This window comes from Anabaena sp. CCY 9613 (genome assembly GCF_963920895.1).
Lineage (GTDB): Bacteria > Cyanobacteriota > Cyanobacteriia > Cyanobacteriales > Nostocaceae > Cyanocohniella.
This window is the reverse complement of record NZ_CAWUDE010000005.1, coordinates 1-56771: the sequence shown is the minus strand read 5'-3', so window position 1 is coordinate 56771 and position 56771 is coordinate 1. Positions and strand designations below refer to the sequence as shown.

At 41.3% G+C, this 56771-nt stretch carries 60 protein-coding genes and 2 pseudogenes; 36 read left to right on the top strand and 26 right to left on the bottom strand.

The window, feature by feature from the left end:
* Nucleotides 1–101: 101 nt before the first annotated feature.
* The 3 genes from ACM0OT_RS07465 to ACM0OT_RS07455 form a co-directional block, all read right to left on the bottom strand.
* Entirely contained in the window at nt 102–1313 is a 1212-nt protein-coding gene (locus tag ACM0OT_RS07465) for a response regulator (protein ID WP_414563764.1), read from the bottom strand.
* A 428-nt stretch (nt 1314–1741) separates the two neighbouring features.
* Nucleotides 1742–2251 carry a universal stress protein gene (locus ACM0OT_RS07460; RefSeq protein WP_414563763.1) on the bottom strand — a complete coding sequence of 170 codons (510 nt, stop codon included), beginning with the start codon at nt 2249–2251 and terminating at the stop codon, nt 1742–1744.
* A 714-nt stretch (nt 2252–2965) separates the two neighbouring features.
* Complete coding sequence (locus ACM0OT_RS07455) at nt 2966–3355, bottom strand: hypothetical protein (protein ID WP_414541654.1); 390 nt, start codon at nt 3353–3355, stop codon at nt 2966–2968.
* A 362-nt stretch (nt 3356–3717) separates the two neighbouring features.
* Between ACM0OT_RS07455 and queA the strand changes: the two genes are divergently transcribed.
* The 5 genes and pseudogenes from queA (at nt 3718) to ACM0OT_RS07430 (ending at nt 7918) form a co-directional block, all read left to right on the top strand.
* Nucleotides 3718–4899 (top strand): tRNA preQ1(34) S-adenosylmethionine ribosyltransferase-isomerase QueA, encoded by a 1182-nt coding sequence (gene queA / locus ACM0OT_RS07450; RefSeq protein WP_414563762.1) that lies wholly within the window; start codon nt 3718–3720, stop codon nt 4897–4899.
* A gap of 87 nt (nt 4900–4986) precedes the next feature.
* Nucleotides 4987–6060, top strand: coding sequence for a tetratricopeptide repeat protein (locus tag ACM0OT_RS07445; RefSeq protein ID WP_414563761.1), 1074 nt, complete (start codon nt 4987–4989; stop codon nt 6058–6060).
* 77 nt (nt 6061–6137) lie between these two features.
* Nucleotides 6138–6410 (top strand): annotated as a pseudogene (locus ACM0OT_RS07440) (transposase); the annotation flags it as partial.
* A gap of 264 nt (nt 6411–6674) precedes the next feature.
* Nucleotides 6675–7223, top strand: a complete 549-nt coding sequence (locus ACM0OT_RS07435; RefSeq protein WP_414563760.1) for a CAP domain-containing protein — start codon at nt 6675–6677, stop codon at nt 7221–7223.
* Nucleotides 7224–7288: 65 nt separating this feature from the next.
* Nucleotides 7289–7918: a ribonuclease H-like domain-containing protein gene (locus tag ACM0OT_RS07430; RefSeq protein WP_414563759.1), complete on the top strand. Its 630-nt coding sequence runs from the start codon at nt 7289–7291 to the stop codon at nt 7916–7918.
* Nucleotides 7919–8020: 102 nt separating this feature from the next.
* Here ACM0OT_RS07430 and ACM0OT_RS07425 read toward each other — a convergent pair whose 3' ends face one another.
* Nucleotides 8021–8476 carry a rhodanese-like domain-containing protein gene (locus ACM0OT_RS07425; protein ID WP_414563758.1) on the bottom strand — a complete coding sequence of 152 codons (456 nt, stop codon included), beginning with the start codon at nt 8474–8476 and terminating at the stop codon, nt 8021–8023.
* 184 nt (nt 8477–8660) lie between these two features.
* Nucleotides 8661–11069 carry an NACHT domain-containing protein gene (locus ACM0OT_RS07420; RefSeq protein WP_414563757.1) on the bottom strand — a complete coding sequence of 803 codons (2409 nt, stop codon included), beginning with the start codon at nt 11067–11069 and terminating at the stop codon, nt 8661–8663.
* 785 nt (nt 11070–11854) lie between these two features.
* Here ACM0OT_RS07420 and ACM0OT_RS07415 point away from each other — a divergent pair.
* A complete protein-coding gene (locus tag ACM0OT_RS07415; RefSeq protein ID WP_414563756.1) occupies nt 11855–12571 on the top strand; it encodes a response regulator transcription factor in 717 nt (238 codons plus the stop codon).
* A gap of 290 nt (nt 12572–12861) precedes the next feature.
* On the opposite strand, the gene ACM0OT_RS07410 is transcribed toward ACM0OT_RS07415, so the two are convergent.
* Nucleotides 12862–13983, bottom strand: a complete 1122-nt coding sequence (locus ACM0OT_RS07410) for a sensor protein KdpD (RefSeq protein ID WP_414563755.1) — start codon at nt 13981–13983, stop codon at nt 12862–12864.
* Here ACM0OT_RS07410 and ACM0OT_RS07405 point away from each other — a divergent pair.
* Nucleotides 13975–14100: a hypothetical protein gene (locus tag ACM0OT_RS07405; protein ID WP_414563754.1), complete on the top strand. Its 126-nt coding sequence runs from the start codon at nt 13975–13977 to the stop codon at nt 14098–14100. The two genes, ACM0OT_RS07410 and ACM0OT_RS07405, sit on opposite strands and share 9 nt — an antisense overlap.
* 2 nt (nt 14101–14102) lie before the next feature.
* Here the strand turns inward: ACM0OT_RS07405 and pdxA are convergent, their stop codons facing one another.
* A complete protein-coding gene (pdxA, locus tag ACM0OT_RS07400; protein ID WP_414563753.1) occupies nt 14103–15176 on the bottom strand; it encodes a 4-hydroxythreonine-4-phosphate dehydrogenase PdxA in 1074 nt (357 codons plus the stop codon).
* A 278-nt stretch (nt 15177–15454) separates the two neighbouring features.
* On the opposite strand from pdxA, the gene ACM0OT_RS07395 reads away from it, so the two are divergent.
* The 10 genes from ACM0OT_RS07395 to ACM0OT_RS07350 all read left to right on the top strand — a co-directional run bounded on the left by ACM0OT_RS07395 (nt 15455) and on the right by ACM0OT_RS07350 (nt 23882).
* The gene (locus tag ACM0OT_RS07395; RefSeq protein WP_006199111.1) at nt 15455–15559 is read left to right on the top strand and encodes a PetM family cytochrome b6-f complex subunit 7; all 105 of its coding nucleotides are present in this window, start codon (nt 15455–15457) and stop codon (nt 15557–15559) included.
* A gap of 165 nt (nt 15560–15724) precedes the next feature.
* Complete coding sequence (locus ACM0OT_RS07390; protein WP_414563752.1) at nt 15725–16729, top strand: SDR family oxidoreductase; 1005 nt, start codon at nt 15725–15727, stop codon at nt 16727–16729.
* A 243-nt stretch (nt 16730–16972) separates the two neighbouring features.
* Complete coding sequence (locus ACM0OT_RS07385; protein ID WP_414542276.1) at nt 16973–17890, top strand: NAD(+) kinase; 918 nt, start codon at nt 16973–16975, stop codon at nt 17888–17890.
* Nucleotides 17891–18161: 271 nt separating this feature from the next.
* Nucleotides 18162–18848 carry a response regulator transcription factor NblR gene (nblR, locus tag ACM0OT_RS07380; RefSeq protein ID WP_414563751.1) on the top strand — a complete coding sequence of 229 codons (687 nt, stop codon included), beginning with the start codon at nt 18162–18164 and terminating at the stop codon, nt 18846–18848.
* A gap of 90 nt (nt 18849–18938) precedes the next feature.
* On the top strand, nt 18939–19307 hold the full coding sequence (locus ACM0OT_RS07375; protein WP_414563750.1) for a DUF2237 family protein: 369 nt from the start codon (nt 18939–18941) through the stop codon (nt 19305–19307).
* Nucleotides 19308–19562: 255 nt separating this feature from the next.
* Nucleotides 19563–20174: a TetR/AcrR family transcriptional regulator gene (locus ACM0OT_RS07370; RefSeq protein WP_414563749.1), complete on the top strand. Its 612-nt coding sequence runs from the start codon at nt 19563–19565 to the stop codon at nt 20172–20174.
* 38 nt (nt 20175–20212) lie between these two features.
* Nucleotides 20213–21502 (top strand): ABC exporter membrane fusion protein, encoded by a 1290-nt coding sequence (locus tag ACM0OT_RS07365; protein ID WP_414563748.1) that lies wholly within the window; start codon nt 20213–20215, stop codon nt 21500–21502.
* A gap of 44 nt (nt 21503–21546) precedes the next feature.
* A complete protein-coding gene (locus tag ACM0OT_RS07360) occupies nt 21547–21882 on the top strand; it encodes a DUF2834 domain-containing protein (RefSeq protein WP_414563747.1) in 336 nt (111 codons plus the stop codon).
* 28 nt (nt 21883–21910) lie between these two features.
* Nucleotides 21911–23077: an ABC transporter permease DevC gene (gene devC / locus ACM0OT_RS07355; protein WP_414563746.1), complete on the top strand. Its 1167-nt coding sequence runs from the start codon at nt 21911–21913 to the stop codon at nt 23075–23077.
* Nucleotides 23078–23129: 52 nt separating this feature from the next.
* Nucleotides 23130–23882 carry a DevA family ABC transporter ATP-binding protein gene (locus ACM0OT_RS07350; protein ID WP_414563745.1) on the top strand — a complete coding sequence of 251 codons (753 nt, stop codon included), beginning with the start codon at nt 23130–23132 and terminating at the stop codon, nt 23880–23882.
* A 140-nt stretch (nt 23883–24022) separates the two neighbouring features.
* Here ACM0OT_RS07350 and ACM0OT_RS07345 read toward each other — a convergent pair whose 3' ends face one another.
* Entirely contained in the window at nt 24023–25306 is a 1284-nt protein-coding gene (locus ACM0OT_RS07345) for an aspartate aminotransferase family protein (RefSeq protein WP_414563744.1), read from the bottom strand.
* A 151-nt stretch (nt 25307–25457) separates the two neighbouring features.
* Here ACM0OT_RS07345 and ACM0OT_RS07340 point away from each other — a divergent pair, with 151 nt between their 5' ends.
* On the top strand, nt 25458–26525 hold the full coding sequence (locus ACM0OT_RS07340) for a potassium channel family protein (RefSeq protein ID WP_414563743.1): 1068 nt from the start codon (nt 25458–25460) through the stop codon (nt 26523–26525).
* A 164-nt stretch (nt 26526–26689) separates the two neighbouring features.
* On the opposite strand, the gene ACM0OT_RS07335 is transcribed toward ACM0OT_RS07340, so the two are convergent.
* Both ACM0OT_RS07335 and ACM0OT_RS07330 read right to left on the bottom strand, forming a co-directional pair.
* On the bottom strand, nt 26690–27019 hold the full coding sequence (locus tag ACM0OT_RS07335) for a DUF2973 domain-containing protein (protein ID WP_414563742.1): 330 nt from the start codon (nt 27017–27019) through the stop codon (nt 26690–26692).
* 286 nt (nt 27020–27305) lie between these two features.
* Nucleotides 27306–27623 carry a DUF2605 domain-containing protein gene (locus ACM0OT_RS07330; protein WP_414563741.1) on the bottom strand — a complete coding sequence of 106 codons (318 nt, stop codon included), beginning with the start codon at nt 27621–27623 and terminating at the stop codon, nt 27306–27308.
* A 492-nt stretch (nt 27624–28115) separates the two neighbouring features.
* Here ACM0OT_RS07330 and thrS point away from each other — a divergent pair, with 492 nt between their 5' ends.
* Genes thrS through ACM0OT_RS07315 form a run of 3 tightly spaced genes read left to right on the top strand, consistent with a single transcriptional unit; the run spans nt 28116 to nt 30491 of the window.
* On the top strand, nt 28116–29960 hold the full coding sequence (gene thrS / locus ACM0OT_RS07325) for a threonine--tRNA ligase (RefSeq protein ID WP_414563740.1): 1845 nt from the start codon (nt 28116–28118) through the stop codon (nt 29958–29960).
* 55 nt (nt 29961–30015) lie between these two features.
* The gene (locus ACM0OT_RS07320; RefSeq protein WP_414563739.1) at nt 30016–30204 is read left to right on the top strand and encodes a hypothetical protein; all 189 of its coding nucleotides are present in this window, start codon (nt 30016–30018) and stop codon (nt 30202–30204) included.
* On the top strand, nt 30189–30491 hold the full coding sequence (locus ACM0OT_RS07315) for a type II toxin-antitoxin system RelE/ParE family toxin (RefSeq protein ID WP_414563738.1): 303 nt from the start codon (nt 30189–30191) through the stop codon (nt 30489–30491). The genes ACM0OT_RS07320 and ACM0OT_RS07315 overlap by 16 nt, the downstream gene beginning before the upstream one ends.
* Before the next feature lie 93 nt (nt 30492–30584).
* Here ACM0OT_RS07315 and ACM0OT_RS07310 read toward each other — a convergent pair whose 3' ends face one another.
* Complete coding sequence (locus ACM0OT_RS07310; RefSeq protein WP_414563737.1) at nt 30585–30833, bottom strand: hypothetical protein; 249 nt, start codon at nt 30831–30833, stop codon at nt 30585–30587.
* Nucleotides 30802–31140, bottom strand: a complete 339-nt coding sequence (locus ACM0OT_RS07305; RefSeq protein ID WP_414563736.1) for a DUF6972 family protein — start codon at nt 31138–31140, stop codon at nt 30802–30804. The genes ACM0OT_RS07310 and ACM0OT_RS07305 overlap by 32 nt, the downstream gene beginning before the upstream one ends.
* 228 nt (nt 31141–31368) lie before the next feature.
* On the opposite strand from ACM0OT_RS07305, the gene thrB reads away from it, so the two are divergent.
* From thrB to ACM0OT_RS07290, 3 genes are all read left to right on the top strand, one after another.
* Nucleotides 31369–32286, top strand: coding sequence for a homoserine kinase (gene thrB / locus ACM0OT_RS07300; RefSeq protein ID WP_414563735.1), 918 nt, complete (start codon nt 31369–31371; stop codon nt 32284–32286).
* 6 nt (nt 32287–32292) lie between these two features.
* A complete protein-coding gene (locus ACM0OT_RS07295; RefSeq protein WP_414563734.1) occupies nt 32293–32838 on the top strand; it encodes a hypothetical protein in 546 nt (181 codons plus the stop codon).
* 269 nt (nt 32839–33107) lie between these two features.
* A complete protein-coding gene (locus tag ACM0OT_RS07290; protein ID WP_414563733.1) occupies nt 33108–34721 on the top strand; it encodes an NAD(P)H-quinone oxidoreductase subunit 4 in 1614 nt (537 codons plus the stop codon).
* Nucleotides 34722–34887: 166 nt separating this feature from the next.
* On the opposite strand, the gene ACM0OT_RS07285 is transcribed toward ACM0OT_RS07290, so the two are convergent.
* The gene (locus tag ACM0OT_RS07285) at nt 34888–35601 is read right to left on the bottom strand and encodes an SDR family oxidoreductase (RefSeq protein ID WP_414563732.1); all 714 of its coding nucleotides are present in this window, start codon (nt 35599–35601) and stop codon (nt 34888–34890) included.
* A gap of 175 nt (nt 35602–35776) precedes the next feature.
* Here ACM0OT_RS07285 and ACM0OT_RS07280 point away from each other — a divergent pair, with 175 nt between their 5' ends.
* From ACM0OT_RS07280 to ACM0OT_RS07270, 3 genes are all read left to right on the top strand, one after another.
* Complete coding sequence (locus ACM0OT_RS07280) at nt 35777–36382, top strand: Uma2 family endonuclease (protein ID WP_414563731.1); 606 nt, start codon at nt 35777–35779, stop codon at nt 36380–36382.
* Nucleotides 36383–36665: 283 nt separating this feature from the next.
* Nucleotides 36666–36866 (top strand): type II toxin-antitoxin system VapB family antitoxin, encoded by a 201-nt coding sequence (locus ACM0OT_RS07275; protein WP_414563730.1) that lies wholly within the window; start codon nt 36666–36668, stop codon nt 36864–36866.
* The gene (locus ACM0OT_RS07270) at nt 36863–37264 is read left to right on the top strand and encodes a PIN domain-containing protein (RefSeq protein ID WP_414563729.1); all 402 of its coding nucleotides are present in this window, start codon (nt 36863–36865) and stop codon (nt 37262–37264) included. Before ACM0OT_RS07275 ends, ACM0OT_RS07270 begins: the two co-directional genes overlap by 4 nt.
* 63 nt (nt 37265–37327) lie before the next feature.
* Here the strand turns inward: ACM0OT_RS07270 and eis are convergent, their stop codons facing one another.
* From eis to ACM0OT_RS07240, 6 genes are all read right to left on the bottom strand, one after another.
* Nucleotides 37328–38506, bottom strand: coding sequence for an enhanced intracellular survival protein Eis (gene eis / locus ACM0OT_RS07265; protein WP_414563728.1), 1179 nt, complete (start codon nt 38504–38506; stop codon nt 37328–37330).
* Nucleotides 38507–38600: 94 nt separating this feature from the next.
* Entirely contained in the window at nt 38601–40634 is a 2034-nt protein-coding gene (gene ligA, locus ACM0OT_RS07260) for an NAD-dependent DNA ligase LigA (protein WP_414563727.1), read from the bottom strand.
* A 203-nt stretch (nt 40635–40837) separates the two neighbouring features.
* Nucleotides 40838–41971 (bottom strand): protein kinase domain-containing protein, encoded by a 1134-nt coding sequence (locus ACM0OT_RS07255; RefSeq protein ID WP_414563726.1) that lies wholly within the window; start codon nt 41969–41971, stop codon nt 40838–40840.
* A gap of 304 nt (nt 41972–42275) precedes the next feature.
* A complete protein-coding gene (locus ACM0OT_RS07250; protein WP_414563725.1) occupies nt 42276–42596 on the bottom strand; it encodes a DNA-binding protein in 321 nt (106 codons plus the stop codon).
* A complete protein-coding gene (locus tag ACM0OT_RS07245; protein ID WP_414563724.1) occupies nt 42571–42912 on the bottom strand; it encodes a type II toxin-antitoxin system RelE/ParE family toxin in 342 nt (113 codons plus the stop codon). The genes ACM0OT_RS07250 and ACM0OT_RS07245 overlap by 26 nt, the downstream gene beginning before the upstream one ends.
* A 14-nt stretch (nt 42913–42926) precedes the next feature.
* Complete coding sequence (locus ACM0OT_RS07240) at nt 42927–43979, bottom strand: Rieske 2Fe-2S domain-containing protein (RefSeq protein ID WP_414563723.1); 1053 nt, start codon at nt 43977–43979, stop codon at nt 42927–42929.
* 246 nt (nt 43980–44225) lie between these two features.
* Between ACM0OT_RS07240 and ACM0OT_RS07235 the strand changes: the two genes are divergently transcribed.
* From ACM0OT_RS07235 to ACM0OT_RS07215, 5 genes are all read left to right on the top strand, one after another.
* The gene (locus tag ACM0OT_RS07235) at nt 44226–44693 is read left to right on the top strand and encodes a YbjN domain-containing protein (RefSeq protein ID WP_414563722.1); all 468 of its coding nucleotides are present in this window, start codon (nt 44226–44228) and stop codon (nt 44691–44693) included.
* Nucleotides 44694–44707: 14 nt separating this feature from the next.
* Entirely contained in the window at nt 44708–45451 is a 744-nt protein-coding gene (locus ACM0OT_RS07230; protein WP_414563721.1) for a biotin/lipoate A/B protein ligase family protein, read from the top strand.
* A gap of 56 nt (nt 45452–45507) precedes the next feature.
* On the top strand, nt 45508–45759 hold the full coding sequence (locus tag ACM0OT_RS07225) for a UPF0175 family protein (RefSeq protein WP_414563720.1): 252 nt from the start codon (nt 45508–45510) through the stop codon (nt 45757–45759).
* A 5-nt stretch (nt 45760–45764) separates the two neighbouring features.
* Nucleotides 45765–46256: a DUF3368 domain-containing protein gene (locus ACM0OT_RS07220; RefSeq protein WP_414563719.1), complete on the top strand. Its 492-nt coding sequence runs from the start codon at nt 45765–45767 to the stop codon at nt 46254–46256.
* Between the two features lie 163 nt (nt 46257–46419).
* Complete coding sequence (locus ACM0OT_RS07215; RefSeq protein ID WP_414563718.1) at nt 46420–46638, top strand: hypothetical protein; 219 nt, start codon at nt 46420–46422, stop codon at nt 46636–46638.
* A gap of 45 nt (nt 46639–46683) precedes the next feature.
* On the opposite strand, the gene ACM0OT_RS07210 is transcribed toward ACM0OT_RS07215, so the two are convergent.
* Together ACM0OT_RS07210 and psaK are read right to left on the bottom strand one after the other, a co-directional pair.
* Nucleotides 46684–47889 (bottom strand): site-2 protease family protein, encoded by a 1206-nt coding sequence (locus ACM0OT_RS07210; protein WP_414563717.1) that lies wholly within the window; start codon nt 47887–47889, stop codon nt 46684–46686.
* Nucleotides 47890–48348: 459 nt separating this feature from the next.
* Nucleotides 48349–48603, bottom strand: a complete 255-nt coding sequence (psaK, locus tag ACM0OT_RS07205; RefSeq protein WP_414563716.1) for a photosystem I reaction center subunit PsaK — start codon at nt 48601–48603, stop codon at nt 48349–48351.
* Between the two features lie 123 nt (nt 48604–48726).
* On the opposite strand from psaK, the gene ACM0OT_RS07200 reads away from it, so the two are divergent.
* Entirely contained in the window at nt 48727–49371 is a 645-nt protein-coding gene (locus tag ACM0OT_RS07200; RefSeq protein ID WP_414563715.1) for a phosphoribosylanthranilate isomerase, read from the top strand.
* 36 nt (nt 49372–49407) lie between these two features.
* On the opposite strand, the gene folE is transcribed toward ACM0OT_RS07200, so the two are convergent.
* From folE to ACM0OT_RS07175, 5 genes are all read right to left on the bottom strand, one after another.
* Nucleotides 49408–50115: a GTP cyclohydrolase I FolE gene (folE, locus tag ACM0OT_RS07195; protein WP_414563714.1), complete on the bottom strand. Its 708-nt coding sequence runs from the start codon at nt 50113–50115 to the stop codon at nt 49408–49410.
* 177 nt (nt 50116–50292) lie between these two features.
* Entirely contained in the window at nt 50293–51015 is a 723-nt protein-coding gene (locus tag ACM0OT_RS07190) for an SDR family oxidoreductase (RefSeq protein ID WP_414563713.1), read from the bottom strand.
* 368 nt (nt 51016–51383) lie between these two features.
* On the bottom strand, nt 51384–52364 hold the full coding sequence (locus tag ACM0OT_RS07185) for an acetyl-CoA carboxylase carboxyltransferase subunit alpha (RefSeq protein ID WP_414563712.1): 981 nt from the start codon (nt 52362–52364) through the stop codon (nt 51384–51386).
* A 76-nt stretch (nt 52365–52440) separates the two neighbouring features.
* Nucleotides 52441–53478, bottom strand: coding sequence for a long-chain acyl-[acyl-carrier-protein] reductase (locus ACM0OT_RS07180; RefSeq protein WP_414542248.1), 1038 nt, complete (start codon nt 53476–53478; stop codon nt 52441–52443).
* Between the two features lie 308 nt (nt 53479–53786).
* Nucleotides 53787–54482: an aldehyde oxygenase (deformylating) gene (locus ACM0OT_RS07175; RefSeq protein WP_414563711.1), complete on the bottom strand. Its 696-nt coding sequence runs from the start codon at nt 54480–54482 to the stop codon at nt 53787–53789.
* A gap of 174 nt (nt 54483–54656) precedes the next feature.
* Between ACM0OT_RS07175 and ACM0OT_RS07170 the strand changes: the two genes are divergently transcribed.
* The 3 genes and pseudogenes from ACM0OT_RS07170 to ACM0OT_RS07160 form a co-directional block, all read left to right on the top strand.
* The gene (locus ACM0OT_RS07170; RefSeq protein WP_414563710.1) at nt 54657–55484 is read left to right on the top strand and encodes a carbohydrate ABC transporter permease; all 828 of its coding nucleotides are present in this window, start codon (nt 54657–54659) and stop codon (nt 55482–55484) included.
* A gap of 268 nt (nt 55485–55752) precedes the next feature.
* Nucleotides 55753–56010 carry a hypothetical protein gene (locus ACM0OT_RS07165; RefSeq protein ID WP_414563709.1) on the top strand — a complete coding sequence of 86 codons (258 nt, stop codon included), beginning with the start codon at nt 55753–55755 and terminating at the stop codon, nt 56008–56010.
* Nucleotides 56011–56332: 322 nt separating this feature from the next.
* Nucleotides 56333–56771, top strand: a pseudogene (locus ACM0OT_RS07160) (RNA-guided endonuclease TnpB family protein); the annotation flags it as partial.

Sequence of the window (56771 nt, the reverse complement as noted above, 5' to 3'; positions counted from 1 at the left end):
AGCCATCGAACTCACGTTAAGTAAAATAATTAAGACTGAAGTATATCCAAGTTTAAAAAAGTAATTTCAAAAAAGCCAATCAAAAACTTATGCCAAAGACCTTAATGACAAACCCTTAAATTAGATGGATATGATTTGCCTTTAACTTGGGTTTTTAGCTGTACAGGTAAATATTTTCTGACTACACTCATTAACTTATCTTCTGTTACGGGTTTAGTCAGAAAATCTGTGGAACCGACTACTTTAGCTCGGACTCTATCAAGAAGGCCATCATTACCAGTTAAAATAATTACAGGTGTGTCGGCAAAGGCAGAAATACGGCGCAACTGAGTGCATATTTCGTAACCATTAGCAATAGGCATAATCAAATCTAAAAAAATCAGGTCTGGTTTGTCTTGAATCAAAATTGGTAAAGCTTGTACAGCATCTTGAATCTTGACAAATCTCATTCCATTTGAAGTGATAATTTCCTCTAAGATTTTACAAACTTGAGGGCTATCATCCACACAGGCCACCAATGGCGCAGTTGATTTTTGCGATTGTGTAGCAATAGGCTGACTTTTGAGTTCTGTCACTGACAAAGGTAAATCAGGAACTTCCACTAGTTCAATAATGCCTTTGAGGATATAAGGCAACAACGAACGGGTAACAGGAACAATACTCTGCTTCATTTTTGCCGCTAAATCCCGCAGCGTATACTTACCGTCGATCAAACTAACAAAGTTTTTGTAAACAGATGGACTAACATGCTCCTGGAGTTGTTCTGGTTTGCGGATGACTGGCGCTAAGTCAGGAGAAAAATTTGCTAAACCAGCTTCTGACCAAGTTTTCCACGAGTCTTGCATCTGCTTCATAGACAGATCTGCACTCGTAAAACTCATTGGTGTTTCTAAGATTACTTCCTGCCTGCGATCGCAACTCACAGAAACAAAATCAGTTTTTTGAGCTAAGTCAAATAAAAGTTCTGCTATCGTATTTTCTACAATAGCGTGAATTTGCTCACGCTGAATTTTCTGTTTTTTATACAAAATTTCCAGGAGGCGATAATCCCAGTAATCCATTGATATATCTTGTCTGCGTAACTGCAACTTACCTACATCAATGTGGGGGCAATATTGAGCCATCTGTCTCCGCCAGCGCCGGAAAGGATGGGTTCCACCTGTCGCCCAAACTATTCGCCCTAGACGATAGTAAAAAACCCATTGATTTCCTTTAGGACTTTTAATATTTAAATGTCCGTTATATTGCAGTTGAGTACAAATTTTAAACTCGTTAAAAATGTTATTTGATATCGTCATCTCCGGGTAGGTCATAGTTTGTTCCTTTAATTAACAAATCAGCCCTTTAAATACCCAAAATAACTAGATAAAAATTGGTGTGCATCTTTACGATGGCGAATATACTTGTCTAAATAATTCAGATAATAAAGATGCAGTTCATTAGTTATTGATCTACTATAATAAATATATTTAACCTAAATGATATCCGTGTAAGTTCTGAGTTTTCTTTAAAGAAATAGCGGGTTCGATATAAATTTTATCTTCTTCTTTTCTGTTAATAAATATTAATAAATCAATATAAAATTTACATTCATTAACATTATTTCTAGCAGTTAAGATTCAATGTATATGAAGAAATATAAATCAACTGTAGGGGAGCCAGTGCGTTGCAGAGGTTCCCTCAGTTGTAGCAAATGGCGTTGTGTTGTCGCACAACGCACCTTGAATGATTGACTATGCGGTCAAATCAAATCGGTATCTGTTGTCGGAGGAATGCGTCCTTGGACTGTCAAAATAGAGCAAGGGGAATGATGTAGTACATAATTGCTGACACTACCGAGCAAAAACTCACTGATGCCAACACGACCTCGACGACCCACAATAATCAAGTCTGCGGGCCAATTACGCGCCACCTCACAAATCATCCGACCTGCATCACCCAAGTTTTGGGTAAACCCAGTTTTTACCCCTGCATGAATTGCTGTATCACTAAGCGATCGCAACCAATCGAGTCTTTGTTGCTTCAGTTCTTCCCACTCCCGCATGTAGCTATCTATAGGTGCAGCTTGTAGAGATGGATACATGGTGTCTGGTTGGGTAAATACAGGACTGAGATAAGGATCTTCTAAAGGAGATAATACATGCAGTAACATAAGTTCCGCGTCAGCTGCTTTTGCCAAAAATATACCTTGTTCAAAAACAGATTGGCTCATGTCAGACTTATCTATAGCCACCAAAATTTTGTGATACATACCCAAAAATCCTTAGTTATTGACTTGTTTTACTTTATGGTAAACAGGTAAATTATCTGTGTTTTATTCATTTGTAAAATTAGTATAAAACCTGCCTGTGGGGAGCATTATTTATATTTGTAAAATTAATTTTTTCATGCTCCTACTCTATTTAGACAGATATTGCTAAACGTTGTATCTTAATATTTATTTTATGAACACTTTTCGATTCACTAAGCCCTATGTCTAATGGTAAGACAACACCAACGGCGCTTAATTGTGAATTGGAAATAGTAAAAATCTTACCTTAAATTTTATGTGCGCCTCCGTTGGAGACTCACGTTAAATTTTGCACCTATCTTGGCGATTAAAAAAGTAGGCATAACGGGTATTTCCCTGTTACCTATTGCCTATTGCCTTTTAATTTCCATTATTCCCATATTTGGGCAACGCGACGACCAAATAGCTTGTGTGGTGTAGATACAGGGAATAAGAAATAGGACACAGGGAATGGGGAGTGAGTTTTTTCAGCGCCTAGCGCAGGCTGCGCCAATAAAAATTAAAAATGAATCCTAGATCACCGAATATTTACAGCGCCTGAGGTGAACAGTGAATTAGATTTGTTTGTGAAAACCGAAAATCCAAAATCGGCTGGTAATTAGTCATAGAAAAATATCTCTGTTGACCAATTACCAATTGCCAATTCCTTAGTGGTAGCACTCACACTGAGCCATCTCAAGCCAGTGTTTCTGGACAATAACCCAGCCCCCGGACGAATTGTTGGCGAAACGCTTCAATTTCTTCTCTTTCTGGGCTACCATGAGAAACTATCGCTACTTGATAGCGACGCATTACGTCCACAGGACTTTGTCCGGCTTCCAAACTCCAAAGTGCCATTTGCACGCGCATCGGTGGTTCGTAGCTAATTCCTAATTCATTGAGAAAAGCCCGAAAATCGCCATCTTCTTGAGACGAAACTGGACTTTTGAATTTGATTCTCACCACCCAACCATCAATTTGATGAATCACGGTAACGAAGGAGACGGGCATCTGAGGTCTGGCGTGCAGATGTTGAACGACCCTCAGAGTTAGACTGGCATTTGCCAGGTAATACAAGTATTCCATGTTGCTGCTTTGGATCAAAGCCAATCCTACTCCTCTATATTCGTAGATAGATCGCTATTCCGGGTAGGGTAAAAGCCCCCGTTTTCGTATGGGGAAAATTACCCAATTTTAGTAGTGATATTTCCGTGTTACTTAATATAGTCTCCATACCTAATAGTGAAAAAAGGAAATTGAGCATTGTAATTGAGCATTTTTCTGATAAATATCAAACTAAGGAATGTGGATTTAATAAAATACAGAACCTCACCCTTACCAAGGAGAGGGGAGAGTTTGACGCAAGTCAAAGGCGGGGTGAGGTCAAAAACCAGACTTGCATGTTATTTAATTCATGTTCCTAAATTGTTCACTATCATTCAAATTCTATGAAGCAACAAATAGCACACACTAATTTTCAATCACTTTCTCCCCAAGAGGAAAAAAATGCAAATTTAGACTGTTCATTGGCTGGGTATGATTACACATTACCTAGTGAACTTATTGCCCAAAATCCTGTATTTCCTAGAGATAGCTCACAGTTATTGGTAGTGAATTCTCCTACGACAGGTCAAGAAACAGCACCCCTACACCATATTTTTCGGGATTTACCAGACCTATTACGTACTGGTGATTTATTAGTCATAAATAATACTAAAGTTATTCCGGCACGTCTTTATGGTCGTAAATCTACAGGCGCAGAAATAGAGGTGTTGCTTTTAGAAGAACGACAACATAACTGTTGGTTAGCCTTGGTCAAGCCAGGAAAACGCTTCAAACCAGGAACAGAGATTATTTTTGAACCGAGAGGAATAGGGATGAGGAATGCAGAAAATTCTGACCCACTCCCTACTCAATTAACTGCCACAGTTTTAGAATCAGACCCAGCAACCGGAGGCCGTTTATTACTATTTGATGTGCCGACAGGAAAATCTTTGGTATCAGTGTTAGATAAATTTGGTGAAATACCCCTACCACCTTATATTACGGCATCGACGGCTGCTGATGAACAATATCAAACAGTTTATGCTCAACAACCAGGAGCGATCGCCGCACCTACGGCTGGATTACACTTTACGCCAGAACTATTAGAAAAGTTGCGCGATCGCGGCATCAACCAAGCTTACATTACACTACATGTGGGCGTGGGTACCTTTCGCCCGGTGGAAGTAGAAGATGTGACTAGTCATCAAATGCATGAAGAATGGATTGAAGTTCCTCCAGAAACAGTAGAACAAATCCGCGCCACCAAAGCTGCTGGTGGTCGCATTATTGCTGTGGGGACAACAGCAGTCCGGGCTTTAGAAGGGGCCGCTACATCTGGGGACTTACAACCATTTTGTGGCAAAACCAATTTATTTATTTATCCTGGTTACCAATGGCGGGTAGTAGAAGGTTTAATTACTAATTTTCATCTACCGCGTTCTAGTTTGCTGATGCTAGTAAGTGCGTTGATTGGTAGACAGCGATTGTTAAATCTATACAACGAAGCGATTGCCTCTCAATATCGCTTTTATTCTTTCGGTGATGCCATGCTAATTTTGCCAGAAGCTAGATCTAGCAAGAGTTAGAAATTTTTAACTTTTAACTTTTAATTTTCTGTTTCTTGGTGGGTACTCTGACTTATAAGGATCTATAAAAGTACAGAGTTATCATTTATGTATAAACAGCATCAAATTCGTCAGTGGTTTTGCTGGTTTTCTCCGATGTTCAATGGGCGGCAGCCACATTTAGGACTTCTCTGTGCTGCCTCTACATTTTTGATGTTGGCTGCACCGACAATGATCAATTTACCAGCAAGCAAACTATTGGCACAAACTCCAGTATCTCAGGATTTAGAAGCAGCTAGCTTTTACCAGCAGGGAGTCACACGTTATAACCGGAATGACTTACAGGGTGCAGAATCTGCCTTTCGCCGCGCCTTGCAGCGTGATCCGACTATTGGCATGGCCAGGAATTATCTCGGCAATATTCTGTTGATGCAAAATCGCCTAGATATAGCAGTGCAAGAATATGGAGAAGCCTTACGAATTAACCCCAATTTGGGTGAAACTTATTATAACCTGGGGTTAGCATTGCACCGACAAGGACAAAAGGAAGCGGCAATTACAGCTTATCGGCAAGCATTGGTGATCGACCCTACAAGGTCAGCAGCCCAGTATAACTTAGGTTTAGCATTACATGACTTAGGACAATCCCAGGAAGCGATCGCCGCCTACGAGCAGGCAATTAATTTGGATCAAAACAATGCCGATGCCCATTTTAACTTAGCCATCGCCCTGCAATCACAAGGTGAAATTGAACCTGCCATCGCCGCCTATCGACAAGCCGTGCAGCTAAATCCGCAAAATGCCAAAGCCTATAACAATATGGGTAGTCTAAGGGCAATTCAAGGTCAAAATACCGAAGCGATCGCGGTTTATCGGCAAGCAATTCGCCAAAATCCCCAGGATGCTGCAACTTACTATAACTTGGGAGTGACTTTATACAATCAGGGTGATCTACCAAGAGCCAATGCAGTATTAAAACGTGCCCACCAAATATACCAGGAACAAGAGAACCAGGAAGAAGCCCAGAAAATCGACCAATTGATGCAGCAAATTGCCCAAGTGATAGAACAACAGCGTCAAGCTGCTCAAACAGCTACTTCTGCTGAGAAAGCAACTATTACAGGTGATGTGGTGATACCTGATGTAACTTCTGAAAATCTACCAGTTTCTTTTGATAAATAGCCTCAACGAATCCCGGCCAAGAAGCAAAACCTGGTGGTCGCAAGCGAGAAGTCAAAAAATCTAGCCAGAAACTGTCTCGTTTGACAACAATCTGGGTGGATGGGGGCTTTAATGGTCAGCCATTCATGCAGTGGGTGATGAGTTTTTGTCGTTGGATTGTGCAGGTGGTTCTGCGGCCACAACAAACTAAGGGTTTTGCAGTACTCAAAAAACGTTGGGTCGTCGAGCGCACTTTCGGATGGCTGATGGGCTGTCGGCGATTAGTCCGAGACTATGAATTATTACCCGAAACATCGGAGACTTTTGTCTATCTTGCCATGATCCGTATTATGGTAAGGCGATTAGCCTAAAATTTGACCCTGCAAAACTTTTCAAACATCCTCTTAGAAAGGTAGAAAAGATCCCACCTTTTTACTAGTTTTTGTTAAAAATAATACATATTAATTACAATTCATCTATCCCAGTGCTGACCGTTAGATCTTGGAACTGGCTATTTTCCGGAAATATTTGCCAAAATGACCTAATTTAATGAATATTCAATAGTATCCTGTTATGTATTCTGAGAATACGAAGTTAGAGTATAGGTCTCAAGTACATACATCACGCAAGTTTCCATGTTCCGACAACCTGCTTTTGGCATCGCTTTAAGTACGCTTGTCTTTGCGAGTGGATTAATGACTGCTCCCATACCAGGTAACTCTTCGACAGAACCAACCACTCCTAATCAACCGTTGTTGATTCCTTTAAGTCAGGCTGCAACATTAACTACGTCTTTTGAAACTACTGCTTTGGAGAAATCAGTTTTTGAAGAAATCAATCGATATCGAGTTGCTAATAAACTGCCACAGTTAACCCTAAATGCAAATATTACTCAACAGGCTCGGATTCACAGTCAAAACATGGCTAATGGACAAGTCCCGTTTAGTCATCAAGGATTTGAACAGCGTGTGAAAGCTATTCCCCTTCGCTACAATGATGCGTCAGAGAATGTCGCTGTTAATCAGGGATATAGCGATCCCGTTAGCGAAGCTATTACTGGTTGGTTGAAAAGTCCCGGACATTTGCAAAATATCCAAGGCAATTTCGACCACACGGGGATTGGTGTTGCGACTAATTCTCAGGGCGAAGTTTACCTTACCCAAATTTTCATTCGTACTAGATAGGATAATAATGTAGTGTCTTATGGTAATTTCACCGAAAAGACACTGCATTTATTATTGATTAATTCATGACACTACCAGATTTTCAAGTAGGCGATGGCGATCTGAGTGACGATGTGCTGGCGGAGTATTTAAAATCCGAGGCCATGGCCATTGATACCGAAACTATGGGATTATTACCACAGCGCGATCGCCTGTGTCTTGTTCAGCTGTGTAACCCGGAAGGCAAAGTCACGGCAATTCGCATCGCTAAAGGGCAAACCGCAGCCCCTAATTTAAAGCAGCTCTTGGAAGCGGTGAATATTGTCAAAGTTTTTCACTTCGCTCGTTTTGATGTTGCGACTTTACACTACAACTTGGGGATTCAGGTGCAGCCTATTTTTTGTACCAAAATTGCCAGTAAACTAGCTCGTACTTACACCAATCGTCATGGACTCAAGGACGTGGTGCAAGAGTTGACACAAGTGGAACTAGATAAAAGCGCTCAAAGTTCTGATTGGGGTAACGCCGCTAATTTGTCTGAGGCTCAATTAAGCTACGCCGCCAATGATGTCCGCTACTTACTTGGTATCCAGCAGCAACTAACCGCTATGCTCAAACGGGAAGAACGTTGGGAAATTGCTCAAGAATGCTTTCACGTTCTACCGACATTAGTTTCCTTAGATTTATTGCAGTATAAAGATGTATTTGAGCATTAAGCAGACAGTCAATAGTTACAACTGATAACGCTTTTTGTATCGGTGCAGTTACCCTGCATCAAAGTAAAAAAACGCTACACATAGTAACTATTGACCAGAAATCTAGGCTTTTTTATCCAGATTCTCTAAGTGATTTTGCATCCGCGATACAACATTAAGGTCATCTGCACCTGCGGGAGTTCTGGATTCAATAATCCCTTCTGTGGGCCCGCCTATTTCCTTCCATGCAGCTAGGCCTCCTTTAAGTTCAGATACATGGACAAATCCAGCCGCACGGAGCATTTGTGCCGCTTGAGCAGTTTCTTGTTCGTTGGCGCCGTAAACATAAATGTCACGCTTCTTTTCTAAAGATGAAGCGGCTCGGTCTACTAAGTCATTCATTGGCATGGCCATCGCGCCCATAATATGACCCTGATTGTAGACCATGCGATCGCGTACATCCAGCATGGTAAAAGCTGGTTCACCCCATTCTAAACGAGACTTAACGGCATAAGCGTCAGATTGTGGTTCTATTGGTGGCTGTGAGGGAATAATGTTCTCAATGGGATTACTATTCATAACTATTTCTGATTAATTTCACTATTACTAAATTAGCAAAATATACATTTTTATTTTATCTTTCGTAGGTATGAATATTATAATAAGTCTCTTTCTTGCGATAGATTCAAATTTTATTTAAAAAAATATCTTTATAAACCATATTTTTGTTATCTTTATTTATGGAAAATAAGGTTACAAAACTTTATTTATTGGTTTCTGCCAATGCTAATAACAAGCTTTCTTGAATTTTTTGTTTGTTAACTGAATTAATGTTTGCAGCCTGATTCAGACAATCTATTATTAATTTATTAGCATAATAATATTGCTGTAATGATTCTATTTGCTGTTTATTGAACTGCCAATCATGAGCAATATCACGATAAGATATCAAAATTTTTCTTAAATTTGTAATCCAGTATTTACCATTAGATTGCCACCATTGGTAAATTGTTTCATAATTACTGTTGAGATGAGGTAATTGTTTTTCAAGACTTTGTAATTTTTGCTTCAATTCATTTTCTGTAATCAGATTTAAAGCTTGATGTAAGGCAATTTTAAGAGCTTGAACATGATCCAGAGTAATAGCATCATCAAGCCTAGACTCAACAGCCAGATTTAGCTCGATTGCACAAATGAGAGTACTAGTTAAAAATTCGTCAAGGGCTAGGTCAGGATTAAAAGATATATTACCCACAATTGCCCACTCTAGGTCACAGCTAGGAGTATGAACATTATCATTTATTACAATTTTGTGTTCATATGTAGAAGCAGCAGAAAAAATACTCTTTTTAAATGGTTGCTCCTGCGGAATGCGTCCAACACAAACTAGATAAAAAGCACGCAGAGCTACTGCTTGATAACTAGTAGCAACTGATTGAGATTTTCTAGATAACCAAATCAGCAAATCTTGTATTTTCTCATCATTTGCCACTATTAAATTAATCTTGTTTTTCATCGCCCATAACATATCTTCAGCATTGGGTAACATACTCATGGTAAGCAAGAAGACTTGCCGCCAACGCTCGTCGGTGATATGATTCATCAAATTATTACAAGCTTGGTATGGAAAATTTTCTACAATATTTTTAGCAGTTAAATACTCATGCAGTGTTAAATGAGAAAATGAGTAAATCTCCCGTGACCTTTCTACTAATAAACCATTTTGTACCTCAATTACCTTAAATAAGGCTGCCATATCTTGTTGCCATTTCCCTGTATCTATATAGATATTTGGCAAAGTCTTCAGATAGTTGGCAATAATGTGCTGAACTTTTGCTATTTCAAAAAAATGACTTTCCTTTTCAAAAGTACTAGCTGCAATCTGAGACAACAACTTTTTTTTATGTTCTAAGGTTAAATCACCATGAATCTGATATCGTTGAATACCTCTGACTTCATCCCACCTCACTAATAGAACATTTAAAATTTGCTCATAAAACTTGGCTGGGTTGGATGGTAATTCAGATTTGACTCTAAAAACTAAACAAATTAGATGTAGCAAGATTGGTGTTGTGGCTAATTCTTTAATTGGCCGATTTTCTAGCAGATTCAGTTGATGGAAAAATAAATTACCTATACTTTCTCCAGCTTCTCTAGATTTATGGGCAACTGCTACAAACCAGTTTTTGACAAAAACTTCAATTTGTTTATTGTTAAAGTCTACAATTTCAACTTGAGTAAAGCCTGGAAATCTATAGTTTTGGTAGCCTATGCGACAGCTAATGACAAACTGGTTTTTGTAATAAGTTTGAGTAAATCTGCGAATTTCCCTGTTCATTTGATTCACATATGCAGATGGTACTTCATCTAAGCCATCTAATAAAATCAGTGCCTTACCCTCAGTCAGTATGGTTGCAGTTGCCTTTTCTTCAATACCAGAACTGATAAATTCCTGGGTAATATATTTCACTAAAGACAATTCACCATCATCTTGAGTATCTTCAGCAAATTCTTGCAGTCGGATGAAAATTGATATCCGCTTTGGTTGAAATTCTCCTTTGTTACATTCAGTAGCTAGATATTGCAAAAATATAGTTTTACCGGAACCCGGCTTACCCAACACCATTAACTTTGAGTACCGAGATACAGCTTCTAAACCAGGTAATTTATTCAGGTTATTAATTTCTGTAAGTGAATGAATGTTTGACTTGTGGCTAAATTCTGGGGCTAAATCGGCAATATTTAGCCATTGTTGGCTACTTATTTCTTCGCAAACACTGATATCTGTATAGATGTTATTTATAGGAATGACTGGGGCAATATCCAACAGTTGCAAAGTGCCACACTGGTCGGTAATTTTATCTTGGCGCTGTTGACGGACTTTCTGCACCAGTGCGTTGATATCGACATTGTTAAACTTGTGTTTAACCGTTATCTCAGATGTCTCATCGTCAGGTATGCTGACAACTTTTTGCCATGATAATCCTAGCTGTTGGCAAATTTGCACAAAACAACTGCGAGAAACTGGTTCACCTGCGAAAAACTTAGAAACTGGTTGGCGTGTGATACCTAAAGCGACTGCTAATTTGTGCTGACTTAAGGTTTTGTCAGTTAAAGCTGTTTTTGCTGCTTTGATACCTTCTGGCGATGCTCTCAGTCCTTGACTTGTCATCTCTCAGCTAGTTATTGGCCATATTTGCTCAAATTACTTGTAAAGCAGAGAACAAGCAACCAGGGAGTAGAAATATGCGTAGGTAAATAGGCAAGAGGAAATCGGGCTATTTGAGTTGTACTGAGGTTTTCAGCCGTTAGTGCAGGCTACACTAACAAAGATTAAATAGGATTCCGTAATGCCAGAGCAGCTATGCCACGCCACTAGAAAATTGATCATTTTGATGACTTTGTCGTTTTGTAGTCAATTTAAAGATTAAGTGTATTTGGGTAAGTACTGCTAAAAATACACTTTGCTTAAGTATAAAGATTGGAAAATACATGATTAAATATGAAAAACATACCAAACTTATACAAAAGTCATACATTATTCATACATGATAATAGCTGAACTTTTTCTAAAATTAATAGAAAATTAAGTGTAGCTAAGTACCACAGAGGTCATATCTAGGCAATAATTGATTTTTTTATCTACATCTACATCCTCAGTCCAGGTAAGCGCAAATCACAACTTTGAACCAAGCTTTTGGCATCAGGCGATCGCGTACACATTTTGTGGACTTAGTTGCACTTACCCTCATAGACGTGCCAGAGGTATATCCCCTAAGGATCTTCAGCGCAGTCTTTACCCAAGTTTAAGTCTTTTCCCAGATTAACCGTGAGAACCTACCCTTTCTGTAAGATGCTACACGTTAATTAAATCCGTCTGACAAAGGGCTGGCAGTAAAGAAGGGTAAAAGCTACGGCCCATAGTCAATCGCCAGATCCGAAACAGGCTAAAACGTTATGGTTATGCTTCCTACTACAAATCCTAAAATCCTGGTTGTAGATGACGATTTCGGCATCCGCAATCTGATATATCGCTTTTTAAGTCGAAAATATCACATAGAGTCTGCGGCAGATGGTAAGACGGCTTTGTCGTTGTTTGATCAGTTCCAACCAGCTTTAGTAATTCTGGATTGGAATTTGCCGGATACCAGTGGTTATCAACTTTGTCAGGAAATGCAGAGTCGCACTGATGTCTTAGTAATGATATTGACTGGGAGAACTGCTGAAGCCGATAAAATTAAAATCCTTTCCGCAGGTGCAGATGACTTTTTAACAAAGCCTTTCAGCTTGGCAGAAGTTGAAGTTAGAGTACAAGCACTGTTAAGACGTATCCGTTGTGTTAATCCTTCTCCATCACAGCGTCTGGTGTTCAATCAATTGGCAATTAACCCAGATGGTCGGGAGGTCAAACTTAATGATAAGCCTCTAACATTAACAGCTCTGGAATTTAATATTTTACATTTTTTAGCAAGTCATCCTGGCCAAGCCTGGAGTCGTCCCCAATTAATTCAAAAAATCTGGGGTTGCGAATATGTGGGAGATGGACGGGTGGTTGATGTACATATAGGTCAGCTTCGCAAGAAGTTGGAAGTTGATACTACGGTTCCTGAGTTTATTAAGACTGTGCGCGGCTACGGTTATAAGTTTGAACTGCCGGAATCTACTACTGTTTAATAATCTTTTTTAGCATACTGGACTGACACGACTAAAATAATGCCATAAATTTTTTATTTTTACTAATACACTAAATGAGCTTTGTCACGCCACTCCTGTATTATTTGAATTTAAAACCACATAATTTGTAAATCAGGAGTAAACCATGCCGTTTTTTAGTGCGGAGGATGGTGTCCCCATTTACTACACAGATGAAGGGCAAGGTCTTCTTATCTTGAGCATTGTATTTAGATGCACGACGTGAAAGTTGTGCATCTCAACAACATACCTAGTACTGCAAAATGGAAGGCTTAATTTTTAGTAGATATAATGTGTAAATCGATATTTTTATCTCTAATTAAATCTATAATTTGTTGAGTAAAAGAAATTTTAAAAAACCTTTTCCATTGTGGCTGCTGACTTTCACCAATAATAATTTGTGTAATGCGATGAACTGCTGCCACTTGAGCAATTTCTTTAGCAATACTTTTGCTTTTTACATATAAAAATTCACCACCAAACTCTCTGCATAATCTCTCACAAGTATCGATATGTAAACTTTCTTCTTTAGTGAGAAATCGTTCAGGATTTGCCACAAATACAGCATACAATCGCGCATTCATATAATTAGCAATGCGTGCGCCTCGACGTAACAACTGCGCTGAATCAGGATAAGTAGAGACACATACGAGAACTCGTTCGTGAATATTACAATTTTGTCCGACTAAGTTAGAAGTGTTTGCTGCTTCCTCAACTGTATCTGCAACTTCTCTTAAAGCTAGTTCTCTTAAAGCAATGAGATTACGACGCTGAAAGAAGTTTTTTAGGGATTGTTCGATTTTATCAGGGGCGTAAATTTGGCCTTCTTGTAGGCGTTCTTCTAAAGTCTCTGGGGTAACATCAATGACAACAACAGCATCAGCTTCGTCAAGTACATGATCCGGAATCCGCTCTCGCACCACGACACCCGTAATTCTAGCTACTAGGTCGTTTAAACTTTCTAAATGTTGAATATTCACAGTGGAATAAACATTAATTCCGGCTGCTAAAATTACCTCTACGTCCTGATAGCGTTTTTCTCGTGGAGAACCAGGAGCATTAGTATGAGCCAGTTCATCCACTAGAACCAGTTGGGGGAAACGTTGCACAATTGCGTCTGTGTCCATTTCTTGTAGGGTGATGTTCTGGTGGCTAAAGGCTTTACGGGGAATTGTTTCTAATCTCGTAGCTTTTATGGCTGTTTCTTTTCGTCCATGAGTTTCTAACATCCCGATAACTACATCAATACCATCTTGTTTGAGTTGATGTGCTTCTTGCAGCATTTTATAAGTTTTGCCCACACCGGGAGCCATACCAATAAAAATTTTGTGCTTCCCACGTCGGTGAGAACGAATATAAGAACTGTCGGGGGAGGAAGTATGGGAATGAATCATAGTACTGTGAGAGTTCATGCTATTTTACATAAAATAAAAGTAAGCGATCGCTCCCAAGCTGTGGTTATGGCTATGCAAAAAGGCTTAATTAAAAGCAACTTGATGATTGAAGAATAATCCTATTTCACTGCTAACCTTTGACTGACTAACTCAGATGCTAACTTTATGGCTGCTTGCATACTTGTAGCATCAGCAATTCCTTGACCTGCAATATCAAATGCTGTGCCATGATCTGGTGAAGTCCGCACAAAAGGTAAACCAATAGTAGTGTTAACAGCCCGGTCAAAGGCCATCAACTTTACAGGAATTAAACCTTGGTCGTGATAAAGCGCTAAATACCCATCTGCGGGATTTTGAACAGCAGAATTGCCATACCAAGCTTGACCAGGCTTAACCCACATTGTATCTGGTGGTATTGGCCCCTCTAGCTGCCAATGAGGACGATTTTGCCGTTCTTGTTCTAACCAGGGAATCAACCAATCTTGTTCTTCATTTCCCAGTTGTCCTTGTTCGCCACTGTGGGGATTTAAACCTGCGATCGCAATTCTCCCATTGTCTATGCCAAAGTCTGCTTTTAAACACTCCACCAGTAAATCTAGTTTTTTCGTCAATAAATGTGGTGTTAATGTCTTGGCTACTTGACTTAGGGGAATATGTGTAGTTGCAAGTAAAGTGCGGATTGTCCAATTAGTATGAGGCGATCGCGCGACAAATAACATCCCAAAACGGTCAACACCTGATTTCTCTGCCAAGAGTTCCGTTTGTCCTGGATAATTATATCCGGCTGCTTTCCAGGCCGATTTAGCTATGGGTCCGGTAACAATACCATCGAATTTACCAGCTAATGTGCAGGCGATCGCGTATTCCATATAAGCAAAACTAGCCGCACCACTAGCCGCATTTCCAGTACCAATAATAATATTGTCGGCAATTTCCTGATTTAATGGCACATCCATAACTTGCAGTTCGCGGGGATTTGCCAAACCTGCTAAATTCAGCTTCTCATAAATCTCTAATAGCAAATCCTTACTACTTACTACCGTTACGTCGCAATTATGACTAACCGTAGTATCTGCCAAAGCTTTTAAAATTACCTCTGGTCCAATTCCTGCTGGATCTCCTAGTGTCAACGCCAAGCGGGGGCGATGATTTTTATGTATATTTGTTGAGTTTTTTTTGTTTATTTGATACATATTATTACTTGATAATCTGTTGACGACACTACTTCCCTATCCTTAAATTAGGGATTGAAGATAAAACTGGTTTAAAATTATTTACACAGGACTAATCCAACAGTAGCTGTTGTAGAGCTAGTTTACCGGAGTCTGCATCAGGACATTGGTAGACGTAAAATTCAAATACCTGGATCAAATGACTGGTGAAAATTAGATGAGAGTAATTGCTCCCCATCTAATAAAACAGCCTCAGACTCAGGCAATCTTCAAACCATACGCAAAGGAGAATCACATCAATGGGCGGCGAAATTTTAAATGCAGCACTGTTATCTTTCGGTTTAATTTTTGTAGGTTGGGCTTTAGGCGCTTTATTACTGAAAATTCAAGGCGCAGAGGAATAATTATTTTCTAGGGGCTAGGGGCTAGGGGCTAGAAACAAGGCTTGATTCTCATCTTCCCAGTCCCCAGCCTCCAATTTAGTTTCTGAAAAAAACGTAAACTTTTGTTTACAGAGATAATTCTGTTAATATTCATTTAATAAAACTTAACAATTTATTAGTACCCTCATGACTTTATTAATCGTTGGTGCAACAGGCACCTTAGGAAGACAAGTAGCTCGTCGTGCCATCGATGAGGGATATAAGGTACGGTGTCTTGTACGGAGTACCAAAAGAGCTGCTTTTCTCAAAGAATGGGGTGCTGAATTAGTCCGCGGAGATTTGTGTAACCCCCAGAGCCTCACAGGAGCGATGGAAGGTGTCACCGCAGTCATTGATGCTGCTACATCTCGGGCGACAGATTCACTGACTATTAAACAAGTGGATTGGGACGGACAAGTAGCATTAATTCAAGCAGCGAAAACTGCTGGTGTTGAGCGTTTTATATTCTTTTCTATTCTTGATGCCGAGAAGTATCCAGAAGTGCCGCTAATGGAAATTAAGCGATGCACAGAACTATTTTTAGCTGAATCTGGGATAAATTACACAATTTTACGGTTAGCTGGCTTTATGCAAGGGCTAATTGGTCAATATGGCATTCCCATTTTGGAAAATCAACCAGTCTGGGTAACTGGTGATTCTTCGCCTATTGCCTATATGGATACTCAAGATATTGCTAAGTTTGCTATCCGCGCCTTGAGTGTCCCAGCCACAGAAAAACAAGCTTTCCCTGTAGTTGGTACTCGTGCTTGGAGTGCTGAGGAAATTATTAACTTGTGTGAACGCCTGTCTGGCAAAGAAGCTAGAGTTACACGGATGCCAATCAACCTGCTGCGTACTGTGCGCCGCATCATCCGCTTTTTTCAGTGGGGATGGAATGTTGCTGACAGATTGGAGTTTACAGAAGTCTTAGCTAGTGGTAAACCGTTAAATGCCCCGATGGATGAAGTATACCAAGTCTTTGGGTTAGACCAACAACAAACCACCACTCTCGAAAGCTACCTACAAGAGTATTTCAGTCGCATTATGAAGAAGCTCAAACAGCTAGACTACGATAAAAATAAATCTAAAAAGAAAGACCAGAAACCAAAAAAAACTCCCTTTAAGCAATCTTCCAAAGTTAATAGTCAATAGGAAATGGGCAATAGAGGGTAGGGAGATGGTCAAATTTCCCTCACTATCCTTATCTGCTGATAAAAATGGGATTCCCAGTGATTTTTTGGCAGACTAATGACTACACTGGCCAAAATATGTCAGGATGACATAAGTAAAAAGATGGGATTCCCAGTGATTTTTTGGCAGACTAATGACTACACTGGCCAAAATATGTCAGGATGACATAAGTAAAAAGCATCGTTAAAACTTGGATATTTAAGTGTGCCGAAAGCAGGCATTATTTACAATGACGTTAAACCGATAGCGGGTCGCATCGCTATCGAACTGAAAGACCAGCTAACCGCTGCTGGTTGGGATGTATGTATCACCAGTAGCATCGGCGGCATATTGGGCTACTCTAACCCAGAGAGTCCTGTATGTCACACGCCAGTTGATGGACTGACACCCCCTGGTTTTGACTCCCAAATGAAGTTCGCTGTGGTTTTAGGAGGAGATGGCACTGTTTTAGCAGCATCTCGTCAGGTTGCTCCTATTGGTATTCCCCTGCTAACGGTGAATACTGGTCATATGGGATTTTTGACGGAAACTTATCTGAATCAACTACCCCAAGCGATAGAACAGGCCATCACAGGTGAGTATGAAATCGAAGAGCGAGCCATGCTCACCGTCAAAGTGTTTCGGGGTGATTGTGTACTGTGGGAAGCCCTCTGTTTAAATGAAATGGTTTTACATCGAGAACCATTAACCTCGATGTGCCATTTTGAAATTGCTGTAGGGCGTCATGCGCCAGTAGATATTGCCGCAGATGGTGTGATAGTTTCTACTCCTACAGGTTCTACAGCTTATTCCTTGAGTGCTGGCGGCCCGGTGGTGACTCCTGGTGTTTCCGTTTTGCAGTTGATACCCATTTGCCCCCATTCTTTAGCTTCTAGGGCATTAGTGTTTCCCGATACAGAAACAGTGAGTATCTACCCAGTCAATATCCCGCGATTAGTGATGGTGGTAGATGGTAATGGTGGGTGTTATATATTTCCGGAGGATCGAGTATATTTAGAGCGATCGCATTACAGTGTCAAATTCATTCGTCTACAACCACCCGAATTTTTCCGGATTTTACGAGAAAAACTGGGTTGGGGTTTACCACATATCGCCAAACCTACTTCGGTAGAATTGCCTTAAGTATGGGACATTGGGTAATGAGGCATTGGTGAGAAAGAAAAATCTTTCTTTTTCCTTGTTGAGTAATTTTTCCAGAATTACTGTATAAGGATGGAATTGGGAATTAGTGATTAAAATTGCATTGGAGAACTCAATGGCTGATACCTGAACCTGCTCAAATAATTTCAGCAGGGTATTAATTCAGGCTTTATCCATTAGCTGATAGCTGATTGATTATTTGAAAATCCCAAATCCCAAATCCCAAATCCCAAATCCCAAATCCCAAATTCTTATGACAATTGCTCATAGTCCGTGTGTTCTGGTGATTGAAACCGATGAGAGCCTAGCAAGTCAGCTGGCTTTTGATTTGCAAGAAGCCGGCTATGAGCCGATTTTGGCTCATGATGCGGCTAGTGGTTTGCAATACTGCCGTGAAAGCCAACCTGCTTTAATTGTTGTAGACCGGATGCTCTCAGGAGAATCAGGACTCTCGTTGTGTAAAAATATCAGAAACGCTGGTCTGTGCGCTCCTGTGTTGGTAATGATGGCCAGGGATACAGTAGATGACCGTGTAGCCTGTCTAGAAGCTGGGGCTGATGATTATGTAATTAAGCCTTATCGCTCAGAAGACTTTTTGAAGTTAATTCGCCTTTATTTAAAACCTGATATTGATACCACCGAACAATTACGTTTTGGAGAATTGGTTTTAGATATAGCCACCCGTCGCGCCATACACAACGGACGGACAATTGATTTGACAATGAAAGAATTTGAATTATTAAAATACTTAATGGAACATCCCCGCGAAGTATTAACCCGCGAACAAATTTTGGAAAATGTCTGGGGTTACGACTTTATGGGGGAATCGAATGTGATAGAAGTGTACATTCGCTATTTACGCCTGAAGATAGAAGACGAAAATCACAAGCGCCTGATTCAAACAGTACGGGGCGTAGGATACGTATTACGAGAATCCTAACTGATTTAAGTGATGCCTGGGGCGGGCTACACCAACACCTTTTTTCAAGGTTCAGATTACAATAATTACCAAAAGGATCAGGAAAAGAATATGGCAGAGGCAAAAAACGTACTAGGTACAAACTTAGAGAGTTGCTGTACTTCTCCTTTGACTGGGTATTACCGCGACGGGTTTTGTAGTACAGGTGGTCAGGATTTTGGGATGCACGTTATTTGCGCCCAAGTGACAGCAGAATTTTTAGAGTTTACCCAATTGCAGGGGAATGACCTCAGCACACCAGTTCCCCAATTTAATTTTCCGGGATTACGTCCAGGCGACCGCTGGTGTTTATGTGCCGCTCGTTGGCAAGAAGCATTAGACGCCGGGGTTGCGCCTCCTGTCGTTCTTGGCGCCACTCACGCTAGAGCCTTAGAAGTTTGTTCTCTAGATGATTTGCAAAAACACGCATTAGACGAGTAGTTTATCAAGTTATATTGACATATTTGGCTGTTACGCCTAAATTGGTGTATGTATACAGCATCAATTTACAATCACTACAAGTAGCCTGCTAGTGTTCAGCAGACTTATTGCATAAACAGCAAGTTTACGAGCAAAAATACTACCAAATCTGACTCTGTTTGCAGAGGTGTTGGAGATTAATCTAATTTTTGATGTCTCTTTGTTAATTGTTGTTATATTAAAAATACCGAGCGTTCGATATAAATAAATTAAATCATGCCTAAGATAGTTGACCATGACCAATATCGCCAAGAACTCCTCGGAAAATGCTTTGATTTATTTGCCGAAAAAGGTTATGGTTCGGTCACCATGCGCCAAATTTCGCAAAGCTTAAATGTGTCTACTGGTACGCTTTATCATTACTTTCCCAGTAAACAAGCTTTGTTTGAACAATTAGTCGAGGAGATTAGCAAGCAGGATGTCAGTTCAGCATTAGCTGAGATGCAAGGATCTCAAACACTGCGTCAAGCAATGGCAGCGTTGGGGAGATATTTAATCAAAAACGAAGATTATTTTATTAAGTGGACTTATGTTTGGGTTGATTTTTGTCAACATCAAGACCCAGAAAAAATCCGCAGTAATAGTGTTTTTAAACTAGCAAATCAAAGATACCAACAAGCAGTATATGAATTTTTGGGGATTCAAGATGCAGTGTTGGCTTCTTTTGTATTGAGCTTTGTCAATGGTGTAATTCTAGAAAAATTATGGGGGAATGAAACAATTGATTTCTCTGAACAATGTGCCTTATTGGGGAAAATGCTAACTCTGTATTTACAAGAGAAAGATAATAACCAACCAGAAGATATTTTTTTGACTGCGAAACCTTAAGGTTTTGGCATGGAAATATACACCTATTGAGTAAAAAAATGGTGCAAAATCGCTTATTTAAAACTCCCAATAAAACATTAATTGTATTAGTAATAGCTGCCACAGCAATTACAGGGGGAATGGCTGTGTATGGGATTTCTCAGTTTGGACAAATGGGTCAAACAGCCTCTTCTGAACTAGTAGAAACTGCACCCACAGTCCGCAGAGTCACGGCCTTAGGAAGACTAGAACCAGAAACAGAGGTAATTAGCCTCTCCGCACCGTTGGAGTTAGATGGCGATCGCATTGCTCAAATCTTAGTCCAGGAAGGCGATATGGTCAAACCTGGGCAGGTGGTGGCAATTTTAGACTCACGCACACGCTTACAAACTGCTGTACTCCAGGCAGAAAAACAAGTAAGAGTTGCCCAAGCCAAACTCGCGCAAGTGAAAGCAGGGGCAAAAACCGGGGACATTCAGGCACAACAAGCAAGTATTGAACGCTTACAAGCCCAGTCACAAGGAGACATCATAACTCAACAAGAAGCGATCGCCCGCATAGAAGCACAATGGCAAGGAGATAGAATTGCTCAAGAAGCAACGATGAAAAAACTCAAAGCAGAATTAAATAATGCCGAGGCTGAATATCAACGTTATCAGCAACTATCCTTGGCAGGGGCCATTTCTAGCTCTTTATTTGATAGTAAACGTTTAAGCTTAGAAACTGCCCAACAGCAACTAGACGAAGGCGAAGCAGTTCTCAATCGCATTAATTCCACCGCTAGTAGGCAACTAGCTGAAGCCAATGCGGCCCTCACTCGGATTCAAGCCACTAGTAACAAACAAATTAACGAAGCCCAAGCTACACTTAACAGTCTGGCCGAAGTCCGTCCGGTAGATGTACAAGCAGCCCAGAGTGAAGTTGAAAACGCCATCGCTTCACTTAAACAAATCGCAACCAACTTAGCAGCTACGAATATTCAAGCACCAATAGCCGGACAAATTCTCAAAATTCATACACGAGTTGGAGAAAAAATTAGTGATGCCGGGATTGCAGACTTAGCCCAAACCGCACAAATGATTGCCATAGCAGAAGTTTATCAAACAGACATCAGCAAAATTAAATTAGGACAGCCAGCAACAGTTACCAGTCAAGCATTTAATGGCGAACTGCGAGGAACAATTTCTCAAATAGGCTTACAGGTAAATCGCCAAAACGTTTTTAGTAACCAACCCGGAGAAAACTTAGATAGCCGCGTCATTGAAGTCAAAATCCGCCTCAACCCCGAAGATAGTCAACGAGTTGCCGGGTTGACTAATTTGCAGGTGCAGACCGCTATTGAGTTGTAAATTTTTTGTTGCCCAGATTAATTAAAAAATCAGGTAATTTCATCATGTTGAAAGTTATATATCTTCTGCTTTGTATTGCCGGAACAGTTTTGCCTTATTCTCAATTCGTGCCATTTTTGCTAGAACACAACCTTGATATCCAGCTTTTTTTTGAACAGCTATTTGCTAACAAAATTTCTGCTTTTTTTGGCATGGATTTAATTGTTTCATCCCTAGTTATTTGGGTATTTGTATATTGGGAAGGCATACGTCTAAAAATGTCCAATCTCTGGATTTATATTGCTGCTAATCTTTTGGTTGGGGTTTCTCTTGCCTTGCCTTTATTTCTATTAATGCGAGAGTATCAACTTGAAAAACAGACTGAGACGGCGAGCTTTTAACTAACTTTGATATTGAGACATTTGCAAGATGTTTTCCATCCTATTCCGTAAAACACCGCTGGCTTGGCGACAGTTAATGAAAGAAAAAACTCGTCTCGCCGTGGCAGTGGCAGGTATTACTTTTGCCGATATGCTGATGTTTATTCAGCTGGGTTTTGAAAGTGCTTTGTTTGATGCGGCTATCCAACCTCATCGCAATTTACAAGCAGATTTGGTTTTGATTAATCCCCAATTTCAAACTTTGTTTTCGGTCAAAAGTTTTTCTAGAGAAAGACTTTATCAAACCTTGGGTTATGAGGGTGTGCAGTCAGTAAATTCTGTATACATTGGCACTGGACAATGGCGTAATCCTCAAACGCGTCTTGACCGGGCTATCTTGGTTTGGGGTATTGACCCGGCGCAATCTGCATTCAAGTTTCCCGAAGTGCAACAAAATCAGGATCATCTTAAACAGTTGCATCAAGTTCTGTTTGATCAAGCTGGTCGTCCAGAATATGGGGCTGTTGGTAAGATTTTCCAAGAACAGGGTAACTTTCAAACGGAACTCAATAATAAAGCCGTGAATGTGCGGGGCGTGTTTAGTAACGGTGCTTCCTTTGCGGCTGATGGTAATGTAATTACCAGTGATTCAACATTTTTACAACTGTTTCCTGACCGTCAAAGCGATCGCATAGAAGTTGGCTTAATTACCCTCAAACCGGGTGCTGATCCAGAAACAGTGCGATCGCAGCTAGCCGCCGGGCTACCCAAGGATGTCATCGTCCTCACTCCCGAAGGATTTGCCCAAACAGAAAAAGATTATTGGGCAGAAGGTACAGGGATTGGGTTTATTTTCGGCTTAGGTGTGGGAGTCGGCTTTATTGTCGGCATCGTTATTGTCTATCAGATTCTGTATTCTGATGTTTCCGAACACTTGCCAGAATACGCCACTCTCAAAGCAATGGGTTATAGCGATCGCTATTTGTTGGGAGTCTTACTCCAAGAGGCGTTATTCTTAGCCATCTTAGGTTTTATCCCGGCATTTTTCCTTTCCTTTGGGTTGTATCAAGTAACCTACGCAGCCACCATGCTACCCATCAGCATGAAAGTAGATCGAGCTATAACGGTGTTTATTTTAACAATCATTATGTGTAGTTTTTCAGGAGCGATCGCCATGCGGAAGTTACGATCTGCTGACCCTGCTGATGTTTTTTAGGGATTGATTACTGATTATCTTCTAACCTCTAACCCCTCACATTTAAAATCTCATGTTGCAAAAACCTGTATCAGTAAATACCAACTCAAACATCTCTGCTGTGGAACCAGTAATTGCTGTTCGCAGTTTGAATCATTACTTCGGTGGTGGAAATCTGCGTAAACAAGTGTTATTTGATATTAATTTAGAGATTAACGCTGGTGATATTGTGATTATGACTGGCCCCTCTGGTTCTGGAAAAACCACTTTGTTGACTTTAATGGGTGGACTACGCTCGGCGCAAGAAGGTAGTTTAAAAATTTTAGGACAAGAAATATGTGGCGCTCATAAAGGGCAATTAACGCGGTTACGCCGTCAAATTGGCTATATTTTTCAAGCGCATAACCTCATGACCTTTCTGACAGCTAAAGACAATGTACGCATGTCCCTAGAGTTGCATGAAGAATACTTAAAACAAGATGTCAACGCCAAAGCCATCGCCATGCTAGAAACTGTCGGTTTAGGCGATCGCGTTAATTATTATCCCGAAAATCTCTCAGGAGGACAAAAACAAAGGGTGGCGATCGCTCGTGCTTTAGTTAGTCATCCTAAAATTGTCTTGGCAGATGAACCCACAGCTGCATTAGATAAGAAATCTGGGCGTGATGTTGTGGAACTCATGCAGAAACTTGCTAAAGAACAAGGTTGTACGATATTGCTAGTGACCCACGACAACCGCATTCTCGATATAGCTGATCGCATTATTTATATGGAAGATGGTCAGTTGAAGACTAATGGTGTAGATGTGGCTACCACCATGCATTAAATCTCTGGAACTTCAACTTTCTGGGAGGTATCTATGAAAGTAAACCACCCAGGAATATTATGTGATAAAAACAATAATTGTGGGGTGGGCGTCCTCGCCCGCCCAGAACAGGCAAGATGCCTGTTCCACAAGAAAATAAACTAAGCGATTGCAGAGGCGATCGCCTGATCAACAGCTTGCAATGCCAAATCGATTTCGGCAGCTGTGACAATCAACGGTGGGACAAACCGGACAACTTTGGGCCCGGCTGGTACTAGCAACAAACCCTCATCAATAGCTGCTTTCACAATATCAGCGGCGGTTAGCTGAATATCGGCTTGCAACTCCATCCCATTAATTAAACCCCAACCCCGGACTTCTGTAATGTAGTTAGGATACTTTGTCGCCAGGGCGTTTAGTCCAGCGCGTAACTGTTCTCCTCTAGCTTCCACATTCTGCACAATATTCTCTGTTTCCAAAGTTTGGCAGACAGCAAGGGCCACCCCACAGACAAAGGGATTACCACCAAAGGTGCTGGCGTGTTCTCCTGGTTGGAAGACATCACAGAATTTCTTACTCATCATGGCGCCAATGGGGATACCACCACCTAAACCTTTGGCACTGGTAAAGATATCTGGTTCTACACCCAAATGTTCATAACCCCATAACTTACCACTGCGTCCCATACCCACTTGCACTTCGTCGAACATCAACAAAACGCCAGTTTCATCGCAAATTTGCCGCAGTTTTTGGAAGTAAGCCACATCACCAGGACGCACACCACCTTCACCTTGCAACGGTTCAATTAAAATTGCTGCTACCCGATAATCACCTTCATCTAATTCAGTAATTGCTTCCTCTATGGCATTAATATCGTTGTATGGTACATATGCAAAACCAGGAACTAAAGGATCAAAGTATTTTTGATACTTCGGTTGTCCCGTAGCGGTGACTGTCGCTAAAGTCCTACCGTGGAAACTAGCATTGGCTGTTAAAATAATTGGCTTGTCAATGTCTAAAACGGTGTGGGCATACTTGCGTGCCAGTTTAATGGCGGCTTCGTTAGCCTCGGCTCCAGAATTGCAGAAAAATACGCGATCGGCACAAGAATGTTGAATAATCCATTGGGCCAATTCACCTTGTTCGGGAATATAGTACAAATTAGAAACGTGGTGTAGCTTCTGGATTTGGCGTGTCACAGCTTCTACCATTGCTGTGTGGGCGTGTCCTAAGGTACAAGTGGCAATTCCCGCCACAAAGTCCAGGTATTCTCTACCCTGGGTGTCCCAAACTCGGCATCCAGCACCTCTATCTAAAGCTAAGGGAAAGCGGGCATAGGTTGACATCACAGCTTCATTAAAGCTATCGGCGTCAAAAGGTCTAGATGACATAGAATCTGACTTTGGGGGGATGGTGACTTGCTCAATGAGAGTTTGTCTGCTCACTACCGCGCCTCCTGATAAATCTTTAATCTTATACTCACTTACTAGTTTCCTAGAAATTATTAAAAATTACTTTTTATTTATCACATCTGATACTTTTTTATAGGCTAACAGTCAAATATTCTCCCCGGTTGGGCAGTAGTAAATAAAAATTGTGTATTCTACGCTTGAGAAAAAATACCGACAAATTCAAAAAGAATTAATGGCGGGGATGCTTGCCCTCGGTGGTGTTTTCCTTTTGGGTACGTTGTGGTATTGGTTAGTGGAGGGATGGTCATGGGAAGACGCAGCTTACATGACAGTCATTACCTTAGCTACCGTGGGATATGGCGAAACAAACCCCCTCAGTAGCCGAGGAAGGTTATTTACCATAGCTTTGATTGTGTTGGGTGTAATCAACATCGGTTACATTGTCAATAGATTAACAGAAGCTCTGATTCAAGGCTACTTTCAACAAGGAATTCGTCTCCAGCAACAAAGGCGCTTAATGGAATCCTTATCAGGACATTACATTATTTGTGGATTTAGTCGTACTGGTCGGCAAATTGCCAAGGAATTTCAGGCCGAAGGCGTAGAGTTTGTCATAATTGATTCTGAGTTAGAATCAGTGCAAGATGCACAGGCAATCGGTTATGTGGCTTTTCAAGGTGATGCCACACTGGATGATACCCTATTGCAAGTTGGCATTAACCGAGCGACTTGTATAGTTGCGGCTCTACCATCTGACGCTGAAAATTTATATACTGTATTGTCAGCAAAAACACTTAACCCAAAAATTCGAGCGATCGCCCGCGCCAGTACAGAAGAAGCTCTCAAAAAATTGCAGCGCGGTGGTGCAGATGCTGTGATTTCTCCTTATATTACGGGGGGTAAACGCATGGCGGCGGCGGCTCTTAGACCCCAAGTATTAGATTTTATGGATGGTGTGATTACTGGTGCGGGTCGTGAATTATACATGGAAGAATTTTTGATTGACTCAGATGTTTGTCCAATTGTTGGTCAAAGTTTACATAATGCTAGACTGCGATCGCAAACTGGGTCATTAGTTTTGGCTATTCGCCGAGTTGATGGTACTTTGATTGGTGGCCCCACAGGGGAGACAATTTTACTACCAGGAGATACGCTAATTTGTATGGGTACATCTGAACAACTGCGTAAACTTAATCAAATTCTGGGGCCAATTAATTCTCAACAACTACGACGACCAAGACATCGCTCATAATGGTTATTTTTTACTATTTATCCTTACCCATTGGTGACATAAATTAGAAAGCGATCGCCTGGTTGTTAAGTGCCAATTGCGATCGCTTTCATTTATACTGACATGTTAAATTTTTAAGGATTTTAGCGATGCTAAATCTCTACCCTACGAATTCTAAAATTATATTAAGCTTCTTCTTGACGGTCACTTTTCTGTCCTGGAGAAGCTTCATAAAGAGCATCTAGCTGTTGACGCGCATCTTCAACGTTGACTGAACGCATGACTAACAGAGGTTCTTTTATTAAGTTGCCTGCATTATCTAATAATTCTGGATGGGGAATAAACTGTTTTTTTGCCGAAAAATAGGCAACATTACCCTGATTACCTCTGGGCGAATATTGCGCTGGATAAGATCGCTCTCGATCAAAACTAAACATGATCAAGTTGCGGATTAAGTTGGCAACGGCTATAACAGCAAGGATTGTAAAAGCAAGAATGTAAAGTAGGTGTAACATCAGATTTTCCTCCAGGGGCAGCAATTTTTAAATTTTGATACTTTAACGCTGTGCTTCGTTGATATTTTCAGTGGCAACGAGGACTTTTCTCTTAATTACCAAGATGCGTTTATATTCAGATTGGAAAAAAATTTAACCGTTATTCAAACTACGGTAGCATAGGATACATTATTTGATAATAAAAATAATGTTAAGGATTTTTTCCGAACAATGCGACATGTATACATATGTCTTACCGTTCGTTGTCCCAATCAGCCTGAGCCGGTCAAGCAGCCATAGCCAACCCTCACAGTTCGCGTGCTTGACGAAATTTCATTGAAGTATTCCAGCATTCCGTTACCAGTTGATGCCAGGGCATTAAGGTATTCATCTCAATCCCGACTTGTCCATCGGTTGCGTTAAACAACATCTTGGCTGTGTTGACTTCGTTTTGCGCTTGTTTCACTCGCAAAAGAAAATCAGATTGCTCTTCGTGACTCATAAATGATAGTTGCTCGGTTTCTAACAATTCACGCGATCGCGCAAACCAATACTGAAAATCCTCTAGTAGAGGTTCTAATACCGTTTTCAGCAGATCAGCCCCTGGTAAATTTGAGTCTCGCATAAGTAAAAAGTATATTTCTAACTCCTCTACTTATATTAACGTTATTTACAATATTTAACATTATTATATGCTCTCTCTAAGGATAGATTGTCGAAAAATCTGTAATAATGACTACGAAATAAACTAAAGTTAAAATCAGCGCAAGTTTTGTGTAAACTTCTGGTCACAAAAAAGCTATAGGGAGCATTGAGCCAAAGGATTTTCGGCATTGCGTTAGCATAGCTGACCGGAGATAACTAGTTAAATCAAAGGTGAATAATCTTCAAGTGTGGCGCTGAGTATTTTACCCTCAGCAGTTAAGGTTTATGAGAACAGGATTAATTGAATAATGTCAGACTGGCAGTAATTAAAGTAATCAAAATCGTTATATTTGAAGCAGTACAGGAAAGTGCTGAGTGCTGAGTAAAAGCCCCTAGCCTCTATTCCCCAATCCTTGGGTAGATTTTTCCTAGCATCAACTACTAAAATTATCTTTTTGCAATCACTTCGCCAATGGTTCAGCAGCCGATGTCGCCAAACTCATCTCTTAGTCAGTCAGAACAACCGGAAAAAATTTATTTACCGCGCACCAGCGAATCGGAAGAATTAAAAAAGATTCGTCATACAGCTTCCCATGTGATGGCAATGGCGGTACAAAAGCTGTTTCCCAAGGCGCAAGTTACAATTGGTCCCTGGATTGAAAACGGTTTTTATTACGACTTTGATAGTCCAGAACCGTTTAGCGAAAATGATCTAAAGGCCATCAAAAAAGAGATGGTAAAGATTATTAATCGCAAATTACCGGTGATTCGGGAAGAAGTCAGCCGCGAACAAGCCGAACAACGCATTCAACAAATCAAAGAACCTTACAAACTAGAAATCCTGGCAGATATCAAAGAAGAACCCATTACCATTTACCATCTGGGAAATGAATGGTGGGATTTGTGCGCTGGGCCTCACGTGGAAAATACCAGCGAATTAAACCCCAAAGCTATTGAATTGGAAAGTGTCGCTGGTGCTTATTGGCGTGGGGATGAAACTAAGGCCCAGTTACAACGCATCTATGCTACTGCATGGGAAAGTCCAGAACAACTGGCTGAATATAAGCGGCGCAAAGAAGAAGCCTTGCGGCGTGACCACCGTAAACTTGGTAAGGAACTGGGATTATTTATATTTTCTGAGCAAGTGGGGCCGGGTTTACCCTTGTGGACACCCAAAGGTACTTTATTACGGAGTGTCTTAGAAGATTTTCTTAAACAAGAACAGCTAAAACGTGGTTATTTACCCGTAGTGACACCACATATTGCTAGAGTAGATTTATTTAAGACTTCTGGACACTGGCAAAAATATAAGGAAGATATGTTTCCTTTGATGTCGGATGACGAGGAAGCAGCCGCACTAGAACAAGGCTTCGTTCTCAAGCCGATGAATTGTCCGTTTCACATCCAAATATACAAGAGTGAATTACGTTCCTATCGGGAATTACCCATCAGATTGGCGGAATTTGGTACTGTTTACCGCTACGAACAATCAGGAGAATTAGGCGGTTTAACCAGGGTACGCGGTTTTACCGTAGATGATTCGCACCTATTTGTGACTCCAGAACAGCTAGACAACGAATTTCTCAACGTTGTAGATTTGATTTTGTCGGTGTTCAAAAGTCTGCAACTGAAAAACTTTAAGGCTAGACTCAGTTTCCGAGATCCCAACAGTGATAAGTATATCGGTTCCAATGAAGTTTGGGATAAAGCTGAAGGCGCGATTCGTCGTGCTGTGGAAAAATTGGGAATGAATTACTTTGAAGGGATTGGGGAAGCGGCGTTTTATGGACCCAAACTAGACTTTATCTTTAGTGATGCCTTAGAACGAGAATGGCAATTAGGTACTGTGCAAGTAGATTACAACTTACCAGAACGGTTTGATTTGGAATACGTAGCTGAAGATGGTTCTCGCCAACGTCCCGTAATGATTCACCGTGCGCCTTTTGGTTCCCTAGAACGGCTAATTGGGATTTTAATTGAAGAATACGCTGGTGATTTTCCCTTATGGTTGGCGCCAGTGCAGGCCAGATTGTTACCAGTAGGAGAAGCCCAGTTAGATTTTACCAAAGATGTAGCCGCAAAAATGTTAACTGCGGGTATCCGTGCCGAAGTCGATACTAGTGGCGATCGCCTGGGTAAACTCATCCGCAATGCTGAGAAGCAAAAAATACCTGTAATGGCGGTAGTAGGAGCTAAAGAGGTAGAATCTAATAGTTTGAGTATCCGTACCCGTGCTTCTGGGGAGTTGGGCGCGATACCTGTAGATGAGGTGGTAGATAAAATGAAGCAGGCGATCGCTAACTTCGAGAACTTTTAAAAGTCATTAGGCTAGGCAATGCCTAGTCTAAAAAACTAAATTACTAAAACAGCCTATGATGACCACAAAAGCACAAGTACAATCTCTGTTGCAGCAACTACCAGATGACTGCTCCATTGAAGATATGCAGTATCATCTATATGTCATCGAGAAAGTTCGTCATGGACTGGGAGTAGCTGATACAGAAAAAACCATTAGCCAACAAGAAGCTAAAGAACTTTTGAGCAAATGGCTTATCAAGTAGTCTGGTCTAAAAAAGCATTAGAAGATGTAGAAGCGATCGCTACATATATATCTCGTGACTCGGTTTCTTATACTGCTACAGTGGTTCAGGAAATCCTTGATGTAACTCGACATTTGAACGAATCGCCCTTTTCAGGCCGAGTAGCGCCAGAATTTAGTGAAGATAACATTAGGGAAAAGTTTGCATACAGTTATCGAATTATTTATCGAATTCAAGATGATACTATGACTATTGCAGCCGTGATTTATGGCAAAAGACTTGTAGATCAACTTGATAGCGATCGCTAACTTCGAGAACTTCTAGCAGAAAGTAGGGTGAGTAATACTCACCCTGTCAAAAAATCACCCGCAGTAAGTTGTCAAAGTTTAACAAGACGCTTGTCATGCTGCAACTGAAGCTGTTAATCTTCCTTCAATTCGTTCATATTCATCTTCAAGTAGCCAAAGTTTTGCTTCTTCGTAGGTGTCACTAGAAAATGCCAATTGATAATTCTGATTTGGATCGTAAACACAGCTTTTACCGGAACTGTCACTTAATAAAATCAGAACGTATGGAGGTGAAGCAGTGGGATCTATCCATAGCTCAGTAAATTCCCAATTATCTGCTAGATTTTGTGCGTGGGATAACATGGTATTTGTTTCCTTTTACTTTCATTTCAGCGTAATAAAGTGGAATTTTACCGCCATCAATGCTGACACAATATCCAATTGGTTCGTCAAAGTATAAGCCATAACGTTCATGACCGCGAATAACTCCTGTAAATTCCCCTTTCTCTATGATTGTCTGAGCAACTATATATATTGTCGCTTCATCAATAAATATATGAGCGCTGCTTTCTTTTTGAAGTAGGTGTTGCATTTGAGGAGTATTTGGGAGATGCTTGGCAACGTGTTTAGTGTCGAGAGTTAGTTTGCGGTCTATAAAAGTTTTACACATAATTGAGAAAATTCGTTAAAGAATTTATCAGCGATCGCAAACTTCGCGCATTGCCATTTTGTCAACTGCAAGAGTGAGTGCTTACTCCTGTGAACCTGTAAATCAATTAGTGAATACTTGCTCATATATTAAGTTTTACAAACCCTATGGTGCAGGAATTAGCAAAACTCATGAACAAATTCACCCTTTACATGAGATGCTGGTTGATTGATTGGTGAATATTTGCAGATGTCTGTTGTTTCTAGTATCACTGTTACCGTTCCTGCCACCACTGCTAACTTGGGGCCTGGTTTTGACTGTATTGGTGCAGCTTTAACTCTGTACAACAAATTCAAGTTCACTCGCTTAGAAGAGGGTGGATTAATTATTGATGTCACAGGTGCAGAAGCTGAACGGGTGCAAACCGATGAAAGTAATTTGCTCTATCAGGCTTTTGTCAAGTGCTATCAATATATAGGGCAAACACCGCCATCGGTAAAAATGGAGATTGAGTTGGGTGTCCCCTTGGCTAGAGGTTTGGGTAGTTCAGCTACAGCCATTGTGGGCGGGTTGGTTGGTGCGAATCAACTGGCGGGTGAGCCTTTGACTCAGTTGCAAGTGATGGAATTAGCGATCGCAATGGAAGGACATCCTGATAATGTAGTACCAGCCCTGTTGGGGGGATGTCGTCTCGCTGCTACCAGTGCTGATGGTTGGGAAATTTGCGATATTCCTTGGAATGAAGATATCGTACCAGTGCTAGCTATTCCTGATTTTGAACTTTCCACCAGTGAAGCACGGCAAGTTTTACCCACTCAAGTCAGTCGTGCAGATGCAATTTTCAACACAGCGCATCTGGGGTTATTATTACGCGGCTTGGAAACTGGTAAGGGAGAATGGTTAAGAGCGGCGTTGCAAGATAGATTGCATCAACCATATCGTCAAGCTTTGATTCCTGGTTATGATGCGGTGAATGCAGCTGCTGTGAATGCTGGTGCTTATGGCATGGTAATTAGCGGTGCAGGGCCAACACTGTTAGCTTTAGTAGATAAGTTGCATTCCCCATCTGTAGAGTCAGCCATGTTATCAGCTTGGCAATCAACAGGAATTACAGCAACAGTGCGATCGCTTTCTCTGGATACCCAAGGTGCAAGCTACGAAGGATAAACCGCAATGATTAATCCAATTCATACAGAAATCACAACCCTGAACTCACAAATTCAGGCTCTCCAGCAAGAACGCGCGGCGCTAACTATTGATAATGTATTATCTGGCGATCATGATTCAGCTAATAATGTATTATCTAGCGAAAATAATTCACCGTCGGCAATGGTTGAAGCTTATCGCCGCCACGCCAGAGAAAATCCCCAATTGTCTGTAGAACTCAAGGGTATAGACGATGCGATCGCAGCGTTGGAAATACAGCGACAGTACAAACAAGCTGAATTAAAAAATTGGCAAACAGAATCAAGACAACTTACCCAAGAGCAAGAGTTAGAAGAAGCCAGAGAAGTTGCTCAGGTTCATGCTGAACGCATTAATCAACTCGCTGCGGAACTAGCAACGGAAATCCGCCAACTGAAATCTTGTGCTGATTACTTGAGTCCCATGTATTGGCAAGTGTACTACAAGCCTTTCATTACTGGGTTTAAAACCATCTCCGTCCCCTATGTCCGCTCAGATGGCGAAGTCTGGACAATTGTGAATCGGATTGTTTAAAAGCTTGGCTTAGGCTTGTAAAGCTTAGTATTTATCTAATAAGTACGGGATTATAGCGTAAAACGGTGGCTTTAGCCGCCTTTTTTGTGATAAATTTTGTTGACGTTGCAAAAGTTTACAATTAGAATGAATCTAACAGGAATTATTAAGTATTTATTCCTATCGATGCTTCAAATAAGATTTCATAGGGATAAATAACGTTTACAAATGTCTAAATTCCTTAATATAATGTAATTAAAAGCAAAAAGGTAAATTGATTGTCAGAAGTGATGAATGCTATTGAATTTCCCTGGCTGTCAGCCATAATTTTATTGCCCTTGGTGGCTGCCTTAGCCATCCCTTTAATCCCAGATAAAGAAGGCAAAACCGTTCGCTGGTATGGTCTGGGAGTTGCGATCGCCGACTTTGCCCTGATGATTTATGCTTTTTGGCAGAGCTACGATTTTCAAAACTCCACACTGCAACTCGTAGAAAACTATCCTTGGGTTCCGCAATTAGGATTGAATTGGTCAGTAGGGGTTGATGGATTATCGATGCCCTTACTCCTATTAACAGGCTTAATTAACACACTCGCAATCTTCGCGGCTTGGAAAGTTACCAACAAGCCGCGATTGTTTTATGGTTTGATGTTGGTGATGTACAGCGCCCAGATCGGCGTATTCGTCGCCCAAGATTTGCTGTTGTTCTTCTTAATGTGGGAAATCGAGTTAGTACCTGTTTACTTACTAATTTCCATCTGGGGAGGGCCAAAACGTCGTTATGCTGCGACTAAGTTTATTCTCTACACAGCAGCCGCATCAATCTTTATCTTGGTAGCTGGTTTTGCAATGGCATTCTCTGGAGATACCGTCACCTTCGACATGGCAACTCTGGGAATGAAGCAATACCCCAAAGCTTTTGAATTGTTAACTTATGCAGGTTTCTTAATTGCCTTCGGTGTGAAGATGCCAATCTTCCCCTTACATACTTGGCTACCTGATGCCCACGGTGAAGCATCTGCACCTGGTTCCATGATTTTGGCTGGTGTATTGTTAAAAATGGGTGGTTATGCACTCATCCGCATCAACGTGGAAATGTTGCCTAATGCCCATGTTTATTTTGCTCCAGTTTTAGCTGTATTAGGTGTAGTGAATATTGTTTACGGTGCTTGCTGTGCCTTTGCCCAAACAAATCTCAAACGCCGCTTGGCTTACTCTTCAATTGCCCACATGGGATTTGTCTTAATCGGCATTGCCTCCTACACCGAAATTGGTGCTAGCGGTGCAGTACTACAGATGGTTTCTCACGGTTTAATTGCCGCTAGCTTGTTCTTCCTCTCTGGTGTAACTTACGAACGTACCCACACCTTGATGATGGACAAAATGGGCGGTATGGCTAAAGTAATGCCTAAAACCTTCGCTGTATTTACTATTGGTTCAATGGCTTCTCTGGCTTTACCAGGAATGAGTGGCTTTGTCGGTGAATTGATGGTGTTCCTCGGTATTGCTTCCAGCGATGTTTACAGTTCCAGCTTCAAAGTTGTAGTCATCGTGTTGTCAGCTGTTGGCGTGATTTTGACACCAATTTACTTACTATCCATGCTACGCCAAGTGTTCTACGGTCAGCAAAGCGAAGAATTAAATTTAGATGGTGTAATTGCCGATATCAAACCCCGCGAATTGTTCATCACGGCTTGTTTGATAATTCCCATCATCGGCATTGGTTTCTATCCCAAGTTGGCTACGCAGACTTATGATGTGAAGACAGTAGAATTAGCAGCTCATGCTCGTCAAGTTCTGCCAGTTGTCGCACGTCAGCAACCAGCAAGTTTGTACTCGCGTATCTTTACAGCACCAACTTTAGCTTCTTCTCAAGTTGAAACTTTAGTTAATCTTTCAGAGTAAATATAAGTTCTAATAAATATGAGGGGAATTAGGGGTGGTTACATGACCACCCTTAAATTTTTTTATCTCACGCAGAGACGCAGAGAGTAAGAGGGGAGAATTTAATTTTTTACTTTTTACTTTGGTTCAGCAATGCTTTTTGCCCTGTTCCCGTTCCCTATCTTTATTAAATAGCGGCTGAATAAGCTTCATCTACTTTTAAGGTCGTACCTGTGATGAACTTAGCTTCATCGGAAATCAAAAAAGCAACTGTTTTAGCTAACTCACTATAAGTTGCAGGACGACCAAACATTAAATCTGTGGGTACATTCCAGCCTTCTAAATCTGCCATTGAATCTGCAACAAAAAAAGGTGCAACTGAAACCATGCGAATTTTATCTTTTCTGTAACGCTTGGCATACATTTTCGTAAAGCCTTCCATTGCAGCCCGGAGTGTTCCGCTAAAGGGGGTTCCTAAGCTGGGTTCTTGAGAATCACAGGCGGAAATATTGACTATGACACCTCCTCCTGAATGTTGCATTGGTTCTGTTACTAGTCTGGCGATGCGAACAACACTCAAAAACAGCATTTCAAAGTTTTCTAGCCACATTTCATCAGAAATAGACAGTAAATCTGGCCTAGGTGGGTCACCAAAGCTATTTACTACAGCATCGATACGACCAAATTTAGCTAAAGTTGTTTCTACTAATCGTTGCAAGTCTTGGGGGTTGGTCATGGAACCTTGAATGGCGATTCCTTGCAACTCTGCTGCTAAATTCAAAACTTCAGGCGATCGCGCCATTAATGAAACATTGTAACCCCTAGCTGCTAACTCTTTTGCACAACCCGCACCAATACCGCGACTAGCAGCCAAGATAATTGCCACTTTTGCTGAACTCATATCGCTAGTTACTCAAGTTCACTAGAAGCAAGGTTAGCATTTTTAGTAGAATTGCTAGCAATATTTCAATGTTTTCTGGGAGGAAATATGAAGGTAGAACGAAAGTAACACATCACAGTGGGTGCAAGACGGTGTGTGCTAAAGAAAGTAAAGCAAGTAAAGATTAGCTAAAACTATGACGACAAACTTACCAGTCATTGCAGAAATTATACCCATAGTATTGCAATTGCCCAGTGCAATGTCTATGACAGATGAGCAGTTTTATGAATTTTGTCAGCTAAACCGTGATTTTCGTATTGAACGTAATTCTGTGGGAGAGTTAATGATTATGTCCCCTACTGGTTCCGAAACTGATGAGCGTAATTTTAATTTAATTGGCCAATTGTGGGTATGGACAAAACAAGATGGTACAGGTATCGGGTTTGGTTCCAGTGGAGGGTTTACCTTACCCAATGGTGCGGTGCGTTCACCCGATGCAGCATGGATAAAACGCACACGTTGGGAAGCTATATCACCAGAACTACGCAAAAAATTTGCTCCCATATGTGCTGAGTTTGTGATTGAATTGCGTTCTGAAAGTGATAACTTGCGAATCTTGCAAGACAAGATGCAAGAGTATATGGATAATGGCACACAACTGGGTTGGTTAATTGATAGAAAGCAACGCCAAGTTTTTATTTATCGTCCGAATACTAGGGTTGAGGTATTAGATAATCCTCAAACACTTTATGGCGAGTCGTTATTACCTGGGTTTGTTTTAGATTTAAGTCAAGTTTGGTAAATAGGACTTACGTACTCGCCACGAAAATCAAGGCTTTGAGATTGCCTCCCTACGGTCGCAATGACGGAAATACGTTAGGTTTACGTAAGTCCTGGTAAAAAATGAATTTTCCAATATGAGAGTCTAAAGAATACATTATGGGCAAACTAACTTAGCGGTCAAATCGTAGACTATTAGTGATAAATCTTGGCAGCTACAACCATCCTTAAAATGGAGTTTCAACCTATCCTTTATAATTAATAGATAAACAAATTACCTAATCAGCCAATCAATATTGAAGTGCATGACAGTTAATCGCCAAATCGACAAAGCATTAATTCAAGAAGCCCTAGCTCTTAGTAATCAACAAACCGAACTTGATGTAGTCGAACAAGCTTTACGTGAATATGTACAACGTCGTCAACAGATGAAAATACTGGATTTGTTTGGGAAAATTGACTACAACGATGATTACGATTACAAACAGCAGCGACACAAGGAATGAAAGTTGTTGTAGATACCTCTGTATGGTCGTTAGCATTACGGCGTAATACTCCACAACAAGCACTACCTATTGTTAACCAGTTACGTGAGCTAATTGCAGATAATCAAGTCGTTTTGCTAGGCGCTATCAGGCAAGAAATACTTTCAGGTATTCGTTCCACTGAGCAGTTTACTAGACTTAAAGACTCGCTCCGTGCTTTTCCTGATTTGCAGCTAACCATCGAAGATTACGAATTAGCTGCTGAGTTTTACAATACCTGCCGCATGAATGGTATCCAAGGGGCTAATACTGATTTTTTAATCTGCTCTGTAGCTCATCGCCGAGGTTGGTATATTCTAACAACTGACCAAGATTTTAAAAATTTTCAAAAATATATTTCTATAAATTTATTAGATTAATCAGAAATATAGAAAATAACAATTCTCACCCTTAGTCTCTATATCGGTTAGTAAATTAGAATATTAAAAGAAATCAGCCATCCACGGAGAATTACCTGTAAATATTTGTGTGGCTGCTCCTAGTCCCGTTGCTGTAGCGTCGATTTTGCCACTTAGTTGTAATTGCTGGGGTGTGAATAAACCTGTGTATAAAGATGCTAAGTTTTTAATATCTAACTGCAACTCACCTTTACCGCCTTTGGTAACTTCACCACGTCCATTAGCTACAGATAATATAAATTTGCCGTTGTTGGCAACTAACAAGTTATCTTGAATTTCTAAATGTAGTTCAGCGTCGATTCCTGGTGGATAACCCCGCATCTCTAACGCCTTAACGACATTTATTATCCGCAGCATCCAACGCTCTTGATTTTTAATTTTGGCAGTTTGTTCTGGTAGTAATAATGTTAAAAAATCAACTACAGAACTTTTCCATTGCACCTTGTCAATTTGGGAGCGATGATTAGCAACAAACTTCCAAAAAGTTCGTACCGCAGCATGTGTCAACATTGTCCAATCTCTGACTCGTAAAATTGCACCATCTTTGGTACGCTCTTGAGTAAATATGATGTAGCCTTGGGGTTGGTCTGTGTCACCAATCAAATAACTATAGACTGTTTCTTGATGATCTGGTTGAGTTACACCTTGCCAGATAGCCGGATGTCGGTCTATATATCCATCAGTGAGTTTTGCTTGCTGCTGATATAAGTCGTGAAAAACATAATGATTTTTGGCAATTACAGGTTGCAAGGGTAACGATTTATCTTGCAACTGAATACTGTCAGGAGAAATTTCCCAAGTACAATAACTACCGCCTTGTTCGTAACCTGCTTTGCGATATAGGCGTTGAGTAGCGGGATAAAGAACCGAAATTGGCACTTCTTGGTCAGAGAGTTCTTTCACAGCTTCTTCAATGAGGGCGATCGCAGCACCATCACCACGGTATTCTGGAGCAATACCCACCGCAGCAATTCCCGTCATGGGTACACGCTGACCACCCCACCACTGACCCATCGGGATCGTTGCTAGTCCACCGACAATTTGCTGGTCTTGATAAATAGCGCGCAAATTGTCCACACCAATACGCGGCATATATATGGCGCTATCTCCAGCAGACATGATAAAACACTGTTCGAGGATATATCCTAGTTGCTGAACATCCTCTTTACTACTAGGAGTAGCGTATTTAAATTGAATTGGCATAATGGGAGGTAGTTGGGAAATTTTCTTTTCTTTTCTTCTCTTTGTGTTCTACAGCCCTTACGGGCATTGCTGCACGTGTGTTCTTTGCGGTTGGTTAATCTTCCAATATCTCCAACAACTGCGCCTCAGTCAACTGAGTAATTCCCAAAGCCTGTGCCTTTTCTAACTTAGAACCCGCATCTTCACCAACCAGCAAATAATCAGTTTTCTTACTCACCGAATTAGTCACCTTCCCCCCAGCCTTTTGAATTAAATCCTTAGCCTCATCTCGCGTTAAATTAGGCAGCGTACCAGTAATTACAAAAGTCTTACCCACCAACTTTTGATTACCAGTATCCACAGTTGTTTCCTCAGTAGCTGCTAATTGCAACCCTGCACCTTGCAAACGTTCAATTAAAACTTGATTAGCCTCAATGCGGAACCACTGGTATACAGATTGGGCAATTTCGGCACCAATACCGTAAATCCCCTCAACATCTGATTGTTTAGCATTTGCTAACTGTGCAACTGTGGGATACTTCTGAGTTAATAATTGGGCATTGACACTACCCACGTGCCGGATACCTAAACCATACAATACCCTTGACCAAGGTTGGTTTTTTGATTGAGCGATCGCATCGATTAATTTCTGTGCGGATTTTTGCCCCATTCTTTCCAACCCACACAACTTCTCGGTTGTCAAGTTATACAAATCAGCAACGGAATGCACCAACTCTCTATCCACCAGTTGATGGACTAATTTTTCCCCCATGCCTTTAATATCTAAGGCATCCCGGCTCACCCAATGTTCAATTTCTCCTTTGAGAATTGCTGGACAGGAAGCATTCACACATCGAGTTACAGCTTCCCCTGATTCTCGTACCACAGGTTGACCACAGACTGGACAATGGGTAGGCATTTCAAAAGGTTGAGTATCATCAGGACGCAGTTCTGTTAATACCCGCACCACTTCGGGAATAATTTCTCCAGCTTTGCGAACAATGACAGTATCACCAATTCTGATATCTAATTGGACAATGCGATCGCTATTGTGTAAAGTAGCACGGGAAACAGTAGTCCCGGCTAATTGGACTGGGCGCATTTCTGCCAACGGAGTTAACGCCCCAGTTCTGCCCACATTTACAGCAATATTTTCTACACGGGTGGGTGCTTCTTCGGCTGGATACTTCAACGCCACCGCCCACCGGGGGAATTTTTGCGTAAACCCTAGTTGTTCTTGCAACTTAAACCGATTGAGCTTCACCACCACCCCATCGGTCATGTAAGGTAAATTCAGCCGTTCTGTATCCCAGTATTTGTAATATTCTGCGACTTCTACTAAAGAGCCACACAATTTATGCTGGGAATTGACTCGAAAACCCATTTTTTCCAGTAACTCTAAAGCTTCCCATTGGGTATTAGCTACAGCCGCGTCATCCATCCCGGAAATGTGCAACGTATAAGCAAAAAAATCTAACCGCCGTTGGGCGACAATGCGGGAGTCTAATTGCCTGAGTGTACCAGCAGCGGCGTTGCGGGGATTAGCAAATAACTGTTCACCTGCTTTTTGTCGTTCGGCGTTGATTTCTTTAAATACTTCCAGCGGTAAAAACGCTTCACCGCGAATTTCCACCTTTCCCCAACTTTCACAACCATCAAAATTCAACCGCAAGGGAATTGAGCGAATTGTCCGCACATTTTGGGTGATGTCTTCACCTGTTATGCCATCACCCCTAGTGGTACCCCTAACTAAAATGCCATTTTCGTAAGTCAATGCCAAGGCAGAACCATCAATTTTCAGTTCTGCAACATATTCCATCGCATCTACTTGTGGGACTTGTCGCCGCCAACGCTGATCCCATGTTTGCAACTCATCAAGATTAAACGCATTTTCCAAGCTGTACAGGGGGATATTGTGTCGTACAGACGTAAAATGTTTTGCTGGCTTTTCACCCACGCGCTGAGTAGGACTATCCGGTGTCAATAACTCTGGATACTGAGTTTCTAATTCATGCAATTCACGATACAGTTGGTCATAGACAGCATCCTCCATAATTGGCGCGTCTAAGACGTAATAAGCATAGCTAGCTTGCTGCAACAACTGGCGCAGTTCTTCAACGTGTTTTAGTTCAGACTGAATCTGTATCATGAGACTAATTGCCAAATATCCAGCAAATAAACAGACTTGATCAGTATGCGATTAGCAGACGTACTTATCCAGGTTACTTGGTTTCAGGCAAATCGTCGCATTCCTGAATAGGTCTAACTTTTACTATCATCTATAACTTTAGTTTAGCGGCCCAGCACTACTTGAGACTTTCTGGACGTACTTAGCAATTGTTTAAAAAATTCCTATGGATTTGGAGAATTATTATTGCCCAAATATTTGGCTTTTAATTCTGCCAATTCCTCATCTATGGCACTTTGATGAGTAGGCGCAGAAGTGGGGTTTGGTGAATTTACTTGCTGCTGTTGGGGTTTACCACCGCCCAAAAACTGGGTTTTCATTTCTTCTAGTTCCAAATCAATTTGACTAGGCGTTTTAGTAATCACAGTAGGTGGTGGCTGAATTACAGGTTTTGCTGATATTTGTGGAGTAGCGACTACCTGCGGCTTTTGACTTAAATCTTGGATAACTTCATTTGCTGTTTGATAACGCCGAACGGGGATACTGACTAACATCTTGTCGAGAATGCGACTCAACTGAGGACTTACAGGAGTTTGTAAGTATTGCTGCCAAATCCAAGCGTCATTATTGATATCATAGGAATCAAAAGGCGATCGCTGGGTTAACAGATGAATACAAGTAGCGCCTAAACTGTAGATATCGCTAGCGAAAATCGCCCTACCCCTCATTTGTTCTGGGGCGACATATTCGGGAGTACCAATACTTGTACCAGTTTTATTTAAGGCTGTACCACTAGCAGATTTAGCAGCACCAAAGTCTACTAATACTAATTTGCCATTGGAATTGCGTAAAATATTTTCTGGCTTAATATCGCGGTGAATTACTTGTCTAGCATGACAAAATTGCAGTACTGGTAATAAATCATGGAGTAACTGCCATATCTGCGTTTCACTAAAAGCCCCATGTTGTGCCAATTCCTGGGCTAAATTTTGCCCATCGATAAATTCTTGTACGAGATATTGCCGATCATCGTGGGTAAAATATGCTTGGAGTTCGGGAATTTGGGGATGTTGACCCAATTCATCTAACTGTATAGCCTCTTGGTTAAATAACTCCACAGCTTTTTGTAAAGTATTTGTCCCTTGGGCTTGGGGGTAAAATTGCTTAATCACGCAGTGTGGTTTTGAGGGTTTGTCCTCATCCACAGCTAGAAAGGTTCTACCAAAGCCACCTTGTCCAATAGGTTTAATGGCGCGGTAGCGTTCTTTGAGGAGTAACTTAGAACCACAACTCAGGCAAAAATTGACATCACCAGGGTTTTCCGGCTTGGGACAACGGGTATTTAGGCAATAACTCATGGAGGGTTGGCACTTTTACTATCTTTATTGTGCCCTGTCTTAGACAGCAGTATCTAACTAATTTTAAGAGATATTTTCAGTGCTGCCTGTACTAAAGGTAATATATTTGAGGGCAAGGTTCCTAACTGCCTTTGAAACACCGATGCATTGACCGTGGCAATTTTATCAGTTCTAATTAAAGATGTCTTTTTTAAACCCGGTTGTGAAATATTAGGATGTTTATCTAAAATCAAAACCCAAGTTTCTCTTAGTTCTCCAACAGGAATTAAAGTGTTCCATTGTGATTTTCACTGATGTTCCAACTTCAAGTAGACGGTTTTTTCACTACTTCTAATCTAAATCCAAGAGCATCTAGTAGGTCTACCAAACTGTAAATCTCATTACCACCGCTCTTTAACAAAATTTTGTGAAGTCTTTCCCATCTCAGTTTTGCTGGCTGTGACAGATTGTTAATTTTCAATTGAGCATCAATGACATCCTTTAATGCAGAAGTTAAAAGTTCAGCCTCAGGATTCTCTGCTTCTAATATTGCCTCGATATAAGCAGCTGCCTCTTCAGGATCTTGAAGAGATTCAATGAGATAATTCTGGTAACTATCACTAGTCGGCATTTTTACTTTCTTCATAGTCTGCCCAATATTCTTGTGCCTTAAAAATATCTTTTTCTTGAGTACTTTTATCTCCACCTAATAACAGAAGCACAATTGTTGTACTTATTTGTCCAAAGTACACTCGGTAACCAGAACCATAATTAATCCTGAGTTCAAAAACACCTTTTCCTACTGATTTAGAATCTCCTAGATTGCCAAGGCTAACTCGTTTTAGCCTCTCTTTAATTTTAGCCTTGGCTTTTCTATCTTGCAGATCATCCAGCCAATCTGTAAAAGGAACTTTGCCATTAGCTGTAATGTAACGCCTAATCTCCCTTGGTTGTGCTTCCATACGTTCAGGAAAAATTACTCCAACCTTTCCACTTGACTCCGCATCAACCTTTGTACACTTACTAAGGCTCGATTTAACTCAAAATTCCGCCTTTGAGGATTTTGTAAATACGCTTGCTGTTCTTCTTCAATCATCTCCACGTCTTGAACTACTAAACCATCAAGTAACTTTTGCGCTGCACCAAACAAACTATTTTTGATAAACTGCCGAAACCATACAGGTAATTTATGTAATCTCCAGAAGGCATTTAATGAGGTGAAATGAATCAAATAAGCTTTGGTTTGAGTCTCACTCACTGGACACAATAAACAATAAATTTTAAAATCTTGTCCCAAGGTAGAAACCCAATGAGGATACACATAACTCACATCCAATGGTTCAGGATGTAATTTTCTCAATGCTGGAAAAAATAACTGGGATATCGACCAAATTTTATCTATTTTGTAATAGCTTTGCGCTATGTAATGAGCATCTATACGATTATCATCTTCATCGATATCTTGTAAAGCTGCTGCTGCCCAAGCCTGTAAATCGTTATGTAAATGCCCGTGATACATATCCATCAAGTTTTCAATTAAATAAGAATAATGGGCATGACAATTAATAACTGAAACTGTGGCAATATAATTAAGATGTTCCCACTCTGGTAAACCCATCGGTTCTATAGTAGGTTCTGCATTTCCTGGAAATAACCAAATAAAACCGTCTTGTTCTTTAACTAGGTAACGGCGAATTTGACAACTTGGTAATTTCTGATTGACTGCTAGGTAGGGAACAGCAGTACATGCACCGGATGAGTTGAAGCGCCAACCGTGATATGCACATTCTAATTCGTTACCAATTACCTGCCCGTGACTGAGTTTAACTTGGCGGTGGGGACAATGGTCTTCTAAGGCGTGAATTGTACCTGCACTATCTCGATAAAGTGCGATCGCCTGTTGCCAAATTACTATACCTACAGGCTTATTTGTTACTTCACTACTACGTGCCACCACATACCAGTGATTTAAATTAATACCTAATTGACGAACATCACGACTGGGCAAAGTTTGGGGAAAAGAGGACATATCTTAGCACATCCTTAAACTTTCGAGTTGGTACACCGTTGCGGGAATGCAGGTGCAGTAAGAGTTATCTTACAGGTAATTTTTAGCAAAATAAAACGTCAGAGTTATTACTGTAATAACTAATATCCCCAGATGTGGGTATGACTGATGACCAGAGTATTACCTCAGGAACTACAACTAAACCTTCTGCACAAGCTATAAAGTATGTGTAGATGAAACATTAACTATATTGAGCCAAAAATCTGTATGACAAGCTACCAAGAAACCCTACTTAGCAACGGACTAAACGTGGATACGTTAACCGTCAACCATGTGGAAGTCATTGAAAGTGTCATCGGTACTCTAGAACAAGATGAGAGTGCGATGGTGAGTCATAGCCCAGAGGGTGGCTATCTCTGGAAGTTTAATTACGGTACTGTGGAAGTGTTTGTCCAACTCACTGGAACAAGTGATGAAGATACCATCACAGTTTGGTCGGCGGTACTAAACTTACCTGCGAAAGATGAACCTAAATTAATGCGACATCTTTTGGAAATGAACTGTTCTAGTACTTTAGAAGCCCGTTTTGGGATCATTGACAATCGGGTAGTTGTCATATCGACACGTATCTTAGAAGAGTTATCACCAGCTGAAGTCTCACGGTTAATTACCATTGTGGCAACTATTGCTGATGACAACGATGAAGTTTTACAATCTCAGTTTGGTGCTGCTTAACGTAACCCACATCAGTGTTAAATTCAATTGAAAACTTTCATAGTCAGCAGGTTTGGCGACTAATTCCCTTGCTAGACGCTGCTGGCGATGTGCAGATGGCGATTGACCGTTGGTTGTTAGAACAGCACCAATCGGGACAACACCCCCCGACTCTGCGATTTTATACATGGTCGCCACCTGCCATTTCCCTCGGCTATCATCAACGTCAATATCCTGAATTTTGGACAAATTTGCTTTGGCGGGGTCAAAAATTAGATTTAGTACGCCGTCCTACTGGTGGTAGGGCGGTACTACATCAAGGTGATTTAACGTATGCTGTGATTACTTCGGGAATCAGTGGGAGTCGCCTGGAGATATACGCAAAAATTTGTGAGTTTTTAATTCAAGGATGGCGATCGCTTGGCGTGGAATTGGGCTACGGTACAACTGGGCGAGGCTATATCCACAATCCTAATTGTTTTGGCACAGCTACAGGTGCAGATTTAGTATTAGCAGATGGGACTAAACTGATTGGTAGCGCTCAGTTGCGACGAGGTGAGGTGATTCTGCAACATGGTTCTATCCGTTTACAACCCGATATTGAATTGTTTTCTCAAGTTTTTGGGGAAGCATCTGCGACATCTGTGCAATTACCTGTAAATTTGGAGTTAGATCACATTATTAATGCTTTAACTAACGCCGCTTGTGATTGTTTTGCCATGCAGATAAATGTGCAGCCGCTCTCGCAATCTGAATGGGAAGAAGCTTTAGCAATATAACAGTTAAAATTCTAATTATTAGCCTAGTTATAAAAATCTCTTAACAGGAGTATCACATGGTTTCCTTTACCCTGCCACTAAACTTGCAAATATCACCCAATTCTTTAAACCAAGGCGAACAAGCTATTCGTCTAGAATTAGCTCTACAGTTATATGCACAAAATATTTTTACTTTTGCTCAAGCGCGTCACTTAGCTAACTTATCTGTATGGGAATTTCAGCAAATTTTAGGCCAGTATAAAATTGAACGCCATTATAATGAAGCAGATTTAGCCCAGGATATTGAAACTATTAATACAGGTTTTTAGTAGTTGTGACAGTTGTTTGTAATGCTACACCTTTAATAAATTTTGCAGCTATTAATCGTCTAGATATCTTGAAAGCTGCATTTGGTCAAATTGTTATTTCTCAAGCAGTTTGTGATGAAACAACTGTGGCCGGATTTCCAGCATCAGAATTTGTGTTGCAAGCAATTTCCGCAAAATGGTTGCAAGTTATTCCCATCTCAAGCATAGCGCCTAATATACCACCAGAATTAGATGAAGGTGAACGCGAAGCAATTAGTCTTGCACTAGAAACTAGTCAAACACAAATTTTATTAGATGAACGTGAAGCACGTCAAGTAGCTCAAAGCTTAGGATTACAAGTAGTTGGGACTTTAGGTATTCTCTTATTGGCAAAAAATAGAGGAATAATTACACAAGTTCAACCAGTGTTAGATGCCATGATTGATCATGCCCAATACTGGGTGAGTCACCATCTTTATGAAGATGTCTTACGACAAGCAAGAGAATTAGTTGAATAAGCCAAATATGTGAACTATTCCATCACTAAATAGTTACTCAGACAGCCACTAAATTTTGAAATTCTTGTCATCACTACCACTATCTAAAGTACTTCTATTTAGGATAAAGGCGAATAAATAGGGTTTGCTGCTATAGTATTATTATTTCAATATTCATACTGTAATGCCAACTAATATAATCATTTTAATCGCTGCATTAATTGTTGCATTTATCATCTTTCAAGCAGTTCTGAAAACATTAAAAACATTTGTTAGTAGTGCGATCGCTATTTTTGTAATTCTCGTTATTTTGAATATGTTTGGCTTTAGTCCCGATGATTTAATCCAAGAAATTGCTAATTTACCAGAAATTTTAAGGCAGATGCTAACTGGGGAAAACTGACAGTGTAACCGCCGATAAAACCTAACTATCGGCGATTAAAAGTTGCTAATTTAATGAATTTGTAGTTGACTTGGCAATAACCCCAAGTTGTAACCCTGGTGGGTAACTACCATCTTCTTTGATCCGCTGAATCTCTGCATCAGTTATGCGTAAGTTTAACTTTTCTGCCAAAGCGCGCACAATATCGCCCCGGTCAATGATACCAGCTACCGCACCAGCGGGCGAAAGCACAGTAATTCGAGCTAGTTGTTCATTTTCTAGCTTGTTGATAACTTCAGCCAGAGGAGTAGATTCGGCAACAGTGGGGATTTCTGTCAAGGGATGCACAAGACTTTGCAGAGTTCGGTTTTCCCATTCACTTCTTTCTACTAAGCGTAAATCGTCAATAGCTACCATACCCCGGTAACGCCCATCAGCAGCAGCAAAGTAAATATTTGGGGCGTTGCTGTCTAAAAGGTAAGAGTCGGCAAAGGAACGTAAACTCTGGTCAGCATCAACTACACGAAAATCACGGGTCATGGCTGTGCTGGCTTCTAAACTGAGTAGAGTTTCTTGTAATGTGGTTACACGGTCATAGCTGTTGGCGTTACGCACAGCAAACCAACCTATCAACGCAATCCACAAACCAGTGATTAACTCTCTAGTAAAGAAATCTACAGCAAAACCCAAGGCGATCGCACTGTAACCTAAAATTTGCCCTGCCCTCGCTGCCCAATGTACAGCTTGAAAGCGATCGCCTGTGATTTTCCAGAGTGCTGCTTTTAACACTTGCCCCCCATCTAGAGGTAAGCCGGGAATCAAATTAAATAGCGCGACTACTAAGTTAATTCTCGCTAAATCTGTAACCATTTCACTGATGGGGCTAGCATCGGGTGTAATATTATTAGCTAGACTCAGCAACAAGAATAGAGCAATACTGACTAAAGGCCCGGCGATGGCTACTTGAAAAGCTTTTCCTGGAGTTTTCGATTCTTCTTCGATGGCAGCAATCCCACCAAATAGAAATAAGGTAATAGAATTAACTTTAATACCTTGCGATCGCGCTGCCAAACTGTGACCTAATTCGTGCAACAACACCGAAGCAAATAGCAGCAGTGCCATCCCCATTCCCGCACTCCAAGCGATAGCAGTTCCCCATTCTTGGTAAGCTACCCCAAAGTTAAGGGTGGCTAGCCCTAAAATTACAAACCATAGCGGGTCTAAAAATAGGGGAATGCCAAATAAAGACCCAATTCTCCAATTTGTTTGCATTACTTTTTCCTAATACTAGATATGTCTTTAAGCTCAATATTTTCAAAAATTCATAGTGCAAATACTGATGTGTTTTTATACGCTAAAATAACATTTAGACAATTATTACTGATGGAAGAGTACAGCCTCGTTTTCATAAAGTACTCATTCCTAACCCAGAAAACCCCTGTTGTAACGGAATTACGAATTACGAAAAAGCTGCCCTCACATCTAGATTGACATACTATAAACCCCCAGCACGAACGTCTGAGGGTGGGGATTTCCGACTGTCATCTTTGACTTGTAGCGATTCCGGACACTATTGGCTGAATTGGAGAGAAACAAAACTAAATAGTGCAGCCAAGATTGGGCAATCTCAAAACCATACCGACTGTTGGGATGTTGGGGATAAGGGGAGATGAGGAAGATTTTTGTTCTTGTCTCCTAACCCCTAGTCCCTAGTCCCCACTCCTTTGAAACCTACAGACGACCGATATTAGTTAGTCCTAAAACAATACCAACGCCGATAATATGACCGAAAGCCATTGCACCGATGAATGTGGGGACACTAACTGGTAGAACAGGCAATTTGGGCCCAACTTGGGGTTGCTCAATTTTGGTAGAAAGCAAAAGTACTACGAAACAGCTGATGCCAATAATGATAGCAACCGTTGGATTCCATGCTGGAGTTGGGGGAACGGTGGATTGCACTGCTAGTAAGGTTGATGAAATCATACTGGTATCTCCTAAATGACACAATTAATGTAGACCTCCAAAATTATAAAGTTCTACAGGAAACAACCGAACAGTTTTAGTAAAACTTAGACCTTTTTTCAGTCCCCAATATCTCAAATTTATATGCGGGTTAAAATTTGCGGCATTACTCAACCACAACAGTCTGTAGCGATCGCTTCTCTAGGCGCAACGGCACTAGGATTTATTTGTGTACCTACTTCACCCCGATACGTTACCACGGAGCAAATTCGGGCAGCAGTGGCACAATTACCGAAAAATATTGACAAAATCGGTGTTTTTGCTAATCTCAGCATTCCCGAAATCGTCCAGATAGCTATAGATTCTGGGTTAACTGGTGTTCAGTTACATGGTGATGAGTCACTAGAATTTTGCTATCAGTTGCGTCAAAGTTTACCAAATAGAGAAATTATTAAGGCTGTAAGGGTACGTAGTTTAGAGCAGCTTAATCAAGTCTCTAATTACATTAAGTACGTAGATACATTACTCCTTGATGCCTACCATCCCCAACAGTTAGGCGGTACAGGCCAAACTCTAGACTGGCAAATGCTACAGCAATTTAAACCCACTTGTCCTTGGTTGTTAGCCGGGGGACTGACACCAGATAATGTTGTAGATGCCTTAAATCAAGTTCAACCCGACGGTATAGATTTATCTAGTGGTGTAGAACTCGAGCCAGGGGATAAGGATTTAGATAAGGTAGCATTGCTGTTTGAGAAATTAAGGAGTAGGGAGTTGGCTTCGCCGTGAGCGTCAGTCTACTCCCCACTCACCACTCCCCACTTCCTAAAAGAACGCCGGTTGGTGACGAATCAAGTTAAAGAATTCTTCGCGGGTTTTTTGCTCTTCCTGAAACGCACCAACCATGGCGCTGGTGACTGTCCAAGAACCGGGTTTTTGCACGCCACGCATGACCATGCACATATGGCTGGCTTCCATCACTACTGCAACACCCTGAGGTTCGAGAATGGTCTGGATTGCTTCGGCTATTTGCCGGGTTAGTCTTTCTTGGACTTGTAAGCGGCGGGAGTACATTTCGACTATGCGGGCTAGTTTACTTAGTCCCACTACTTTTTGGTTGGGGATATAAGCAACGTGCGCTCTCCCCATGAAAGGCAGCATGTGGTGTTCGCAGAGGCTAAAGAAGTTAATATCTCTGACTAATACCATCTCGTTATGTCCTTCATCAAAGATGGCATCGTTGAGGAGTTCTTCTAGAGATTGGTTGTAGCCGCTGGTAAGAAATTGCATGGCTTCTGCTACACGCTTGGGTGTTTTCAGTAGCCCTTCCCGTTCTGGATCTTCTCCAACTCCTACTAGTATTGCTCTGACGGCATCCATCATTGCTTCTTTCTCTTCTCCTGAAGGTAAGTGCAATTCTGGTTGTCTGCCGTTGTGGGTGTTACGGTCGGGTTTGGGGCTGATGGCTTCTGCTAAGTCGGGAATTAAGGGAGATTTTGAGCTGTTAGAACCGTTGGAACTGGCAATAGTCATGATTTAATTCTTGGTTATGTTGGGAATTATTGAGATTTTTCGGGCTTACGCCCCGCTGCGCTAACACGCAAAGGCGCAAAGGCGAGCCAGTGCGGTGGACGGGTTTCCCGGCATAAAGCAACTGTCGTCGGCTCCGCCGACTTAAAGTAACTGGCGTGCAAAGGAGCAAAGAGTTAATTAAAGAGCGCCTGCGCTGGGCATTAGGGTCAATTCGTCGATGACGGCTTGCTGTGGTAGTAAGGCTGTGTATAAAATTGTTTGCGCTACGATTTCTGGGGTTAACATTTTGGAGCGGTCAAAGTCGGCGTTGACGGTTTCTGTGTCCCAGATTTCGGTGTTGACAGCACCAGGATAAATGGCGGTGACACGTATGCCGTGGGCGCGTTCTTCTTGCGCTAGGGTTTGAGATAAGCTCATTAAGGCGGCTTTGCTGACGCTGTAAGCTCCCCAACCAGGAAAGGCTTGTTTGGCAGCGATAGAGGCGACGTTGATGATTGTGCCTGTAGCACGTTCGCGCATTCCGGGTAAAATTCCCATCATGCATTGAAAGACGCTGGTCAGGTTTAAGTTAATTACTTGTTGCCAATCTTCTAAGGGGGTTTCACTTAAGGTGGCTGTGTATCCTATACCAGCATTGTTTACCAAGATATCTATACCCCCAAAATCAAGGGCGATCGCCTGGATGTTTGCTTTTACTTGAGATACATTAGCTAAATCTACGGCGTAGGCTGTGGCTGTCACTCCTGTATGCCTGGCTGCTGCTGCTACTGTCTCCAATTTATCCACAGAACGGCTCACTAAGGCGACATCAATTCCCGCCTTGGCGAATTCTAAAGCTGTTGCTTTGCCAATTCCACTACTGGCCCCAGTGATTAGGGCACGTCGTTTTTCAACACTCATGCGCTCTCCCAATTTTTGGCTGTTCCGAAAGCTTTTTTCTAGACAAATTATCTAAATCTTACGAATGGGGTAGATTAAATTAACCTTAAATTCCCATGATTTCTGGTTGATAACTGCTACTTTTTTCTGCGAAAGTGGGTATTTTTGCCCGTCAGTTGTTTCCCAAGTTAGGACAACAGATCTTTAGCCTGGGAATTTATATCATATTTTCAATCTTGATTATTGAAATATCAGATCAACCGCTCGTGAAATCGAGTCGATTGGCTGACAATATAAATGCCTATGGCTGACTAGATTGTTAAAAATCTTTACGTAGCCATAGGCAATTATAGCATTGCTGTTGAATTAATCCGTTATTTCCCTCGGTGTTAGTGGGCAACTTCGGTAAAAACGCCAATTTTGCGGAATTTATCATAGCGCAGTTGGCGGCGTTCTTGAGATGTTAACCGACTGAGTTCATCTAGATTGTCTAACAAAGCTTGCTTGAGAGTTGTGGCAGCTTGTAGGGGGTCGGAATGAGCGCCACCAATGGGTTCTGGCAATATTTGGTCGATGATACCCAGATTTTTCAGGTCGTGGGAAATAATTTTGAGGGCCACCGCGGCTTGGGGAGACTTGCTAGCATCTTTCCACAAAATAGCGGCACAGGCTTCGGGAGTAGCTACAGTATAAACGGCGTGTTCAAACATCATCAGGCGATCGCCTACGCCAATACCTAAAGCACCACCAGAACCGCCTTCGCCAATAACTGTGCAGATAATGGGCACATCAAAGCAAAACATTTCCCGTAAATTGTAGGCGATCGCTTCCCCTTGACCTTGATGTTCGGCTTCGATACCTGCCCAAGCACCAGGGGTATCGATAAAGGTGATAATCGGCATACTAAATTTATTGGCGTGTTCCATTAAGCGCAATGCTTTGCGGTAACCACCAGGGGAAGCCATACCGAAGTTACGGGCCACATTATCTTTGGTGTCGCGGCCTTTTTGATGACCTAACATCACCACTGGTTGTCCGCCCAAACGACCTACACCACCAACTAAAGCTGGATCGTCACCACCACAGCGATCGCCATGCAACTCCATCCATTCATCACTAATGGACTGAATGTAATCAAGAGTACTCGGGCGACGAGGATGACGAGCTACTTGCAGGCGCTGAGACGGAGACAGAGTACTGAAAATTTCCTCCCGTAGCTGCATGGCCCGTGTTTCTAATTTACGAATTTCACCAGAAACATCGACGCCGTTTTCTTCTGCAAGTTGCCGAATTTGATCAATTCGGTTGCCCAGTTCTGCTAGTGGCTTTTCAAAATCTAACAGTAGCGGTTTGCGCTCGGTAGTTGCCATCGTACAAGTTATGAGTGTTGATTGTGGAGTTGTTCAAGGTGGGTATAGTAGTACACTGGTATTAATTCATGAGTAATTAACTCACGACTAACGTCTCAACTAGCAGTGGTCTAAATCCGTGTTTCACTGATGCTTGACCAATCTGCTCCATTTTGTCTACGGTAATCTGATTGCGCCCCCAAGAAAAGTTCGTGTATAACTTCTCAAATTCCAGCAGCATTGATTCAGCAAAACAAGCAAACAACTGGCGTGCTGGCACATCCATATTGACTATTTTCATAATTTTCCAGTCAATATCCAGAGAATGCTCTACAATCCCACCATTTAGCACGTGTACACCAGGGTGCTGAATTTTTGTAGCTAAGTTTTTAGGATAGCCACCATCAATTAGTAAACAGGGCTGCTTCAAGCCTTTAAAGTCAATTTCTACACCTTTGGGCATACTGGCAACCCACACGACAATATCAGCTTCGGGGAGTGCTTCATCCAAAGCCATGATTTTGCCTCGTCCCAGTTCATCTTGTAATTCTTTGAGACGTTCATGGTTACGGGCTATTAGCAAAAGTTCCTTGACATCTGTTTTGGCATCTAGCCAGCGGGTGACGGCGCTGCCAATGTCACCTGTGGCCCCACATACAGCAACAGTCGCTTTCGACAAATCAATTCCTATTTGTTGTGACGCTTGCTCCACCTGCTGACAAATAATGTAAGCAGTGTGAGTATTTCCTGTGGTGAAGCGTTCAAACTCTAGTTTGATGTTGCGGACTTGGCTAAACTGCTCTAATTTAAAGTTTTCAAAGATAATTGAGGAAAACCCCCCTAAAGCAGTGATATTAATGCCATGCTTTTGAGCATGGGCCATAGCGTTGAGAATTTTACGTGTTGCGGCTTTGATGCGGCGATGGGCCAGCATCTCCGGCAAAAAGCAAGATTCTACATACCGCCCTTCAATTGTCTGCCCAGTCACACTGGTAACTGTGATATTATCAACAATTTGCGGCGGGGCGCTGCACCAAAAATCCAACCCTTGATCGGCATATTCTGGGTAACCCAATTCTTTAGCTACCGCTTGAGCGTGTTCTAAACTTGTCAGATGTCCAATTAGACCAAACATGTATTGATGTATTAGGCGTATGCTTTGTCGAAAGCGTTAAATGGTGGGTGGGAAAAATACCAATTCGTAATTCGTAATACCCTGCAAGAAGGCTTGCGCCTACGTAATTCGTAATTAAAAAAGCCAGACTTTATCCTAGTTTCCTGGTTTATATCTGTGGGATGCTTTTGGCAAATTGGTATGACTCTGAAAAAAAAGTAAACAAAGCGTCAGATGTCTTCGGGGTAACTCAGATAGTGCTGAGGATGTTGTCGCAAGTATTTTGCACTGGAAATAGCCTTTTTAGGCACTCAGCACCTAACTACTTCTTAAGCTGCTGTGAGTCCGTAGGCTGACATCCGCATGATGTCTCTGGTGGTAAAGCCAATGTTACTTAGGGCTTCACCGTATTGAATCATGAAATCTTCTACTAAAGCTTCTTTTTCCATTGCTAAGGTGTGGGCATCATTTTCTACTTTGTTGAGCATTTTCCAAACTATGGGTAAGTTTTGGCGATTAGCTGCTTCTAATTCTGTCTTGGCTTCGGCAAAATGTTCTTGCAACCACACTTCTCCAAAGTTGAGATGACTATATTCATCTTTTACCACTCCTTCAGTGATTTTACGAGCAAAATCATCGGCAACGGGAATGTAGATGTTGTATGCTGCGATCGCAAAGCATTCAATAATCAAAGACTGAATCAGTAAGCAAGTGACTACTTTGCCTTGGGCCGCCGCTGTTTGGAAGTTTTCGTGTAGTCCAGAGAAAAACTCTTGAGCGAATTGCATATCCGGCGTGACTGAGAGATTGCGCCCACAAGCTTCAAAACCTTTTTTGTGGCGACTTTCCATTTTCGATAACCGAATCAGCTCATCTTTATCTGCCGGCAGCAGTTCTGCTAATCTGATGTAATTTTCATAGGCTTCTTGTTCCCCTTCAATGACGATGGCATTGATGCGACTGTAAGCATCTTTATAAGATTCGCTCTGGAAATCAAGGTTTAATTCGGGTGCAAGCTGCTGCATGGTATGTTTACTCCTGTAAACTTGAATCATTTGATACAAAAATTCAATTTTCCCCATTAACTTAGGGTAATGATCACTATGGTTTAATTTAACTTAACAAGTCACTATGTTATAGATTAGCTCTTGCAGGGGACGATGCTCTAGTACTTAAAACAAAGCTTTAACGCATAACTCATGTCCAAATCAAACTGGAATCCAAAATCTGGCAACTTTTTGAGGCTAGGAGTGCTGCTATTGGGCGCATTTGTTGTCCTACTACCGCTGCTTGTGGTCTTTCTCACCTCTTTTTCCCCTCCTGGAGGGACTGTAGAAGGTTTAACCAAAAATGATTGGACTTTAGCTAATTACCGCGACGCTTGGGAACGAGGTAGATTTTTAATTGCGTTTGCTAATTCTACCTTAGTGGCGATGGCTGTGACGGCTTTTCAGATGGTCACTTCGGCATTGGCTGGTTACGCCTTGGCCCGGTTGAAGTTTCGAGGCAAACAAGCGCTGTTACTGGTTGTCTTGGCTACGTTGGTCATTCCTTTTCAATTATTGGTGATACCCATCTTCTTGGTGTTGAAGTGGGGACACATGATTAATACCTACTGGGCGTTGATTTTACCCACTGCTGTCAACGGCTTTGGCATTTTCTTGTTACGTCAATATTTCCAGACAATTCCCGTAGAGTTGGAAGAAGCCGCAACCATCGATGGGGCGAACCGATTGCAAATTTTGTGGCAAGTTATGTTACCTTTAGCCCGTCCAGCACTGGTGACGCTGTTTTTGTTCACCTTCATTGCTGAATGGAACGATTTGTTTAAGCCTTTGGTATTTACCACAAGACCGGAATTAAGAACGGTGCAGTTGGCTTTAGCAGAGTTTCAAGAGCAATTTACCAATAACTGGCCGTTGATGATGGCGGCTGTAACTATAGCGACTGTACCGGTGATGGTGCTATTCCTCATCGGTCAGCGTCAGTTTATTCGGGGTATCGCTGCGACTGGGATTAAGAATTAGGGAGATGAGGTCAGGCGATCGCACTCGGATAATAATCTGCGATCGCCTTTTCTATGTGGATACATAACGATAAAGCTTAATGTTTAGGTGAGCAATCACATAACAAAAACGTAAAAATCCTTCCCCTCTAGCCTATTTGAGAACATAACCCAAAAAATAATATGTAGTTTTGTAAACTATTCCGTAATCTCCGCAAGCCAAAATGAAGCACTCATTAGTAAATCAAACGATAAGTTTATACATCTACAAGCTTGTAAGGAGAAAATTCATGGAATCTCAAAACCTACAACAGCAGTTAACAGAAGATATGCAAAATGAGACTATTGAAAGCCTAAATCAGTCTGACGATGGTGCTGTAGACAATTCCCCAGAATTGCCGAACAGTGTCGATTCTCATCAAATTGAATTAAATGATGCTTTTGAAGGACAAGAAGTTACAGAAGATGCTTCAGAGGGTTCAGTAACTCTCCCAGGTAAACGTGTACAAGAAATTTGTCTAGTTAAGGGTACCTGGGTTCCTTGCTGATAAAAAAATGATAGTCATTTTCTATACAAATCTTACGTGATCGCAATCATCAAAAATAGAACTACTCAGATACCCTACTGCATCTAGAAGTAGGGTATTTTATCTAATCAAGCTAGAAGAATCCCGTTACAATGCACCAGCATTTAGCGGGAGACGGCAGTTGCTCATGGGGGAAACCCCCAAGACCGCACTGCCTCATGAATAGCGGTTAAAAACGAAACACCCTGTTAGAAAATATTTCGTGTCACGAAATGAGTATAACAGGGTAGTTGAGTTTTTGACAAAATAATGGTACTGTACTTAACAGTAACCAAACAAAAGAATGATAGTCTACGAAGTAAAAGTGGAGATAACAAAAGAGCAGTCACTTAAGGTAAATGAAGCCTTAAGGACTGCTCTTTTTGTTAGAAATTCTTCCTTGCGCTACTGGATAAATGGTCATGCAAAAACTGGTTACGACTTGAATAAATACACCAAAGTTCTAGCCGACAACCCTGACTTTCCGTGGGTTAAAAAACTCAACTCAACGGCAAGACAGGCAATGGCAGAAAGAACATGGTCAGCAATATCAAGGTTCTTTGATAATTGTAAAAAGAAGATACCAGGGAAGAAAGGATTCCCCAGGTTTAGACGATTCCAAACTAGGCTATCTGTAGAATATAAGCAAAGTGGTTGGTCACTTTCAGAGTGTCGCCAATACATTACATTTACAGATGGATTTGAGATTGGAAAAATCAAGCTTAGGGGAACCCGTGACCTGA

What these genes read in the sequence shown, in the direction of transcription:
- ACM0OT_RS07465 (WP_414563764.1), bottom strand. Translation starts at nt 1,313, where the DNA reads ATGACCTACCCGGAGATGACGATATCAAATAACATTTTTAACGAGTTT.
- ACM0OT_RS07460 (WP_414563763.1), bottom strand. Translation starts at nt 2,251, where the DNA reads ATGTATCACAAAATTTTGGTGGCTATAGATAAGTCTGACATGAGCCAA.
- ACM0OT_RS07455 (WP_414541654.1), bottom strand. Translation starts at nt 3,355, where the DNA reads ATGGAATACTTGTATTACCTGGCAAATGCCAGTCTAACTCTGAGGGTC.
- queA (WP_414563762.1), top strand. Translation starts at nt 3,718, where the DNA reads ATGAAGCAACAAATAGCACACACTAATTTTCAATCACTTTCTCCCCAA.
- ACM0OT_RS07445 (WP_414563761.1), top strand. Translation starts at nt 4,987, where the DNA reads ATGTATAAACAGCATCAAATTCGTCAGTGGTTTTGCTGGTTTTCTCCG.
- ACM0OT_RS07435 (WP_414563760.1), top strand. Translation starts at nt 6,675, where the DNA reads ATGTTCCGACAACCTGCTTTTGGCATCGCTTTAAGTACGCTTGTCTTT.
- ACM0OT_RS07430 (WP_414563759.1), top strand. Translation starts at nt 7,289, where the DNA reads ATGACACTACCAGATTTTCAAGTAGGCGATGGCGATCTGAGTGACGAT.
- ACM0OT_RS07425 (WP_414563758.1), bottom strand. Translation starts at nt 8,476, where the DNA reads ATGAATAGTAATCCCATTGAGAACATTATTCCCTCACAGCCACCAATA.
- ACM0OT_RS07420 (WP_414563757.1), bottom strand. Translation starts at nt 11,069, where the DNA reads ATGACAAGTCAAGGACTGAGAGCATCGCCAGAAGGTATCAAAGCAGCA.
- ACM0OT_RS07415 (WP_414563756.1), top strand. Translation starts at nt 11,855, where the DNA reads ATGGTTATGCTTCCTACTACAAATCCTAAAATCCTGGTTGTAGATGAC.
- ACM0OT_RS07405 (WP_414563754.1), top strand. Translation starts at nt 13,975, where the DNA reads ATGAATCATAGTACTGTGAGAGTTCATGCTATTTTACATAAAATAAAA.
- ACM0OT_RS07410 (WP_414563755.1), bottom strand. Translation starts at nt 13,983, where the DNA reads ATGATTCATTCCCATACTTCCTCCCCCGACAGTTCTTATATTCGTTCT.
- pdxA (WP_414563753.1), bottom strand. Translation starts at nt 15,176, where the DNA reads ATGTATCAAATAAACAAAAAAAACTCAACAAATATACATAAAAATCAT.
- ACM0OT_RS07395 (WP_006199111.1), top strand. Translation starts at nt 15,455, where the DNA reads ATGGGCGGCGAAATTTTAAATGCAGCACTGTTATCTTTCGGTTTAATT.
- ACM0OT_RS07390 (WP_414563752.1), top strand. Translation starts at nt 15,725, where the DNA reads ATGACTTTATTAATCGTTGGTGCAACAGGCACCTTAGGAAGACAAGTA.
- nblR (WP_414563751.1), top strand. Translation starts at nt 18,162, where the DNA reads ATGACAATTGCTCATAGTCCGTGTGTTCTGGTGATTGAAACCGATGAG.
- ACM0OT_RS07375 (WP_414563750.1), top strand. Translation starts at nt 18,939, where the DNA reads ATGGCAGAGGCAAAAAACGTACTAGGTACAAACTTAGAGAGTTGCTGT.
- ACM0OT_RS07370 (WP_414563749.1), top strand. Translation starts at nt 19,563, where the DNA reads ATGCCTAAGATAGTTGACCATGACCAATATCGCCAAGAACTCCTCGGA.
- ACM0OT_RS07365 (WP_414563748.1), top strand. Translation starts at nt 20,213, where the DNA reads ATGGTGCAAAATCGCTTATTTAAAACTCCCAATAAAACATTAATTGTA.
- ACM0OT_RS07360 (WP_414563747.1), top strand. Translation starts at nt 21,547, where the DNA reads ATGTTGAAAGTTATATATCTTCTGCTTTGTATTGCCGGAACAGTTTTG.
- devC (WP_414563746.1), top strand. Translation starts at nt 21,911, where the DNA reads ATGTTTTCCATCCTATTCCGTAAAACACCGCTGGCTTGGCGACAGTTA.
- ACM0OT_RS07350 (WP_414563745.1), top strand. Translation starts at nt 23,130, where the DNA reads ATGTTGCAAAAACCTGTATCAGTAAATACCAACTCAAACATCTCTGCT.
- ACM0OT_RS07335 (WP_414563742.1), bottom strand. Translation starts at nt 27,019, where the DNA reads ATGTTACACCTACTTTACATTCTTGCTTTTACAATCCTTGCTGTTATA.
- ACM0OT_RS07330 (WP_414563741.1), bottom strand. Translation starts at nt 27,623, where the DNA reads ATGCGAGACTCAAATTTACCAGGGGCTGATCTGCTGAAAACGGTATTA.
- thrS (WP_414563740.1), top strand. Translation starts at nt 28,116, where the DNA reads ATGGTTCAGCAGCCGATGTCGCCAAACTCATCTCTTAGTCAGTCAGAA.
- ACM0OT_RS07320 (WP_414563739.1), top strand. Translation starts at nt 30,016, where the DNA reads ATGATGACCACAAAAGCACAAGTACAATCTCTGTTGCAGCAACTACCA.
- ACM0OT_RS07315 (WP_414563738.1), top strand. Translation starts at nt 30,189, where the DNA reads ATGGCTTATCAAGTAGTCTGGTCTAAAAAAGCATTAGAAGATGTAGAA.
- ACM0OT_RS07310 (WP_414563737.1), bottom strand. Translation starts at nt 30,833, where the DNA reads ATGTTATCCCACGCACAAAATCTAGCAGATAATTGGGAATTTACTGAG.
- ACM0OT_RS07305 (WP_414563736.1), bottom strand. Translation starts at nt 31,140, where the DNA reads ATGTGTAAAACTTTTATAGACCGCAAACTAACTCTCGACACTAAACAC.
- thrB (WP_414563735.1), top strand. Translation starts at nt 31,369, where the DNA reads ATGTCTGTTGTTTCTAGTATCACTGTTACCGTTCCTGCCACCACTGCT.
- ACM0OT_RS07295 (WP_414563734.1), top strand. Translation starts at nt 32,293, where the DNA reads ATGATTAATCCAATTCATACAGAAATCACAACCCTGAACTCACAAATT.
- ACM0OT_RS07290 (WP_414563733.1), top strand. Translation starts at nt 33,108, where the DNA reads ATGAATGCTATTGAATTTCCCTGGCTGTCAGCCATAATTTTATTGCCC.
- ACM0OT_RS07285 (WP_414563732.1), bottom strand. Translation starts at nt 35,601, where the DNA reads ATGAGTTCAGCAAAAGTGGCAATTATCTTGGCTGCTAGTCGCGGTATT.
- ACM0OT_RS07280 (WP_414563731.1), top strand. Translation starts at nt 35,777, where the DNA reads ATGACGACAAACTTACCAGTCATTGCAGAAATTATACCCATAGTATTG.
- ACM0OT_RS07275 (WP_414563730.1), top strand. Translation starts at nt 36,666, where the DNA reads ATGACAGTTAATCGCCAAATCGACAAAGCATTAATTCAAGAAGCCCTA.
- ACM0OT_RS07270 (WP_414563729.1), top strand. Translation starts at nt 36,863, where the DNA reads ATGAAAGTTGTTGTAGATACCTCTGTATGGTCGTTAGCATTACGGCGT.
- eis (WP_414563728.1), bottom strand. Translation starts at nt 38,506, where the DNA reads ATGCCAATTCAATTTAAATACGCTACTCCTAGTAGTAAAGAGGATGTT.
- ligA (WP_414563727.1), bottom strand. Translation starts at nt 40,634, where the DNA reads ATGATACAGATTCAGTCTGAACTAAAACACGTTGAAGAACTGCGCCAG.
- ACM0OT_RS07255 (WP_414563726.1), bottom strand. Translation starts at nt 41,971, where the DNA reads ATGAGTTATTGCCTAAATACCCGTTGTCCCAAGCCGGAAAACCCTGGT.
- ACM0OT_RS07250 (WP_414563725.1), bottom strand. Translation starts at nt 42,596, where the DNA reads ATGAAGAAAGTAAAAATGCCGACTAGTGATAGTTACCAGAATTATCTC.
- ACM0OT_RS07245 (WP_414563724.1), bottom strand. Translation starts at nt 42,912, where the DNA reads ATGGAAGCACAACCAAGGGAGATTAGGCGTTACATTACAGCTAATGGC.
- ACM0OT_RS07240 (WP_414563723.1), bottom strand. Translation starts at nt 43,979, where the DNA reads ATGTCCTCTTTTCCCCAAACTTTGCCCAGTCGTGATGTTCGTCAATTA.
- ACM0OT_RS07235 (WP_414563722.1), top strand. Translation starts at nt 44,226, where the DNA reads ATGACAAGCTACCAAGAAACCCTACTTAGCAACGGACTAAACGTGGAT.
- ACM0OT_RS07225 (WP_414563720.1), top strand. Translation starts at nt 45,508, where the DNA reads ATGGTTTCCTTTACCCTGCCACTAAACTTGCAAATATCACCCAATTCT.
- ACM0OT_RS07215 (WP_414563718.1), top strand. Translation starts at nt 46,420, where the DNA reads ATGCCAACTAATATAATCATTTTAATCGCTGCATTAATTGTTGCATTT.
- ACM0OT_RS07210 (WP_414563717.1), bottom strand. Translation starts at nt 47,889, where the DNA reads ATGCAAACAAATTGGAGAATTGGGTCTTTATTTGGCATTCCCCTATTT.
- psaK (WP_414563716.1), bottom strand. Translation starts at nt 48,603, where the DNA reads ATGATTTCATCAACCTTACTAGCAGTGCAATCCACCGTTCCCCCAACT.
- ACM0OT_RS07200 (WP_414563715.1), top strand. Translation starts at nt 48,727, where the DNA reads ATGCGGGTTAAAATTTGCGGCATTACTCAACCACAACAGTCTGTAGCG.
- folE (WP_414563714.1), bottom strand. Translation starts at nt 50,115, where the DNA reads ATGACTATTGCCAGTTCCAACGGTTCTAACAGCTCAAAATCTCCCTTA.
- ACM0OT_RS07190 (WP_414563713.1), bottom strand. Translation starts at nt 51,015, where the DNA reads ATGAGTGTTGAAAAACGACGTGCCCTAATCACTGGGGCCAGTAGTGGA.
- ACM0OT_RS07185 (WP_414563712.1), bottom strand. Translation starts at nt 52,364, where the DNA reads ATGGCAACTACCGAGCGCAAACCGCTACTGTTAGATTTTGAAAAGCCA.
- ACM0OT_RS07180 (WP_414542248.1), bottom strand. Translation starts at nt 53,478, where the DNA reads ATGTTTGGTCTAATTGGACATCTGACAAGTTTAGAACACGCTCAAGCG.
- ACM0OT_RS07175 (WP_414563711.1), bottom strand. Translation starts at nt 54,482, where the DNA reads ATGCAGCAGCTTGCACCCGAATTAAACCTTGATTTCCAGAGCGAATCT.
- ACM0OT_RS07170 (WP_414563710.1), top strand. Translation starts at nt 54,657, where the DNA reads ATGTCCAAATCAAACTGGAATCCAAAATCTGGCAACTTTTTGAGGCTA.
- ACM0OT_RS07165 (WP_414563709.1), top strand. Translation starts at nt 55,753, where the DNA reads ATGGAATCTCAAAACCTACAACAGCAGTTAACAGAAGATATGCAAAAT.